At 66.4% G+C, this 55,226-nt stretch carries 62 protein-coding genes, 1 tRNA gene and 2 pseudogenes (1 of these 65 running past the window's edge); 27 read left to right on the top strand and 38 right to left on the bottom strand.

Annotation, left to right across the window (positions count from 1 at the left end; all coding sequences use genetic code 11):
- The 5 genes and pseudogenes from C8D87_RS20040 to C8D87_RS20020 all read right to left on the bottom strand — a co-directional run.
- Positions 1-597 carry the start of an acyl-CoA carboxylase subunit beta gene (locus C8D87_RS20040; protein WP_112227897.1) on the bottom strand. It extends 954 nt beyond the left edge of the window, so 597 of the gene's 1,551 nt are visible here — the first part of the coding sequence; it begins with the start codon at positions 595-597; its stop codon lies off the left edge, out of view.
- Positions 597-1,709 (bottom strand): acyl-CoA dehydrogenase family protein, encoded by a 1,113-nt coding sequence (locus C8D87_RS20035; protein ID WP_112227896.1) that lies wholly within the window; start codon positions 1,707-1,709, stop codon positions 597-599. Before C8D87_RS20035 ends, C8D87_RS20040 begins: the two co-directional genes overlap by 1 nt.
- Positions 1,706-3,177, bottom strand: a pseudogene (locus tag C8D87_RS20030) (acyclic terpene utilization AtuA family protein). The gene C8D87_RS20035 and the pseudogene C8D87_RS20030 overlap by 4 nt, the downstream one beginning before the upstream one ends.
- 47 nt (positions 3,178-3,224) lie before the next feature.
- Positions 3,225-3,959 (bottom strand): TIGR03084 family metal-binding protein, encoded by a 735-nt coding sequence (locus tag C8D87_RS20025; protein WP_112227895.1) that lies wholly within the window; start codon positions 3,957-3,959, stop codon positions 3,225-3,227.
- Entirely contained in the window at positions 3,956-4,483 is a 528-nt protein-coding gene (locus C8D87_RS20020) for a TetR/AcrR family transcriptional regulator (protein WP_109637947.1), read from the bottom strand. The genes C8D87_RS20025 and C8D87_RS20020 overlap by 4 nt, the downstream gene beginning before the upstream one ends.
- A 284-nt stretch (positions 4,484-4,767) precedes the next feature.
- Here C8D87_RS20020 and C8D87_RS20015 point away from each other — a divergent pair, with 284 nt between their 5' ends.
- From C8D87_RS20015 to C8D87_RS20005, 3 genes are read left to right on the top strand one after another with little or no spacing between them, the layout of a single operon-like run.
- On the top strand, positions 4,768-5,505 hold the full coding sequence (locus C8D87_RS20015) for a putative protein N(5)-glutamine methyltransferase (protein ID WP_112227894.1): 738 nt from the start codon (positions 4,768-4,770) through the stop codon (positions 5,503-5,505).
- Between the two features lie 57 nt (positions 5,506-5,562).
- A complete protein-coding gene (locus tag C8D87_RS20010; RefSeq protein WP_233439592.1) occupies positions 5,563-5,913 on the top strand; it encodes a nuclear transport factor 2 family protein in 351 nt (116 codons plus the stop codon).
- A gap of 13 nt (positions 5,914-5,926) precedes the next feature.
- Positions 5,927-6,454 (top strand): DUF4865 family protein, encoded by a 528-nt coding sequence (locus C8D87_RS20005; RefSeq protein WP_112227893.1) that lies wholly within the window; start codon positions 5,927-5,929, stop codon positions 6,452-6,454.
- Here the strand turns inward: C8D87_RS20005 and C8D87_RS20000 are convergent.
- The gene (locus C8D87_RS20000) at positions 6,441-8,417 is read right to left on the bottom strand and encodes an intein-containing Rv2578c family radical SAM protein (RefSeq protein ID WP_112227892.1); all 1,977 of its coding nucleotides are present in this window, start codon (positions 8,415-8,417) and stop codon (positions 6,441-6,443) included. The two genes, C8D87_RS20005 and C8D87_RS20000, sit on opposite strands and share 14 nt — an antisense overlap.
- A 45-nt stretch (positions 8,418-8,462) precedes the next feature.
- On the opposite strand from C8D87_RS20000, the gene pnuC reads away from it, so the two are divergent.
- Genes pnuC through C8D87_RS19985 form a run of 3 tightly spaced genes read left to right on the top strand, consistent with a single transcriptional unit; the run spans position 8,463 to position 11,441 of the window.
- The gene (gene pnuC, locus C8D87_RS19995; protein WP_233442210.1) at positions 8,463-9,023 is read left to right on the top strand and encodes a nicotinamide riboside transporter PnuC; all 561 of its coding nucleotides are present in this window, start codon (positions 8,463-8,465) and stop codon (positions 9,021-9,023) included.
- Positions 9,020-10,081, top strand: coding sequence for an AAA family ATPase (locus tag C8D87_RS19990; protein ID WP_112227890.1), 1,062 nt, complete (start codon positions 9,020-9,022; stop codon positions 10,079-10,081). The genes pnuC and C8D87_RS19990 overlap by 4 nt, the downstream gene beginning before the upstream one ends.
- Positions 10,059-11,441, top strand: a complete 1,383-nt coding sequence (locus tag C8D87_RS19985; protein WP_325049689.1) for a YibE/F family protein — start codon at positions 10,059-10,061, stop codon at positions 11,439-11,441. Before C8D87_RS19990 ends, C8D87_RS19985 begins: the two co-directional genes overlap by 23 nt.
- Here the strand turns inward: C8D87_RS19985 and C8D87_RS19980 are convergent.
- Positions 11,362-11,715 carry a DUF1304 domain-containing protein gene (locus C8D87_RS19980; protein ID WP_109637354.1) on the bottom strand — a complete coding sequence of 118 codons (354 nt, stop codon included), beginning with the start codon at positions 11,713-11,715 and terminating at the stop codon, positions 11,362-11,364. The two genes, C8D87_RS19985 and C8D87_RS19980, sit on opposite strands and share 80 nt — an antisense overlap.
- Positions 11,716-11,760: 45 nt before the next feature.
- Here C8D87_RS19980 and C8D87_RS19975 point away from each other — a divergent pair, with 45 nt between their 5' ends.
- Entirely contained in the window at positions 11,761-12,597 is an 837-nt protein-coding gene (locus tag C8D87_RS19975; RefSeq protein WP_109637352.1) for a spermidine synthase, read from the top strand.
- A gap of 6 nt (positions 12,598-12,603) precedes the next feature.
- Here C8D87_RS19975 and C8D87_RS19970 read toward each other — a convergent pair whose 3' ends face one another.
- From C8D87_RS19970 to C8D87_RS19960, 3 genes are read right to left on the bottom strand one after another with little or no spacing between them, the layout of a single operon-like run.
- Positions 12,604-13,248, bottom strand: coding sequence for a hypothetical protein (locus C8D87_RS19970; RefSeq protein WP_112227889.1), 645 nt, complete (start codon positions 13,246-13,248; stop codon positions 12,604-12,606).
- A complete protein-coding gene (hisS, locus tag C8D87_RS19965; protein WP_109637346.1) occupies positions 13,245-14,501 on the bottom strand; it encodes a histidine--tRNA ligase in 1,257 nt (418 codons plus the stop codon). The genes C8D87_RS19970 and hisS overlap by 4 nt, the downstream gene beginning before the upstream one ends.
- A complete protein-coding gene (locus tag C8D87_RS19960; protein WP_109637945.1) occupies positions 14,498-15,193 on the bottom strand; it encodes an MBL fold metallo-hydrolase in 696 nt (231 codons plus the stop codon). The genes hisS and C8D87_RS19960 overlap by 4 nt, the downstream gene beginning before the upstream one ends.
- Positions 15,194-15,307: 114 nt before the next feature.
- Between C8D87_RS19960 and C8D87_RS19955 the strand changes: the two genes are divergently transcribed.
- Positions 15,308-16,162, top strand: coding sequence for a peptidylprolyl isomerase (locus C8D87_RS19955; RefSeq protein WP_112227888.1), 855 nt, complete (start codon positions 15,308-15,310; stop codon positions 16,160-16,162).
- Positions 16,163-16,217: 55 nt separating this feature from the next.
- Here C8D87_RS19955 and C8D87_RS19950 read toward each other — a convergent pair whose 3' ends face one another.
- Together C8D87_RS19950 and C8D87_RS19945 are read right to left on the bottom strand one after the other, a co-directional pair.
- Positions 16,218-18,503 (bottom strand): RelA/SpoT family protein, encoded by a 2,286-nt coding sequence (locus C8D87_RS19950; RefSeq protein ID WP_407656943.1) that lies wholly within the window; start codon positions 18,501-18,503, stop codon positions 16,218-16,220.
- Positions 18,504-18,787: 284 nt separating this feature from the next.
- On the bottom strand, positions 18,788-20,008 hold the full coding sequence (locus C8D87_RS19945; RefSeq protein WP_112227887.1) for an HNH endonuclease signature motif containing protein: 1,221 nt from the start codon (positions 20,006-20,008) through the stop codon (positions 18,788-18,790).
- 214 nt (positions 20,009-20,222) lie between these two features.
- Between C8D87_RS19945 and C8D87_RS19940 the strand changes: the two genes are divergently transcribed.
- Positions 20,223-20,498 (top strand): hypothetical protein, encoded by a 276-nt coding sequence (locus tag C8D87_RS19940; RefSeq protein ID WP_146771794.1) that lies wholly within the window; start codon positions 20,223-20,225, stop codon positions 20,496-20,498.
- A gap of 44 nt (positions 20,499-20,542) precedes the next feature.
- Positions 20,543-20,893 carry a hypothetical protein gene (locus C8D87_RS19935; protein ID WP_112227885.1) on the top strand — a complete coding sequence of 117 codons (351 nt, stop codon included), beginning with the start codon at positions 20,543-20,545 and terminating at the stop codon, positions 20,891-20,893.
- 18 nt (positions 20,894-20,911) lie between these two features.
- Here the strand turns inward: C8D87_RS19935 and C8D87_RS19930 are convergent, their stop codons facing one another.
- The 7 genes from C8D87_RS19930 to ruvC form a co-directional block, all read right to left on the bottom strand.
- Positions 20,912-21,403, bottom strand: coding sequence for an adenine phosphoribosyltransferase (locus C8D87_RS19930; protein WP_112228249.1), 492 nt, complete (start codon positions 21,401-21,403; stop codon positions 20,912-20,914).
- Positions 21,404-21,426: 23 nt separating this feature from the next.
- Positions 21,427-22,581, bottom strand: a complete 1,155-nt coding sequence (gene secF / locus C8D87_RS19925; protein WP_109637330.1) for a protein translocase subunit SecF — start codon at positions 22,579-22,581, stop codon at positions 21,427-21,429.
- A 1-nt stretch (position 22,582) separates the two neighbouring features.
- Positions 22,583-24,370 carry a protein translocase subunit SecD gene (gene secD, locus C8D87_RS19920; RefSeq protein WP_112227884.1) on the bottom strand — a complete coding sequence of 596 codons (1,788 nt, stop codon included), beginning with the start codon at positions 24,368-24,370 and terminating at the stop codon, positions 22,583-22,585.
- A gap of 129 nt (positions 24,371-24,499) precedes the next feature.
- Complete coding sequence (gene yajC / locus C8D87_RS19915) at positions 24,500-24,844, bottom strand: preprotein translocase subunit YajC (protein WP_170155001.1); 345 nt, start codon at positions 24,842-24,844, stop codon at positions 24,500-24,502.
- 90 nt (positions 24,845-24,934) lie between these two features.
- A complete protein-coding gene (gene ruvB, locus C8D87_RS19910) occupies positions 24,935-25,948 on the bottom strand; it encodes a Holliday junction branch migration DNA helicase RuvB (RefSeq protein ID WP_109637325.1) in 1,014 nt (337 codons plus the stop codon).
- Positions 25,945-26,526 (bottom strand): Holliday junction branch migration protein RuvA, encoded by a 582-nt coding sequence (ruvA, locus tag C8D87_RS19905; RefSeq protein ID WP_109637322.1) that lies wholly within the window; start codon positions 26,524-26,526, stop codon positions 25,945-25,947. The genes ruvB and ruvA overlap by 4 nt, the downstream gene beginning before the upstream one ends.
- A gap of 30 nt (positions 26,527-26,556) precedes the next feature.
- Positions 26,557-27,123, bottom strand: coding sequence for a crossover junction endodeoxyribonuclease RuvC (gene ruvC, locus C8D87_RS19900; protein ID WP_109637320.1), 567 nt, complete (start codon positions 27,121-27,123; stop codon positions 26,557-26,559).
- A 140-nt stretch (positions 27,124-27,263) separates the two neighbouring features.
- On the opposite strand from ruvC, the gene C8D87_RS19895 reads away from it, so the two are divergent.
- Genes C8D87_RS19895 through C8D87_RS19885 form a run of 3 tightly spaced genes read left to right on the top strand, consistent with a single transcriptional unit; the run spans position 27,264 to position 29,998 of the window.
- A complete protein-coding gene (locus C8D87_RS19895; RefSeq protein ID WP_233442209.1) occupies positions 27,264-28,748 on the top strand; it encodes a GGDEF domain-containing protein in 1,485 nt (494 codons plus the stop codon).
- Entirely contained in the window at positions 28,745-29,176 is a 432-nt protein-coding gene (locus C8D87_RS19890) for a cupin domain-containing protein (RefSeq protein ID WP_112227883.1), read from the top strand. The genes C8D87_RS19895 and C8D87_RS19890 overlap by 4 nt, the downstream gene beginning before the upstream one ends.
- An 18-nt stretch (positions 29,177-29,194) precedes the next feature.
- Positions 29,195-29,998, top strand: coding sequence for an alpha/beta fold hydrolase (locus tag C8D87_RS19885; RefSeq protein ID WP_112227882.1), 804 nt, complete (start codon positions 29,195-29,197; stop codon positions 29,996-29,998).
- Here the strand turns inward: C8D87_RS19885 and C8D87_RS19880 are convergent.
- Positions 29,982-30,857, bottom strand: a complete 876-nt coding sequence (locus C8D87_RS19880) for a hypothetical protein (RefSeq protein ID WP_109637313.1) — start codon at positions 30,855-30,857, stop codon at positions 29,982-29,984. The two genes, C8D87_RS19885 and C8D87_RS19880, sit on opposite strands and share 17 nt — an antisense overlap.
- An 82-nt stretch (positions 30,858-30,939) precedes the next feature.
- Between C8D87_RS19880 and C8D87_RS19875 the strand changes: the two genes are divergently transcribed.
- Positions 30,940-31,365: a MarR family winged helix-turn-helix transcriptional regulator gene (locus C8D87_RS19875; RefSeq protein ID WP_109637310.1), complete on the top strand. Its 426-nt coding sequence runs from the start codon at positions 30,940-30,942 to the stop codon at positions 31,363-31,365.
- Here C8D87_RS19875 and C8D87_RS19870 read toward each other — a convergent pair.
- On the bottom strand, positions 31,352-31,969 hold the full coding sequence (locus C8D87_RS19870; RefSeq protein ID WP_146231584.1) for an alpha/beta hydrolase family protein: 618 nt from the start codon (positions 31,967-31,969) through the stop codon (positions 31,352-31,354). The two genes, C8D87_RS19875 and C8D87_RS19870, sit on opposite strands and share 14 nt — an antisense overlap.
- 13 nt (positions 31,970-31,982) lie before the next feature.
- On the bottom strand, positions 31,983-32,666 hold the full coding sequence (locus C8D87_RS19865; protein WP_109637941.1) for an SDR family oxidoreductase: 684 nt from the start codon (positions 32,664-32,666) through the stop codon (positions 31,983-31,985).
- 49 nt (positions 32,667-32,715) lie between these two features.
- Here C8D87_RS19865 and C8D87_RS19860 point away from each other — a divergent pair, with 49 nt between their 5' ends.
- Positions 32,716-33,750 (top strand): serine hydrolase, encoded by a 1,035-nt coding sequence (locus tag C8D87_RS19860; RefSeq protein WP_109637306.1) that lies wholly within the window; start codon positions 32,716-32,718, stop codon positions 33,748-33,750.
- A gap of 112 nt (positions 33,751-33,862) precedes the next feature.
- On the opposite strand, the gene C8D87_RS19855 is transcribed toward C8D87_RS19860, so the two are convergent.
- Genes C8D87_RS19855 through C8D87_RS19845 form a run of 3 tightly spaced genes read right to left on the bottom strand, consistent with a single transcriptional unit; the run spans position 33,863 to position 36,820 of the window.
- Positions 33,863-34,678: a sugar phosphate isomerase/epimerase family protein gene (locus C8D87_RS19855; RefSeq protein ID WP_112227880.1), complete on the bottom strand. Its 816-nt coding sequence runs from the start codon at positions 34,676-34,678 to the stop codon at positions 33,863-33,865.
- A complete protein-coding gene (locus C8D87_RS19850) occupies positions 34,651-35,655 on the bottom strand; it encodes a dihydrodipicolinate synthase family protein (RefSeq protein ID WP_233442208.1) in 1,005 nt (334 codons plus the stop codon). Before C8D87_RS19850 ends, C8D87_RS19855 begins: the two co-directional genes overlap by 28 nt.
- 22 nt (positions 35,656-35,677) lie before the next feature.
- Positions 35,678-36,820, bottom strand: a complete 1,143-nt coding sequence (locus tag C8D87_RS19845; protein WP_109637300.1) for a Gfo/Idh/MocA family protein — start codon at positions 36,818-36,820, stop codon at positions 35,678-35,680.
- A 122-nt stretch (positions 36,821-36,942) separates the two neighbouring features.
- On the opposite strand from C8D87_RS19845, the gene C8D87_RS19840 reads away from it, so the two are divergent.
- From C8D87_RS19840 to C8D87_RS19815, 6 genes are all read left to right on the top strand, one after another.
- Positions 36,943-37,959: a LacI family DNA-binding transcriptional regulator gene (locus tag C8D87_RS19840; protein WP_112228247.1), complete on the top strand. Its 1,017-nt coding sequence runs from the start codon at positions 36,943-36,945 to the stop codon at positions 37,957-37,959.
- A gap of 108 nt (positions 37,960-38,067) precedes the next feature.
- Positions 38,068-39,375: a hemolysin family protein gene (locus C8D87_RS19835; RefSeq protein WP_112227878.1), complete on the top strand. Its 1,308-nt coding sequence runs from the start codon at positions 38,068-38,070 to the stop codon at positions 39,373-39,375.
- Positions 39,372-40,397, top strand: coding sequence for a hemolysin family protein (locus C8D87_RS19830; RefSeq protein WP_233439588.1), 1,026 nt, complete (start codon positions 39,372-39,374; stop codon positions 40,395-40,397). The genes C8D87_RS19835 and C8D87_RS19830 overlap by 4 nt, the downstream gene beginning before the upstream one ends.
- Before the next feature lie 93 nt (positions 40,398-40,490).
- A complete protein-coding gene (locus tag C8D87_RS19825; RefSeq protein WP_170166503.1) occupies positions 40,491-41,441 on the top strand; it encodes an ornithine cyclodeaminase family protein in 951 nt (316 codons plus the stop codon).
- A 20-nt stretch (positions 41,442-41,461) separates the two neighbouring features.
- Complete coding sequence (locus tag C8D87_RS19820) at positions 41,462-41,647, top strand: hypothetical protein (protein WP_146771792.1); 186 nt, start codon at positions 41,462-41,464, stop codon at positions 41,645-41,647.
- A gap of 24 nt (positions 41,648-41,671) precedes the next feature.
- Positions 41,672-42,082 (top strand): GNAT family N-acetyltransferase, encoded by a 411-nt coding sequence (locus tag C8D87_RS19815; protein WP_170166502.1) that lies wholly within the window; start codon positions 41,672-41,674, stop codon positions 42,080-42,082.
- Here C8D87_RS19815 and C8D87_RS19810 read toward each other — a convergent pair.
- Positions 42,007-42,381 (bottom strand): hypothetical protein, encoded by a 375-nt coding sequence (locus tag C8D87_RS19810; protein ID WP_146771791.1) that lies wholly within the window; start codon positions 42,379-42,381, stop codon positions 42,007-42,009. The genes C8D87_RS19815 and C8D87_RS19810 overlap by 76 nt on opposite strands.
- Before the next feature lie 105 nt (positions 42,382-42,486).
- Positions 42,487-43,143 (bottom strand): SDR family oxidoreductase, encoded by a 657-nt coding sequence (locus C8D87_RS19805; RefSeq protein ID WP_112227873.1) that lies wholly within the window; start codon positions 43,141-43,143, stop codon positions 42,487-42,489.
- Positions 43,144-43,223: 80 nt separating this feature from the next.
- Between C8D87_RS19805 and C8D87_RS19800 the strand changes: the two genes are divergently transcribed.
- From C8D87_RS19800 to C8D87_RS19790, 3 genes are read left to right on the top strand one after another with little or no spacing between them, the layout of a single operon-like run.
- A complete protein-coding gene (locus C8D87_RS19800) occupies positions 43,224-43,655 on the top strand; it encodes a winged helix-turn-helix transcriptional regulator (RefSeq protein ID WP_112227872.1) in 432 nt (143 codons plus the stop codon).
- The gene (locus tag C8D87_RS19795) at positions 43,652-44,017 is read left to right on the top strand and encodes an Imm63 family immunity protein (RefSeq protein WP_112227871.1); all 366 of its coding nucleotides are present in this window, start codon (positions 43,652-43,654) and stop codon (positions 44,015-44,017) included. The genes C8D87_RS19800 and C8D87_RS19795 overlap by 4 nt, the downstream gene beginning before the upstream one ends.
- Positions 44,018-44,027: 10 nt before the next feature.
- Positions 44,028-44,273, top strand: coding sequence for a hypothetical protein (locus C8D87_RS19790; RefSeq protein ID WP_146771790.1), 246 nt, complete (start codon positions 44,028-44,030; stop codon positions 44,271-44,273).
- Here C8D87_RS19790 and C8D87_RS19785 read toward each other — a convergent pair.
- Positions 44,248-44,700 (bottom strand): iron chaperone, encoded by a 453-nt coding sequence (locus C8D87_RS19785; protein WP_112227869.1) that lies wholly within the window; start codon positions 44,698-44,700, stop codon positions 44,248-44,250. The genes C8D87_RS19790 and C8D87_RS19785 overlap by 26 nt on opposite strands.
- Before the next feature lie 76 nt (positions 44,701-44,776).
- On the opposite strand from C8D87_RS19785, the pseudogene C8D87_RS19780 reads away from it, so the two are divergent.
- Positions 44,777-45,337, top strand: a pseudogene (locus C8D87_RS19780) (3-methyladenine DNA glycosylase); the annotation flags it as partial.
- A gap of 56 nt (positions 45,338-45,393) precedes the next feature.
- On the opposite strand, the gene C8D87_RS19775 reads toward C8D87_RS19780, so the two are convergent.
- Positions 45,394-45,467: transfer RNA gene (locus tag C8D87_RS19775), tRNA-Leu, on the bottom strand.
- 54 nt (positions 45,468-45,521) lie between these two features.
- Positions 45,522-46,436, bottom strand: a complete 915-nt coding sequence (locus C8D87_RS19770) for a helix-turn-helix domain-containing protein (protein ID WP_267899873.1) — start codon at positions 46,434-46,436, stop codon at positions 45,522-45,524.
- 160 nt (positions 46,437-46,596) lie between these two features.
- On the opposite strand from C8D87_RS19770, the gene C8D87_RS19765 reads away from it, so the two are divergent.
- Positions 46,597-46,809, top strand: coding sequence for a hypothetical protein (locus tag C8D87_RS19765; RefSeq protein WP_146771788.1), 213 nt, complete (start codon positions 46,597-46,599; stop codon positions 46,807-46,809).
- 474 nt (positions 46,810-47,283) lie between these two features.
- Here the strand turns inward: C8D87_RS19765 and C8D87_RS19760 are convergent, their stop codons facing one another.
- The 3 genes from C8D87_RS19760 to C8D87_RS45210 all read right to left on the bottom strand — a co-directional run bounded on the left by C8D87_RS19760 (position 47,284) and on the right by C8D87_RS45210 (position 49,151).
- Positions 47,284-47,883 carry an HNH endonuclease gene (locus C8D87_RS19760; protein WP_112227865.1) on the bottom strand — a complete coding sequence of 200 codons (600 nt, stop codon included), beginning with the start codon at positions 47,881-47,883 and terminating at the stop codon, positions 47,284-47,286.
- A complete protein-coding gene (locus C8D87_RS45215) occupies positions 47,883-48,299 on the bottom strand; it encodes a hypothetical protein (RefSeq protein WP_146771787.1) in 417 nt (138 codons plus the stop codon). Before C8D87_RS45215 ends, C8D87_RS19760 begins: the two co-directional genes overlap by 1 nt.
- A 501-nt stretch (positions 48,300-48,800) precedes the next feature.
- Positions 48,801-49,151 carry a PspA/IM30 family protein gene (locus C8D87_RS45210; RefSeq protein ID WP_146771786.1) on the bottom strand — a complete coding sequence of 117 codons (351 nt, stop codon included), beginning with the start codon at positions 49,149-49,151 and terminating at the stop codon, positions 48,801-48,803.
- Positions 49,152-49,292: 141 nt separating this feature from the next.
- Here C8D87_RS45210 and C8D87_RS45205 point away from each other — a divergent pair, with 141 nt between their 5' ends.
- Positions 49,293-49,553, top strand: coding sequence for a hypothetical protein (locus tag C8D87_RS45205; protein ID WP_146771785.1), 261 nt, complete (start codon positions 49,293-49,295; stop codon positions 49,551-49,553).
- A 388-nt stretch (positions 49,554-49,941) separates the two neighbouring features.
- On the opposite strand, the gene C8D87_RS19755 is transcribed toward C8D87_RS45205, so the two are convergent.
- From C8D87_RS19755 to C8D87_RS49210, 5 genes are all read right to left on the bottom strand, one after another.
- On the bottom strand, positions 49,942-50,148 hold the full coding sequence (locus C8D87_RS19755; protein ID WP_112227864.1) for a hypothetical protein: 207 nt from the start codon (positions 50,146-50,148) through the stop codon (positions 49,942-49,944).
- Between the two features lie 349 nt (positions 50,149-50,497).
- Positions 50,498-51,277 (bottom strand): hypothetical protein, encoded by a 780-nt coding sequence (locus C8D87_RS45200; protein WP_146771784.1) that lies wholly within the window; start codon positions 51,275-51,277, stop codon positions 50,498-50,500.
- Positions 51,278-51,712: 435 nt separating this feature from the next.
- On the bottom strand, positions 51,713-52,138 hold the full coding sequence (locus tag C8D87_RS49405) for an FDXHR family putative zinc-binding protein (protein WP_459178192.1): 426 nt from the start codon (positions 52,136-52,138) through the stop codon (positions 51,713-51,715).
- Between the two features lie 131 nt (positions 52,139-52,269).
- Positions 52,270-53,106 (bottom strand): hypothetical protein, encoded by an 837-nt coding sequence (locus C8D87_RS45195; RefSeq protein WP_146771783.1) that lies wholly within the window; start codon positions 53,104-53,106, stop codon positions 52,270-52,272.
- 95 nt (positions 53,107-53,201) lie between these two features.
- Positions 53,202-53,813, bottom strand: a complete 612-nt coding sequence (locus C8D87_RS49210; RefSeq protein ID WP_112227863.1) for an NUMOD4 domain-containing protein — start codon at positions 53,811-53,813, stop codon at positions 53,202-53,204.
- Between the last annotated feature and the right edge of the window lie 1,413 nt (positions 53,814-55,226).

Here is a 55,226-nt window from a genome sequence, read left to right as displayed (position 1 = left end):
GACGAGCGGCGGGCCGCCGAGGAACACCTTCGACCGGTCCTTGACCATGATCACGTAGTCCGACATGCCCGGTACGTACGCGCCGCCGGCCGTGGCGTTGCCGAACACCGCCGTGATCGTCGGGATGCCGGCCGCGCTCAGCCTGGTGAGGTCACGGAACGCCCGTCCGCCGGGGATGAAGATCTCGCTCTGCGTCGGCAGATCCGCTCCGCCCGACTCGACGAGGCTGACCAGCGGCAACCGGTTCTGCAGCGCGATGTCGTTGGCCCTGAGGCTTTTGCGGAGCGTGTACGGGTTGCTGGCGCCACCGCGGACCGTCGGGTCGTTCGCGACGATCACGCACTCGACACCTTCGATCCGCCCGATACCGGTGACCACGCTGGCGCCCACAGGGAAGTCCGTGCCCCAGGCGGCGAGCGGCGACAGCTCCAGGAACGGGCTGTCCTCGTCGACGAGCAGCTCGACCCGTTCACGGGCGAGGAGCTTGCCTCGCCCGTGGTGCCGCTCGACGTACTTGGGCCCACCGCCCGCGAGTGCTTTGGCGTGCTCGGCGTCCAGCTCCGCGATCTTCGCGAGCAACGCCTCCCTGTTGCTCATCAGGCGAACCCCAATCGTCGTGCCGCGAGCTCGGTCATCACTTCACTCGCACCGCCCCCGATACCGAGGATGCGGGCATCCCGGTAATGACGCTCCACTTCGGACTCCCGCATGTATCCCGTGCCGCCGTGCAGCTGCACCGCCGTGTCCACCACTTCACCGCAGGCCTCGACGGCCGCGTTCTTGGCGAAGCAGACCTCGGTGACGCAGTCCTCGCCGCGGTTGACGCGTGCCGCGACCTCCCTGACGTAGGTCCGGGTCAGGTCGATCTTCTGCGCCATCCCGGCGAGCTTGTGGCTCACCACCTGGTTCTTGATGAGCGGCTTGCCGAACGTCTCGCGGTTGCGGACCCACTCCACCGTGAGGTCCAGCGCCCGTTGCGCCGTCGCGTACGCCTCGACGGCCATGGTCACGCGCTCGACCTGGAACTGCCGCATGATCTGCGCGAATCCCTGGTTCTCCTCGCCCACCAGGTTCTTCACGGGCACTCTGACGTCGTCGAAGTGCAGTTCCGCGGTGTCGCTGCAGTGCCAGCCCATCTTGTCGAGCTTGCGGCGCGTGAAGCCGTCCTCGATCACGAGCAGCGAGATGCCCTTGTACCCCGGCTCCCCGGTCCGCACGGCGGTGGTGACGAAGTCGGCCCGGCACCCCGAGGTGATGAACGTCTTCTCGCCGTTGACGACGTAGACGTCGCCTTCTCGCACGGCTTTCGTCCGGATGCTCGCGACGTCGGATCCCGCACCGGGCTCGGTGACCGCGAGGCTGCCGATCTTCTCGCCCCTGATGGCGGGCTTCGCGAACCTTTCCCTGAGGTCCTCGTTGCCGCTCTGCCAGATGTGCGGGATCGCGATGCCGAGCGTGAACAGCGCCGCCATCACCCCGGACGAGCCTCCGTTCTGGATGATCTCCTCGGTGAGCACCACGCTGTCGATCAGGTCGCCGTGCTCGAACCCGATGCCCAGCAGGTCGAGCTCGGCCGCCTTCTTGTGCAGCTCGCGCGGGATCTCGCCGTCCCGTTCCCACTGGCCGAGGTGCGGCGCGATCTCCCTGCGCGTGAAGTCGCGGACGAGCTGCCGCAGTTCCTTCCGCTCGTACAGATCCTTCGTGATCACAGGAGCTCCTCCGGGATCTCGGCTTCCCTGCTGCGCAACCACTCGCCCAGCGCCTTCGCCTGCGGGTCGAACCGCGTGCTGCTGGCCACGCCCTCGCCGAGCAGCCCGTGCAGCACGAAGTTGAGCGCCTTCAGGTTGGGCAGCTCGTACCGGCTGACCTCGTTCGCCTCCGGCAGCAGCTCCTTGAGCTTCTCGGTGGTGAGAAACCCTTTGAGCCACTCGTAGGCCTCCGGCGTGCGCGTCCAGATCCCGAGGTTCGCGTCCCCGCCCTTGTCGCCGCTGCGCGCCCCGGCGATCACTCCCAGCGGCCTCTTCACAGCAACACCGCCTTGGCGCTGACCTCGTCACGCTTCACGTACGCCGCCTTGTACACCCCGAACGGCACCCCGTCACCCGGTGGCGCCGTGACGTGGAACCCGGGATAGCTGGCGAGCGCCAGCTCGATCGCCGCCCGGCTGAACCCCTTGGCCCGCTTGGGATCGGCGGTCTTGATCGTGGCGTGCAGCAACGCGCTGGCCCGCTCCTCGGTGTCCGCGTCCGCGTGGTCGGTCCGCGCCAGCGTCCACGTCAGCCCGTCGTCACCGACGGCGTCGCGCAGCTGCCGCTTGACGAGCTCGGCCTTGGCCTCGACGTCGAGTCCGGTGAGGACGAACGTCGTGGAGTTCCTGAACCCGCCCAACGTGTTGAGGCACACCTTGAGCGTGTCCGGCGGCGGACTGCCTCTGGTTCCGCTGATCCTGACACCGCGCTCTTCCTGGGCGAGCTCGATGGTGTCGAAGTGCGTGGTGACGTCCGGCCCCAGATACTCCGGCGCCCCGATCTCGTACAACAGCTGAGCCGTGACGGTGTCGGTGGTCACCGCCCCGCCCGTCCCGTCGTGCTTGGTGATGAGACACGACCCGTCCTCGTCGATCTCCGCGATCGGAAACCCGGGCCGGGTCGCGTCGATCTCGGTGAAGAACGAGAAGTTCCCGCCGGTGGCCTGCGTCCCGCACTCCAGCACGTGCCCCGCGACCGTGGCCCCGGCCAGCCGATCCCAGTCGTCCCGCGCCCACCCGAAGTGCGCCGCGGCGGGCCCGACCACCAGGCTCGCGTCCGTGACCCGCCCGGTGACCACGACCTGCGCCCCCTGGTTCAGGCACTCCGCGATCTCCCACGCCCCCAGATAGGCGTTGGCGGTCAGGGCGTCCGGGAACCGCACCCTGAGATCGTCGCCGGTGACGTACCCGACCTTGGCGTCCAGCTTTCGCGCCAGCCCCTCGGGGTTGAGCCCGCCCGCGTTCGTCACGATCTTGACACCCTTGTCGAGCGCCAGCCCGAGACAGTCCTCCATCTGCCGCAGGAACGTCTTCGCGTAGCCCAGCGACGAGTCCTTCATCCGGTCCCGGCCGAGGATCAGCATGGTCAGCTCGGCGAGGTAGTCCCCGGTCAGCACGTCGAGCTCGCCGCCTTCGAGCTGCTCGCGCATGGCGGACAGCCGATCCCCGTAGAACCCGGACGCGTTGCCGATCCTGATCACCGCCCACCTCCCGGCGGCCCCGCAAAGGCTTGCGCGATCGGCACCCACTGCTCGGCAACCTCGCCCACGGCTTCGATCGCCAGCTCCTTGCGACTCCGCCGCTGCGTGACCAGCCACGCGAAATCCAGCGCCGGCCCGGAAACCCGGTTCGCGGCCCCCTCCGGCCCCCAGACCCAGCTCTCCCCACCGGGCCCGGTCAGCTCGACCCGAACCTCCACGTCAGGCACAGCCAGCCCGTTGAGCAGAAACGCGAACCCGATGGTCCGCACCCCGATGTGACACACGTGCCGAATCCGCGCGGTGGGCTCCCGCACCACCCCGAGCGCGTCCGCGACGTCCTGCCCGTGCGCCCACGTCTCCATGATCCGCGCGGTGGCCATCGACGCCGGACTCATCGGCGGCCCGAACCACACGATCTTCCCCTCGGCCCGCGCGAGGTGCTCCCGCAACGCCGCCCGGCTGTCCCGCCACAACGCCAGCAGGTTCGGCAGCGCCGCCGCCTCTGCCGCGGTCCGGTCCACGATGTCCCCGGTCAGCGGCTGCGCCTGAAACGCCTCGGGATCGGTGATGGCGAGGATCGCCGCCTTGTCCGTCCACATGAGATGGCCGATCTGATGCCCGATCGTCCACCCCTCGGCGGGCGTCGGCAGCGACCAGTCCTCCGCGCCGGTGACGAGATCGTCGAGCTCGCGCGACTCTGCGTCCAGGTCGGCCAGCAGTTCCGTGATCACAGCTGTTCCTCCAGCATCCTCGCCCAGTAGCGCACGACGTGCGCGCGGCGCTTGCCGTCATCGGCCAGCTGGTTGGCCAGCGCCAGCCCGCGCACGAGGTCCAGCGTCGCCTGCACTGCGTCCTTCACGCCCGGCTTGGTCTCGTCGGCGTCGAGCAGCTCCAGCGCCAGGCCGTACACCTCCCGCCCCAGCCGCGCCTGCAGTTCCAGCACCTGCTCGCGCAGCTCCGGGTCCGTGCGCGCCGCCACCCACAACTCCAGCGCCGCCGTGAACAGGTCGCTGGCGTGGAAGTCCGCGATCAGCTCCACCACGGCGTGCGTGCTCTTGTCCGTGATCGCCGCTCGCCGCTTGAGCACCTCGACGCTCTCCGCGCCCACGTGTTCCACGGCCGCCGCCACCAGTTCGCCGCGCGTCCTGAAGTGGTGCAGCTGCGCACCCCGTGACACCCCGGCCCGCTCGGCCACCTCGGTCGTCGTCGTGCCCGACCAGCCGCGCTCCACCAGGCACTCGACCGTCGCCTCCATCAGCTTCCGCTTGGTCTCGCGGGTGCGGTCGGCCTGACGCTGCCTCGTCTCCACGCCCCCGAGTGTTCCGGGCCACAAACAAACAGTCAAGCCTGCTTGTAAATGCCACTCCTCACCTCCCTTCGCCGAACCCAGCCCCAGCCCAGCCCAGCCCAGCCGCCGCCCGCCCCCCTTCCTTCTGCGGGGAGGAAGATGACCATGGTTTCGGGACACCCAACAGACGCACTCAGGCGCAGATCAGGACAAACTTCACCCGTCGGAGTGACTGCTAGCGTCCAGCAACGATGAGCACCGTCGATCGACTCAGGGCCGCGGGCTGCGTGTTCGCCGAAGAAGAAGCCGCCCTGCTCGAAGAAGCCGCCGCCTCCGCAGAACACCTCGAACAACTCGTCACCCAGCGAGTCGAGGGATTACCGCTCGAACACGTCGTGGGCTGGGCCGAGTTCTGCGGCCGGCGAATCACGATCACCAAGGGCGTGTTCGTACCGCGCCACCGCACCGAACTGCTGGTCGACCTGGCGACCGACCTGAACCCCGAGCTGGTCGTCGACCTGTGTTGCGGATCGGGAGCGATCGGCGCGGTCCTGCAACACAGGCTCCCGAAGGCGACCGTCTACGCGGCCGACATCGACCCCGCGGCCGTGGCCTGCGCACGCAAGAACCTCACGAACGTCTTCGAGGGCGACCTGTTCGACGCGCTGCCCCAAGACATAAGAGGACACATCGACGTCGTGGTGGCGAACGTCCCGTACGTGCCCACCGACGACATCCGCTTCATGCCGCCCGAAGCCCGCGACTTCGAGGCCCGAGTCGCGCTCAACGGCGGACCGGACGGCCTGGACGTCCTGCGCAGGGTGGCGGCCCAGGCGGCGCACTGGCTCAAGCCCGGCGGCCACCTGATGAGCGAAACGAGCAGCCGCCAAGCCCATGGCGCCCTGGCCGCGTTCACCGACGCCGGCCTCAACGCAAGGGTCGTGACCAGCGAAGACGCCACCGCGATCGTCGGCAGCCCGCCCAAGTAGCCACCAACAAGAAAAACCGCCTCGACGAACCGTGCGCTGATCCGTACAATGTACGGTATGTCGTACGACGAGGTCATGCAGTGGTTCGCGAAATGGGACGAGCTCGCGGTCAAGGGCGAGGTCGAGCAGATGGCCGACATGGCGCTGTTCCCGATCAACACGGTCACCGACGGCTCGGCGACGTCGTGGGACCGGGAGCGCTTCCTCAAGGAGATGGGCGCGCAGCTGGGCGGTGGCGGCGAAGTGAAGATGGAGTCGGTCAGGACGCCGCACTTCATCAACGACAACCTGGTCTTCGTGATCACCGACGGGACGATCAACGGCTACACCGTGCGCTACGGCGACCTGCTCGTGAAGGTCGGCGACGAGTGGAAGTTCCAGACGATGGTCCAGGGCGGCTGGGCCTAGGTACAACAGAAGCATGATCGCTATGCAGTACGAGATCGCCCTGCCGTCGAACTACGACATGGGGATCATCCGCGAGCGTGTCCGCACGCGGGGTCATGCGCTGGACGACTTCGCAGGGCTCGGCTTCAAGGCGTACCTGATCCGCGGTACCCAGTACGCGCCGTTCTACGTGTGGAACACCTCGGCCGGCATGGCGAACTTCCTCTACCGCGGCGGCGGCTTCCAGGGGATTCTCGCGGACTTCGGCAGGCCCGTGGTCCAGCACTGGCCGGGGGTCGCGTTCCTCAAGGGGGACGCCGCGAAAGCGAACTACGCGACACGCACCATCACGAGGCTCGCACCGGAGGCGAACCCGATCGACGTCGTGAAGGAGATCAGGCTGGACAAGATGCCCGGCCTGCACTCCGCGGCCGTCGGCGTGGATCCGCGCACGTGGGAAGTCGTGCGCTTCGAACTGTGGGAGGAACACCCCGGGGAAGAGGGTGTCTACGAAGTCCTCCACTTCTCCCAGCCTGAGCTGGAAGAAATCACAGCAGGGTGAGCTGTTCCTGGTCCACCCGCTGAGCCGGCACACCGGACGGCAGGCTGCCGTCGGGCCACACGCCGTCGTCGTCACCGGGCACACCGGTGACGGCGTCGGTGGAACGGCCGCGCGGCGCCAGGCCGTGCTTCTCGATCAGCGGAACGACGCGCGCCGTCAGCCGGGCGCGGTACCGCTTGTCCACATAGGACCCAGATCCGTACAGATACCGGTACGTCTCGACGAGATCCGGGTGCTCGCGGCGAAGCCACGCCGCGAACCACTCCCGAGCACCCGGCCGCAGGTGCAACGGCAGCACCGTCACCCCGGTGGCTCCGGCGTCCGCGATCTGCTCCAGCAGAAAGTCGAGCTGCTCAACGGAATCCGTCAGCTCGGGCAGCACGGGCGCCACGAAGACACCGCACGGCAAGCCGGCTTCCCGCACCTTCCGCACCAGGTCCAGCCGAGCCGCGGGCGTCGGAGTTCCCGGCTCCAGCGACTTGTGCAGGTCGCGGTCCATCAACGCGAGCGACACCGCGATCCCGACCGGCACGACCTGCGCCGCCGCGGACAGCAGCGGCAGGTCGCGGGCCAGCAGCGTGCCCTTCGTCAGGATCGAGAACGGGGTACGAGAGGCGGTCAGGGCCTCGATGATCCCTGGCATCAAGGCGTACCGCCCCTCCGCCCGCTGGTACGGGTCGGTGTTGGTGCCGAGCGCCACGTGTTCCTGCTTCCAGCGCTTGGAACGCAGCTGACGCGACAGCACCTCCCCCGCGTTGACCTTGACGATGAGCTGGCTGTCGAAGTCGCGGCCGGTGTCGAGATCCAGGTACGAATGCGTCTTGCGCGCGAAACAGTTGTGCGACACCACGCCGTTCGCGATGAAGTCACCGGTGCCCGTCGTGATGTCGAACAGCGTCATTTCCTCAAGCGGCTCCACGGAGACGACGCCGAGCGGCTGCTGCGACTTGATCGCCACGCCGTCGATGTCGCGCTTGCGCGTGATCGCCGGGTCGACGGTGTGGAAGAAGCGCAGGTTCTCCCGCAGCCCGCCGCGCAGACGCACGACCCGCACGCCACGACGGCGGCGCAGTTCCTCGATCGCGAAGTCGAAGTGGAAGTGCTTGAGTGCCAAGGAGATCGCTTCGACGACGGTGGCGTTGCGCGTCGACATGCGCAGGATGCTGCGCGAGCAGGTCCCGAGGTAGTCGAAGGCACCGGCCAGGAATCCCTTGAGCCAGTCCGGGTTCGGGGCTATCTGCCAGTGCGCGAGCTCGCGCACTTGGTGCAGAAATCCCCTCCCTTCTCGCACACCGAAGTAGTCGAGATACTCCCGCGTGCGGTCCATGGCCTCTATGTCGGCCAGCGGAATCCGGAACTCGTTCTCGTCATCGACCATGCCGCGCAGGTAGCCGCGGCGGTAGTCGTCGGTCACGGTCGGCTGCTCGACGAAAGCCCCCGTGCCCATCAGCTTGTTGCCGGTCGTGAGGTGCGGGCGGCGGCCCGTGCCGGCGGTTTCGCCGGTCACGTGCTTCCAGCCGCGGTCGGTCAGGAAGCGGTGGTCACCGGAGGCGACCAGCGAGGTCCCGTCCTCCAGCGTCAACCGGTAGGCGGTCTTGCGCGTCTCCCAGTGCGCGAGAACCGTCGTGAGCTTGTAGCGCCGGTAGTTGCCGACGAGCTCGGTGCCGTAGATCTGGTCGCCGGTCCGCAACGACGACAACGGCTTGGTTCGCCCGTCGGCCATGAGGATCGGGGTGTCACCGGCCAGGCAGTAGGTGCAGGCGTGTGAGCAGCCCCGATACGGGTTCACCGTCCACGAGAAGGGCAGCGACGACCCCGGTACTCCGTTGAGCACGGATTTGGCGCGGACCTCGTGGAACACCACGTCCGCGAACTCAGGAGTTCGTACGCTGCGCACCAGTCCCGGTAGCCCCGGTAGTGCCTGCTGCGGCTCTGCCTCGAGTTTCTGTCCGTCCCATCGCACACCCTCGATTCGAACACATGTTCGAACAGCGGTCAAGGAGCGTACGTGTCACCCGTTGAGGTAGCAGGCTTCATCACCGGCGCACTGTGCGTGTGGCTGGTCGCCCGCCAGAACCCGTGGAACTGGCCCATCGGGATCGCCAACAACATCGCGTTCCTCGTGCTGTTCTGGGGCGCCGGGCTGTACGCGGACTCCGGGCTGCAGCTCGTCTACATCGCGCTCGCGCTCTACGGCTGGTGGGCGTGGCTGCGCGGCGGCGAGCAGCACAGCACGCTGCACGTCAGCCGCACGACGACGCAGCAGTGGATCTGGCTCGCGGTCGCCGGCGTGCTCGGAACCGCTTTGCTGCACTGGATCCTCATCACCTTCACCGAGTCGACCGTGCCCTTCTGGGACGCGATCACGACGGTGTTGTCACTGCTCGCGACGTGGGGGCAGGCCCGCAAGAAGGTCGAGTGCTGGTGGCTGTGGATCGCCGCGGACGTGATCTACGTGCCGCTCTACGCGTACAAGGAGCTGTATCTGACAGCAGTGTTGTACGTGGGGTTCATGGTGCTGTGCGTGATCGGGCTGCGCAGCTGGACCAAGGACGTGGTGCGCGTATGAAGGAGTTCGGCCACGCGCTGGTGCTCGGCAAGTTCTACCCACCGCACAACGGGCACCACCACCTGATCGAGACGGCGGCCGCGCGCAGCGAACGCACGACCGTCACGGTCCTCGCGGCCTCCGCGGAGAAGATCCCCCTCGAACACCGGGTGCGCTGGCTGACCGAGACCCACGCGGCCACCCCCGGCGTGCGGATCATCGGCGACCTCGACGACCACCCGATGGACTTCGACTCCGACGAGGTCTGGAGCCTGCACACCGAGCTCACCAAGGCGGTGCTGGCCCGGCGCGCGATCGCGGACGGCGAGCCGGGCAAGGCAGGCGTCGACGTCGTGTTCTCCAGCGAGAAGTACGGCGACGAGCTGGCGCGGCGGCTGGGCGCGCAGCACGTGCTCGTCGACCTCGACCGCGTCACGCACCCGGTCTCCGGAACGGCGGTGCGGACCGACCCCGTCGCGAACTGGCACCACCTCGCACCCGCCACGCAGCGCGGGCTCGGGTGGAAGGTCGTGGTCGTCGGCGCCGAGAGCACCGGCACGACGACACTGTCCACACAGCTCGCGAACCACTTCGGGGCACCCTGGATCCCCGAGTACGGCCGCGAACACACCGAGCACAAGCTCGCGGCGGCACGAGCGTTCGACCCGAACGCCACTGTGGACGGTCTGGTGTGGACCCTCGGCGACTTCGAGGACGTGGCACGCGAACAGGAACGCCGCATTCAGTCCAACACCGCGCCGCTGGTCATCGCGGACAACGACGCGTTCGCCGCGACGGTCTGGGGAGAGCGCTACCTCGGTTTCCGCCCAAACCTCTTCCTCGGCACGGCACCGGACCTCTACCTGCTGACCGACCACGCCGGCGTTCCGTTCGAACAGGACGGCTGGCGTGACGGCGAGCACCTGCGGGAGTGGATGACAGGTCTGTTCGAACGCGAGCTGACCGCACGCGGCGTGCCGTGGCTGAAGCTCACCGAGGACAGGTTCGCCAAGGCCGTCACAGCCGTCGAACACCTCATGAGGCAGGATGTCACGCGTGGGTCACGGTCACGGGCATAGCCACGCGCTGGAGCAGGAACCGGCGTCGCAGCGTGTGCGCACGTTGCTGATGTGGCTGCTGGTGCCGTTGGCACTGGCCACGATCGTCGGCGCGGTGCTGCTGTACCCGTTCGGGCACGAGCAGAAGACCGGCGCGGACGTCGGGTTGCACCAGAAGCCGGTCACTGCGGTCGTCACCGGCGTGCAGGAGAACTGCGGCGACAAGTGCGTCGCGGTGACCGTGCGGATGACCGACGGCGACGCGAACGGGCAGAGCATCACGATCCCGAGCGTGCGCGGGCCGGGAGCACCGCGCTTCCAGGTCGGCGACGAGGTGGTGCTGTCCTATTCGGGCAGTCAGCCGCAGGCCGCGGAGTCGTACCAGATCGTCGACTTCCAGCGCGGCTGGTCGCTCGTCGTGCTCGCGGTGCTCTTCGCGGCGGCCGTGCTCCTGCTCGGACGATGGCAGGGCCTCGCGGCACTGGGCGCGTTGCTGCTGAGTTTCGTGGTGCTGGTGCTGTTCATCATGCCGTCGATCCTGGCGGGCGAGAACCCGCTGATGGTGGCGGTGGTCGGCGCCGGACTGATCATGTTCGTGGTGCTGTACCTGACGCACGGCGTGTCCGCCAGAACCTCGACGGCGGTGCTGGGAACGCTGGTCAGCCTCGCGCTGATCGGCGTGCTGGGCGCGCTGTTCTCCGCGGTGGCATCGCTGACCGGGCTCGACGAGGACACGATCAACCTCGTCACGGTGCTCGGCACCGACATCGACACGCGCGGGCTGTTGCTCGCGGGCACGCTCATCGGCGCGCTGGGTGTGCTCGACGACGTCACCGTCACGCAGACCAGCGCGGTGTGGGAGCTGCGGCGCGCCAACGACAAGCTGACGTGGCGCGAGCTGTTCGCGGCCGGGTCGCGGATCGGGCGCGACCACATGTCCTCCGTGGTGAACACCCTCGTGATGGCTTATGCGGGTGCCGCGCTGCCGTTGCTGCTGGCGATCTCGCTGGCCGGACGGTCGATGGGCGAGATCCTGACCGCGCAGCAGATCGCGCAGGAGATCGTGCGCACGCTGGTCGGCAGCATCGGCCTGGTCGCGGCGATCCCGGTCACGACCGCACTGGCCGCGCTCGTCGCCGTGCGCCAGGAGGTCACCCCCGTCGCAGAACCCCCGGAGCCCGAGCCGGAGCCCGAGACCAAGACCGTGAAGCGTGCGAAGCCCGAACCGCCGCGGCGCTCGAGGATCGAGGGCGACCTCTACATCGGCTACGACCCCGACAAGGGACCGTGGGAACGACCCGCTACCCGGCCAGCAGCACGAAGAGCAGCGCCAGAGCGCCAGGCACCACCTGCACGAAGAAGATCTTCCGGCTCGCCGTGAACGTGCCGTAGACGCCGGCGACGATCACGAACACCGAGAAGAGCACCGAAGCGCCGAAGTCCTGACGGACCAGGGCGTAGATCAGACCGGCGGCGAGGAAGCCGTTGTAGAGGCCCTGGTTCGCGGCGAGAGTCTTGGTCTGCTCGGCGAACTCCGGCGTGAGGTTGAACGCCTTCTGCCCGCGCGGAGTCGTCCAGAGGAACATCTCCAGCACCACGATGTAGAGGTGAATCAACGCCACGAGGGCGAGCAAGATGTTGGCGATAACCTGCACTTAGGTCCTCCTCTGGACTGACACGCCCGATGAGACAATAGAGCAGTGGGAAGACAGCGGCCCGACACAGAGGCGATCACCGAGTCGATCGACTCAGGTGTTGCAGAGCTGGTCCCCGATCTGGGTGGACGCAACTCGTGGACGTTGCGGGTCAACGGAACCCCACAGTCGCATGTGGACCTGGACGACCCGACCTATCTCGAGTTCGAGTACGTCCGCAGGCTGGGTCACATCGTCGATCTCACCGCACCCTCGCGTGTTCTCCACCTCGGCGGTGGCGCTCTCACGCTAGCGCGCTACGTGGCGAACCTGCTGCCCCGTGCGTCTCAGCAGGTGGCCGAGATCGACGCGGGGCTGATCGCGTTCGTCCGCCGCGAGCTCCCGCCGCCCCCGCGGGTGAAGATCACCACCGGTGACGCGCGGGCCGTGCTCGTGAAGGCGCGCCCCGGCTCGTTCGACCTGATCGTGAGCGACTGCTTCGCCGGCGCCCGCACGCCCGCGCACCTGACCTCGGTCGAGTACGTGCGGCAGGCGTCCGCGGCGCTCGTCGAGGACGGGATCTACGCGGCGAACATCGGCGACGGCAACGGCCTGCAGTTCGCCCGCGCCCAGTGCGCGACCGTGCGCGCGGTGTTCGAACACGTCTGCGTGCTCGCCGAGCCGGGTGTGTTCCGGGGACGCAGGTTCGGCAACTTCGTGATCCTCGCGTCGCACACCGGTCTGCCGATGCAGCAGCTGACGCGGGCCACGGCCGGAGATCCGTTCCCAGGCCGGGTCGAGCACGGCACGGGGCTGACGAAGTTCATCGGTGGCGCGCCGGTCACCACCGACGAGACCGCGATCCTCTCCCCCGCGCCGCCCTCCGGCCTCTGGGGCACCTAGACCAGCTCAGTCCAGCGAGGTCACGAACTTCGAGACCGCGTCCGGATGGAGCTTCTGCGCCATCCGGCCGGTAGGCGCCAGCGAGCCCAGCCGGTACAGCGGACGCTCAGGGGCGGCCAGCCCGCGCGCCTCGGCCCGCAGCTGGGCCACGAGCAGCTCCGAGAACACGAGCCCCGGCGTGTCACCACGGGCAGCCAGCGCGTCCGCGAGCCGACGCAGCTGGTAGATGCCCAGCTCACGGCCACCGACACCCGAGTACATCGACAGCGCGATGTTGATCGCCTTCTTGTTGCCACGAACGAACAGGCCGACGGTCCTGGCACCGCGCAGGTCGGTGACCAGCAGGTCCAGCGAGTCCGCGGTGGCCAGGTCCACGGTCCGCGTGCCGAAGGCACGCACGTCGACGCGCGTGCCCTCCAGCCACACCGTGCGGCGAGCCTCTGACATCGCCAGCAGCACGACCGGCAGCACCACGATCAGCGCGGCGATGATGCCGGCCCAGCGACCGCCGATGAACCCCACGATCGCGCCGAAGGCGAGAGCGACCATCAGGCCACCGATCGCCACCATGCGCGCCCGCTTGCGGACCGTCACCTTGTCCAGCAGGTCGAGTGAGAGCTTGTCGCCCGTGCTCTTGTCTTCTGGGCTCACAGCGCCTTCCGCACCGCCTCGACCACGTCGGTCAACGACACGGTCACCTGCTCGCCCGTCGCGAGCGTCTTCACGCCGATGCTGCCGGCCTCCAGGTCGCGCTCGCCGAGCACGAGGGCGAGCTTCGCGCCGGACCTGTCGGCGACCTTGAAGCCCGCCTTCATCGACTTGCCGCCGTACACGAGGTCCGTCCGCACACCGGCCGCGCGCAGCTCGCCCGCGATCGCCACCAGCCGGGCCCGCGCGGCCTCGCCCAGCGGCACGCCGATCACGTCGACGCGGCTGAACTCCGGCAGCACGCCCTCGGCCTGCGCGGCCAGCAGCGCCCGGTCGACGCCCAGGCCGAACCCGACGCCGGACAGCTCCTGGCCGCCGAGCTGCGCCATCAGGCCGTCGTAGCGGCCACCGCCGCCGATGCCCGACTGCGCGCCCAGGCCGTCGTGGACGAACTCGAACGTCGTCTTCGTGTAGTAGTCGAGCCCGCGGACCATGCGCGGGTTCTCGACGAACTTCACGCCCAGCTCCGTCAGGTACCCCTTGACGAGCTCGTAGTGCGCCCGGCACTCGTCGCACAGGTGATCCACCATCAGCGGTGCGTCGGCGACGAGAGCGCGCACCTCGGGCCGCTTGTCGTCGAGCACGCGCAGCGGGTTCAGCTGGGCGCGCTGACGGGTCGCGTCGTCCAGCGGCAGCTTCGCGAGGAACGCCTGCAGCAGCTCGCGGTACGCGGGGCGGCAGTTCGCGTCGCCCAGCGACGTGAGCTCCAGCCGGTAGCCGGTGAGGCCCAGCGCGCGGAACCCGGCGTCACCGACGGCGATGACCTCGGCGTCGAGCGCGGGGTCGTCGACACCGATCGCCTCGATGCCGACCTGGTGGAACTGCCGGTACCGGCCGGCCTGCGGAGCCTCGGCACGGAAGAACTGGCCCGCGTAGTAGAGCTTCACCGGCAGCTGGCCGCGGTCGAGGCTGTGCTCGATCACGGCCCGCATCACGCCCGCGGTGCCCTCGGGGCGCAGCGTGATGGACCGGTCGCCGCGGTCGAGGAAGCTGTACATCTCCTTCGTCACGACGTCGGTCGACTCGCCGACACCGCGCGAGAACAGCGCCGTGTCCTCGAACACCGGCAGCTCGATGTAGCCGTAGCCCGCGAGCTCGGCGGCACGGGTCAGCGTTGACCGAACGTGCACGAACGCCGCGGACGTCGGCGGGATGTAGTCGGGAACGCCTTTGGGAGCGGAAAACACGTTTCTCAGAGTCCTCGGTGCGGTGCGGCCGGAGCGTCCTGCAGCTGCAGGAGATAAGGGTTCGTCGCACGCTCGCGGCCTATGGTCGTCGTCGGGCCGTGGCCAGGCAGCACCACCGTGTCGTCGGGCAAGGTCAGCACCTTGTTCTGCAGAGACGACAGCATGCGCGAGTGGTCACCACCTGGCAGGTCGGTGCGTCCGATGGAACCGGCGAAGAGCGTGTCACCCGAGATCACCAGGCGACCCCCTTCCTGCACGCCGGAGCGGAACATCACCGACCCGCCGGTATGGCCCGGCGTGTGGTCGACGGTGATCTTGAGGCCCGCGAGGTCGAGGTCGGTGCCGTCCTTCAGCTCGCGCACCTCGCCCGGCTCGCGCATCTCGAGGTTGCCCCCGAAGAAGGCGGCCGACTCGCGGCTGATGCCCTTGAGCGGGTCGGCGAGCATCTCGACGTCGTCCGGGTGGATGTACGCGGGGATGTCGTTGCCGTCGCAGACCGGGGTGACGGAGAACGTGTGGTCGAAGTGCCCGTGCGTGAGCAGCACGGCGACGGGCGCGAGCCGGTGCTTGCGCAGGGCCTGCTCGATCGGCTCGACCGCGTCCTGACCGGGATCGATGATCACGCAGGGCTCGCCCTCACCGGCCGCCAGGACGAAGCAGTTCGCCTGGAGAGCACCAGTGGGGAACCCGATCACGAGCACAGAAATGACCTCCTCGTAGACCATCAGCCTAACCACTACACAAAGGTCATATGCGCAGGCCCTAGACTCCCCAGCCGTCCGCCCTATTCGCATGAGTCCCTGGGGAGGGAGCACGTGCCCACCAACGAGCAGCGACGCGCGGCAGCCAAGCGCAAGCTTGAGCGTCAGATGGTCTACCGCCAGGAGCGGGCCAAGAAGCGTCGCATCATCGCCGTCGTCTCGACGGTCGTCGTCGTTGCGCTCGTCGGAGGTGGTGTGTGGTTCCTCGCGACTCACGACTTCGGCAACGGTGACGCCTCCGCGTCGGAGACTCCTCAGCAGGAGTCGGTGGACAAGGCGGAGAAGATCCCCACCGCGATGCACCAGATTCCGAAGCGCCCGCAGGCGCTGCCGGAAAAAGTGAACTGTGAATACACGAAGGGCCAGGAGCCGGCGGCCAAGGAGAACACGCCGCCCGCGAACGGCGAGCAGCCCACCACCGGCACCGTCGCGGTCACGCTGGGCACCTCGATCGGGGACCTGAAGTTCAACCTCGACCGCTCGCTCGCGCCGTGCACGGTCAACAACTTCGTGAACCTGGCGAAGCAGAAGTACTTCGACAACACGACCTGCCACCGCCTCGTGGTGACCGGCATCCAGGTCCTGCAGTGCGGCGACCCCGGCGGCAACGGCATGGGCGGCCCCGGCTACTCGTTCAAGGACGAGGTCTACCCGGAGCTCACCTACGGCCGCGGCGTGCTGGCCATGGCCAACTCGGGCCCCGACACCAACGGCTCGCAGTTCTTCATCGTCTACGGCGACGGCGCGAACCTGCAGCCGAAGTACAACGTCTTCGGCACGGTCGACGAGGAGTCGCTGAAGAAGATCGACGAGGTCGCGAAGACCGGCACGATCTCGCAGTCGCCCGGCCAGGGTGACGGCAAGCCGAAGACCCCGGTCGACATCAAGTCCGCGGCCGTCGCCAACTAACTGCACCACGCGCGGAGCCCCCGGCCTTCCGCAGGCCGGGGGCTCCGTTTGTGCGCTACGAGGCCGACGTCACGCGGTAGACGTCGTAGACGCCCTCAACGCTCCGCACGGCCTTCAGCACGTGCCCGAGGTGCTTCGGGTCGCCCATCTCGAACGAGAACCGGCTGACGGCCACCCTGTCGCGTGACGTCGTCACCGACGCCGACAGGATGTTCACGCGCTCGTCGGCGAGCACCTTCGTGACGTCCGACAGCAGCCGGTGCCGGTCGAGCGCCTCCACCTGGATCGCGACCAGGAAGACGCTGGACGCCGACGGCGCCCACTCGACGTCGAGCAGCCGCTCCGGCGACTTCAGCAGCTCATCGGCGTTCGTGCAGTCGGTGCGGTGCACGGACACACCGCCGCCCCTGGTGACGAAGCCGAGGATGTCGTCGCCCGGCACCGGGGTGCAGCAGCGGGCGAGCTTCACCCACACGTCGCCAGCGTCCTTGACGATCACACCCGCGTCGCCGGTGGGGCGGCGCCGGGTGACCGTGGACGGGGTGGCGCGGTCGGCCAGTTCCTCCTCGGCGTGTTCGACACCGCCGAGCTGCGCGACGAGCCGCTGCACGACGTGACGGGCCGAGGTGTGACCCTCGCCGACCGCCGCGTACAGCGCGCTCATGTCCGGGTAGTGCAGTTCCTTCGCCAGGGCCTGCATCGAGTCGACGCTGACCAGACGCTGGATCGGCAGCCCGACGCGCCGGACCTCCTTGGTGATCGCGTCCTTGCCCTGCTCGATCGCCTCTTCCTTGCGCTCCTTGGCGAACCACTGCTTGATCTTCGCCTTGGCGCGCGGTGACGCGACGAAGCTCAGCCAGTCGCGGGACGGGCCCGCACCCTCCGCCTTGGAGGTGAAGATCTCGACGACCTCACCGTTCTCGAGCTTGCGTTCGAGAGCGACCAGGCGACCGTTCACGCGGGCGCCGATGCAGCGGTGCCCCACCTCGGTGTGGACGGCGTAGGCGAAGTCGACCGGCGTGGAGCCCGTCGGCAACGTCTGCACGTCCCCCTTCGGCGTGAACACGAAGATCTCGCGCGCGGCGAGGTCCCAGCGCAGCCCTTCGAGGAACTCACCGGGGTCCGCGGCTTCCCGTTGCCAGTCGAGGAGCTGACGCATCCACGCCATCTCGTCGATCTCGACGGACTTGCCGTTGTGCGTGCCCTTGGTCTCCTTGTAGCGCCAGTGCGCCGCGATGCCGTACTCGGCCCGCTGGTGCATCTCGTGCGTGCGGATCTGCACCTCGAGAGGCTTGCCGTCCGGCCCGATCACGGTCGTGTGCAGCGACTGGTACACGCCGAACCGCGGCTGCGCGATGTAGTCCTTGAACCGTCCGGGCATGGGCTGCCAGGCCGCATGAACCACACCCATGGCGGCGTAGCAGTCACGCACCTCGTCGACCAGGATCCGCACACCCACGAGGTCGTGGATGTCGTCGAAGTCCCGGCCCCTGACGATCATCTTCTGGTTGATCGAGTAGTAGTGCTTCGGCCGGCCCTCGACCTTCGCGACGATCCGCGCACCCTCCAGCTGGGCGTTCAGCTCGTCGACGACGGTCCGCAGGTACGTGTCGCGACTGGGCGCGCGCTTGGCGACCAGCCGCACGATCTCGTCGTACTTCTTCGGCTGCAGGATCGCGAACGCGAGATCCTCCAGCTCCCACTTGACGGTCGCCATGCCCAGCCGGTGGGCGAGCGGCGCGAGCACTTCGAGCGTTTCACGGGCCTTGCGGGCCTGCTTCTCCGGCGGCAGGAACCGCATGGTGCGCATGTTGTGCAGCCGGTCGGCGAGCTTGATGACCAGAACCCGAGGGTCCTTCGCCATCGCGATGACCATCTTGCGAATGGTCTCAGCCTCGGCCGCTGCCCCCAGCTTGACCTTGTCCAGCTTCGTGACGCCGTCGACGAGGCGTGCGACCTCTTCGCCGAAGTCCTCTTTCAGCTGGTTGAGCGAGTAATCGGTGTCTTCCACGGTGTCGTGCAGCAGCGCGGCCACCAGCGTCGTGGTGTCCATGCCCAGCTCGGCGAGGATCGTCGCCACGGCGAGCGGGTGGGTGATGTACGGGTCGCCGGACTTGCGGCGCTGCGGGCGGTGCTTCTCCTCGGCAACGTCATATGCGTGCTGCAGAAGCGCCAGATCGGCCTTGGGATGGAGGTCACGGTGCACGGCGGCGAGAGGTTCGAGGACCTGCTTCACCGGGGCCGCACGTTGGGCGGTGATGCGCCGCGCAAGGCGGGCGCGCACGCGCCGGGTAGCCGACGGTTGAACAACCGTCGCAGCGGGTTCGGTGTCTTGACTCAACCCCACGCTCCTCGGGTCTCGCGAGTACCGAGGATAACGCGTTTACGGTGACGAAACTTCCGGACGCGCGACGAGCGGCGCAGCTCACACGGTGAACGCCAGGAGAAATTTTGCTGGGCCGATCAGGCGACGCTCGCCACGAACGCCCGCCACGCCTGAATCGAGAAGACCAGGGCGTCACTGCGAGTGGCGATCTCGCTCGCACGCGCCTTGCCGTTCTCGATGTTGGAGACCTTGCTCGGGTCCCAGCCGAGTTGCTCGGGTGAAACGGGTGCTCGCGAGGGCTAGGCGGCGACCCGCCCGCTGTCGCGGTGTGTGGTGTTGGTTCTCGGTCTGCGGTCCGGGTCGAGCCACGCGGGTGGGATGAACACCGGTATGCCATTGAGGAGCTTCACCTCCCAGTCGCTTTGGTGGATCAACGTGTGGTGGTGGCGGCACAGCAGGACCGCGTTGTCGACCGAGGTCTCGCCGCCCTCGGACCAGAATCTGATGTGGTGGGCGTCGCAGTGCTTCGGCGGGCGGTGGCAGCCGGGGAAGGCGCAGCCTCTGTCTCTCGCCACCAGGAGGCGGCGGATTCCGGCGGTGAAGGTGCGGGCTTTGCGGCCCACGTTCATCGGCTCGGACCGGCCGCCCAGCACCACCGGGATGACTCCCGCGTTGCAGGCCAGGCGGCGGACCAGGGCGGCGGGGATGCGCTCGCGGGTGTCCAGCATCGCCAGGCCGGTCTTCTCGACCAGGTCGTCGTAGCTCATCGTCAGCGTCAGCGTGACCGGCTCGCCGCCGTGCTCCGGCAACTTGTCGGCGCGCAGCATCAGGTCGATCAGGTCGGCGAAGGCGTCGCCCTCGCGCTCGGCACGCGAGCGCGGGTCCGGGCCTTCCTCCGGCGTGGTGGGGCGGGGCTTGGCCAGCGGGTCGATCATCGCCTCGAACTTGGCGCCGCTGATCTTGTCCAGCTTGGCCCACACCTCCAGCTGCTCGCCCTTCCACTGCGTCCGCAGCCGGTTGACCGGCGGTTCCGGCTCGGCTTCACGCGGCTCCGGGTCGTCCTGATACAGCTTGTAGGCCAGCTCCTTGCCGAACGAGCGCACCGCGCTGAGCTCGTGCTCCCGCGCGAACTCCACGACCGGTGCCTCGGCTTCGGGCGGCAGGTCCTTCATCACTTCGGCGACCGCCGAGATGTGCTCACCCGAAAGCTCACCGTCCGCCGTCGCGGCAGCGGTGACCGGCAGCTCCGGCTCCAGCACCGCGCCGGTCGGCGTGATCTCACGAGCGAGCAGCGCGGCCCGCGCGACCCACTGCCGCGCCGTCTTCAGGTCCCACCGCACCGCGTGACGCAGCACCTGCGCCACATTCTTGTAGCCGAGTTCAGCCGCGGCACCACGCCGCTCCAACTCGGCGATCTTCTGCATCATCACATTCTCGAGAACGCGAATTTCCACCACGTCTCCGACGACTGCGCTCAGCAGTTCGTCGGTGGACAGAAGGCGGAAGTTCGGTTCGATCACGTGTTCGACCTTACCGCAAGATCACGACATAAATGCACGTCAGCCATCACACGGATGGGTGAACAAGCCGGTGCCATATGGCACCGTTAATGCACATCTCTCTAGACGCAATGCAACGGCAAAACAAAACAGACAACCCGAAATTCGGTACGGCACACGCCCGGCGAAGGAGGGCATGCGCCAGGCCGGCGAAGCCGCTTGAGACACTCCCCGCGTGAGGACACTCCTGTGGTGCGCGGCCATGAGCGCGGTCTGGCTGGGCACGATGGCGTACCTGGCCCTGGACGACCCGAGCTACATCGACCCGAGGTCGATCATCGGCTCGGCGGTGGGCTGGCTCCTCGCCACGACCATGAGCTGGCTGATCCTGCGCCGCGCGGAAGCCCCGAAGCTGTGGGAGATAGCCGTGGTGACCGCACCGGCATCGCTGGTGACGTTGGTGTTCGTCTCAATCGGGGCCGCTTTCGTAGCGCCGCCGCCACCCGCCTGACATGCTTGGTCGCTCCACGTGAGCATCAGGTCTGGGGGGACCACGTGCAGCCGAACCCGTTCGCACCACCACCGAGCCGGCAGCCCGTCAGGAAGGGCACGCCGTTCCTGCACTGCGCAGCCGGGGCCTTCATCTGGTACATCGCGCTGATCGTGGCGTTCCTCGCCGCCGCGCTGAAGACCCGGGCCGGGCTCGTCAACCTGCTGCCCGCGCTGGTGATCGGCGCGGTGTTCTGGGTGCTGGCCTCGACCATCACCTGGCTGATCCTGATGAGGACCCGCGTCCAGCCGTGGGTCCTGATCCCATTGACGGTGCCGATCTACGTCCTGGTGTGGATCGTGGTCGGCGGGCTCATGGGCGCGTTCGCGAACGTGTACGCGGTGCTGATCAGCTGACCACGGCCACCGAACCGCCTAGACGGCGAGCAGAGCGCTGACCTCGCGGCCGGCCAGGCGGGAACGCCCGCCCAGGGCGGCGATCTCCAGCACCACGGACACACCGGTCACGATGCCGCCGGCGCGCTCGACGAGCGTGCACGCGGCTTCGGCGGTGCCGCCGGTGGCGAGCACGTCGTCCACCACGACGACGCGCTGGCCGGGCTGGATGGCGTCCGCGGGCAGCTCCAGAGAAGCCTTGCCGTACTCCAGGTCGTACGACACGGAGTCCGCCACCACCGGCAGCTTGCCCGGTTTGCGCAGCGGCACGACACCGTAGCGCCAGCCGTAGCCCAGAGCAGCGCCCAGGAGGAAGCCGCGCGACTCGATGGCGGCGATCACCTGGGTGCTGTCGTCGATCTTGTCCTGCAGGGCGTCGACCACGGCGCGCAGGGCGTCCGGGTCGGCGAGGACCGGCGTGAGGTCCCGGAAGACGACACCCGGCTGGGGGAAGTCCGGGACCTCACGCATCAAGTCCAGAGCACGATCCAGCTTCAACGCTGACGCTTTCCGGTCGGGCGACGGCGCGCGTCGGTCGCCTTGGCGGTGCGGTGAGGCACTGCCGCGGCGGCGGCGAGCGCCTCTTCCTTGCGCAGGTCCTGGGCGAGCGCCTCGTCGTCCTGCGACTCGATGCCCTCGGCGACCTGGGGGCCTGCGGCCTTGGCGCGGCGGGTGGCCACGCGCTTGGCCTGCGCGATGTACTTCGGGTCGCGCATCTTCAGGTCGACCAGCACCGGGGTCGCGATGAAGATCGACGACAGGGCACCGACGAACATACCGACGAGCTGGACGAGCGCCAGGTCCTGGAGCGTGCCGACGCCCAGGATGCCGACACCGACGATCAGCAGGCCGATGACCGGCAGCAGCGCGATCAGCGAGGTGTTGATCGAGCGCATCAGGGTCTGGTTGAGCGCCAGGTTCGCGGCCTCGGCGTACGTGCGGCGGGTCAGGCCCAGCAGGCCTCGGGTGTTCTCCTTGACCTTGTCGAACACGACGACCGTGTCGTACAGGGAGAAACCGAGGATGGTGAGCAGACCGATGACCGTCGCCGGCGTCACCTCGAACCCGACGAGCGAGTACACGCCCGCGGTGATGATGACGTCGTGGAAGACGGCGACGAGCGCGCCGACCGCCATCTGCCACTCGAAGTAGAACACCAGGAACAGCGTCACCAGGACGAAGAACCAGAACAGGGCCCACAGGGCCTTGACGCTGATCTCGCCACCCCAGGACGCGGAGACGGCGCTGTCGGAGATCGCTCCCTGGCCGCCGCGCGGGCTGACGTCCTGCGCCAGACCGGTCTTGAGCTGGGCGACCTCGTTGATGCTCAGCGTGGCCGACTTGATCTGGATGGTCGCGCTGTCACCGGAGCCGACGGCCTGCACGGAGGTCGGCCGCTTGCCCGGCAGTGCCTTCGCGAACGCGTCCTCGACGGTGCCCGTCGAGATCGTCTGCCCGGAGGCCGACACCGACGGCATCGAGATCTTCGTGCCGCCCCTGAAGTCGATGCCCAGGTTGAAGCCGTTGAACACCATCGAGCCGATGCAGACGAGCAGGATGATGCCGGACGTGATGTACCAGCGAGTGCGCTTGCCGACGATGTCGAAAGCGCCGTTGCCCACATAGAGGCGCGTGAACACGTTGCCCATGTCAGGCCTCCTTCACGGCGGACTTGCCGGACACGCCCGCGCGGTGCGACGCACCTTCGCGCAGGGCGCCGCCCAGGCCGGACAGGTTCGGGTTGGACAGGAACTTGGACTTCGACGCCATCGCGACCAGCGGGTGCGTCACGAGGAACACGACGACGAGGTCGAGGACCGTCGACATGCCCAGGGTGAACGCGAAGCCCTTCACCTGACCGACCGCGATCACGTACAGCACGGCGGCGGCGATGAAGCTGACCGCGTCGGCGGAGAGGATCGTGCGACGGGAGCGGACCCACGCGCGCGGCACGGCCGACCGGAACGTCCGGCCTTCACGCACTTCGTCTTTCAGTCGTTCGAAGAAGACGATGAACGAGTCGGCGGTGATACCGATCGCGATGATGAACCCGGCGATGCCGGCGAGGTCGAGGGTGAACCCGATCCAGCGGCCGAGCAGCACGAGGACGCCGTAGACGATCACGCCGGACAGACCCAGCGACAGGATCGTCAGGATGCCCAGGAGGCGGTAGTAGAACATGCAGTAGACGAACACCAGCGCGAGGCCGAGGCCACCGGCGATCAGACCGGCCTTGAGCGAGGCGAGGCCCAGCGTCGGCGAGACGGTCTGCGCTTCGGAGGCGTCGAAGGACAGCGGCAGCGCGCCGTACTTCAGGGTGTTCGCGAGGCTCTGGGCCTCCTTCAGCGTGAACTTGCCGCTGATCTCGGTGGAGCCGCCCTCGATGGCCGACTGGATGGTCGGCGCGGACATGACCTCACCGTCGAGCACGACCGCGACGGCCTGCTGGACGTTGGCGGAGGTGAACTTCGCCCACTTGGTGCCGCCCTCGGACTTGAAGTCGAGGTTGACGACGTAGCCGGTGCCGTTGGGGTTGCTGTTGGCGGCGGCGTTGTTGATGTCCTCGCCCGTCAGGCGGGAGTAGTTGGTGTAGTCGTCCGGCTTGGTCTGCGTGTCTTCCTTCGGCGGGTTGACCGGCGCGAGGATGTACTTGAACTCGCCCTTCTCGTCACAGGTGACGAGCGGCTTGTCCAGGTCGTCGTTGCCGCGCAGCGGGTCGGGCTGCGTGCAGTCGAGCATGATCGCGGCCTGCTGCAGGACCTGCTGGTCCGAGCTCTGGCGCAGCGCCTTGGCCTCCTGGATCTCCTTCGCGACCTTCGGGTCGACGTTGGAGGGGGCGGACGGCGTGGTCGGGGCCGCGCTGGACGACGGGGCGGTGCTGGAGGACGGCGGCGTGCTCGACGGCTGCGCGGCCAGGTTCGGAGCGGGGCGGCCCTGCGGGGCGTTGCTCGACGACGGCTGCGACGCGGTCTGGTTCGGCGACGACGGCGGCGTGCTCGCGTTGCCCGACGGCGGGGTGCTCGACGACGGCGCCTGGATGTTCGGCGCGGCGCCTGCCGGGACCGGCTGGCCGAGGACCTTGCGGAACGCGAGGCGAGCGGTCTGGCCGAGGCCCTTCGCGCCTTCGCTGTCCGCGCCGGGCACGGTGATCGTCAGGTTGTTGCCGTCGCGCACGACCTCGGCACCGGACACGCCGAGACCGTTGACGCGGACCTCGATGAGGTCACGGGCGCGGTTCAGCGCGTCCTCGCTGGGCTGGGCCCCGTCTTCCTGACGCGCGGTCAGCGTGACGATGGTGCCGCCCTGGAGGTCGATACCGAGCTTGGGTTTGGCCGAACCGTTCCCGGTGAAGAACACCAGGGCGTAAAGAGCGACCACGATGAGGACAAAACTCGCCAAGTACTTCGCAGGGCGAATTTGCCCGGCCGGAGGTGCCACGATCCGTCCGTCTCCTAGTAGCGATGGTTTCCGAGCGCGCAGCGTAACGCGCGCCGCGTGAGCTGCGCGTCACTACCTGGAGTTGGCGGTCTTCACAGTTGCCAACTCCAGGAGTGCCAGCGTATGCGGTTACTTCTTGGCGTTGTGGTCCAGAGGCTCGGCGACCTGTGCGGTGGCCACCGGCTCCTCGTCTTCGTCCGCCTTGTCCTCGACGACCGCCTCGTTCGTGTCGGCGACCTTCTCGCGAATGGCGGCGCGCAGCCAGCGCGTGACGACACCCTCGGAGATCTCGATGTCGATGGTGGTGTCGTGGCTCGCGTCGGCGACGGTGCCGTACAGGCCAGACGTCGTCATCACCTTGTCGCCCGGCTGGAGCGAGCTCTGCAGCTGCTGCTGCTCGGCCATCGCCCGCTTCTGCTTGCGCGCGCTGAGGAACAGCGGCACGGCCAGCAGCACCAGCAGCAACGGGAACATCAAAGACGTAAGGTCCATCATTCTCCGATCAAGTGGACATGCCTCGACGCACGTCCGATATGTCCAGGTGCTTTCACCGATTGTGCCAGGTCACCACAGTTGATCTCCGGCGGGCGGTTCCAGCCCCAGGTGGTGCCACGCTGCGGGCGTCGCCACTCGGCCGCGTGGTGTCCGGGCCAGCATGCCAGCCCGCACCAAATACGGTTCGCACACCTCTTCCACCGTGGTCGGTTCCTCACCGACCGCGACCGCGAGGGTCGACACCCCGACGGGGCCGCCGTTGAAGCTCTTGACCAGGGCCGTCAGGACCGCGCGGTCGAGCCGGTCGAGGCCGAGCTGGTCGACGTCGTAGACCTCCAGGGCCTGCCGCGCGATGTCCTCCGTGACCCTGCCGTCGGCCCTGACCTCGGCGAAGTCGCGGACTCGGCGCAGCAGCCTGTTCGCGATGCGGGGTGTGCCGCGGCTACGGCCCGCGATCTCGATGGCGCCGTCGTCGTGGAGGTCGACGCCGAGGATCTTGGCGCTGCGTTTCACGATGAGGTCGAGCTCGTCGGCGCTGTAGAACTCCATGTGGCCGGTGAAGCCGAACCGGTCGCGCAGCGGGCCGGTGAGCGCTCCGGACCTGGTCGTGGCTCCCACCAGCGTGAACGGGGCGATGTCGAGCGGGATGCTGGTCGCTCCTGGGCCCTTGCCGACGACGACGTCGACGCGGAAGTCCTCCATCGCGAGGTACAGCATCTCCTCCGCGGGCCTGGCCATGCGGTGGATCTCGTCGATGAACAGGACGTCGCCCTCGACCAGGTTGGACAGCATCGCCGCGAGGTCGCCCGCGCGTTCGAGCGCCGGGCCGCTGGTGATGCGGATGGCGCTGCCCAGCTCCTTGGCGATGATCATGGCCAGGCTGGTTTTGCCGAGGCCGGGAGGGCCGCTGAGCAGCACGTGGTCCGGGGCGGTGCCGCGGCGCATGGCGCCGTGCAGGACGAGTTCGAGCTGTTCGCGCACCCGCTGCTGGCCGACGAACTCGTCCAGGTCGCGGGGGCGGAGGGTGGTTTCGACGTCGCGCTCGGCCGGCGCGGCGAAGGGGCTGAGCTCGTCCTCGGTCACTTGCGCCCCAGGGTCGCGAGGGCGCGGCGCAGGACGGCGGGGGTGGACTGGTCCGGGTTCTCGGCGAGGACGTTGTCGACCGTGGCTTCCGCGGCCTTGGCGGGGAAGCCGAGGCCGAGCAGCGCCTCGACGACGTGGTCGCGGGTCTGGCTGTGCGCGGGCCGGGTGGGCGCCGGGAGGGCGCCGACCTTGTCGCGGAGCTCGATGATGAGGCGTTCCGCGCCCTTCTTGCCGATGCCGGGGACCTGGGTCAGCACGGTGATGTTGCCTTCGGCCAGCGCGTGGCGGAGCTTGTCCGGTTCCAGCACGGCGAGGGTCGCCAGCGCGATGCGCGGGCCGATGCCGCTGACGGTCTGGAGCAGGCCGAACAGCTCGCGGGCCTCGGCGTCGGCGAACCCGAACAGGGTGAGGCTGTCCTCGCGGACGACGAGGGTGGTGGCGAGGCTCGCCTCCTCGCCGCGGCGCAGGGTGGCGAGCGTGGTCGGGGTCATCTGGACGGCGAACCCGACGCCGCCCACCTCGACGACGGCGTGGTCGAGGCCGACGTGCTGCACCTGGCCGCGCAGTGACGAGATCACCTGGTTCCTCCGGACTTCACGAGCTGGACCTTAGACAGTTCGCTTGGCGGCTTCGGCCAGCTTGGCCTTGTGCACACGGGCGAGTTCGGCAGCGCGTGCCTGCGCCTCCTCCATGCGGTTGCGCATCGGCGCGCGCCAGTGGTGGCAGATGGCCAGGGCGAGGGCGTCCGCCGCGTCCGCCGGCTTGGGCGCCACCTTCAGCCCCAGCAGCTTCGTCACCATCGCCGTCACCTGCGCCTTGTCCGCGCGCCCCGATCCCGTGACGGCGGCCTTCACCTCGGACGGCGTGTGGAACTCGACCGGCAGGTTCCGTTGCGCCGCAGCCAGAGCCACCACGCCCGAAGCCTGCGCGACCCCCATCGCGGTGCGGACGTTGTGCTGCGCGAAGACCCGTTCGATGGCCACGATTTGCGGCTCGTAGCGGTCCAGCCACTCGCAGACACCCACGTACAGCTCGTGCAACCGCACGGACAACGGGGCGTCCACGCGTGTGCGCAGGACGTCGACCGCGACCATGCGCACGGTCCGGCCGGGTCCGCCGTCGACCACGCCGAAGCCGCACCTGGTCAGACCGGGGTCGACCCCGAACACGCGCACGACAGCCCAACTCCCCGCAACCGGAACGAACAACCGTTCGAACCATATCCGGTGCGCCGAAGAGGGACTTGCACCGACACGGTTCGACAAGTCCACACCGGCGTCACTACGGTGGTCGGGTTTCGATCACGGGAGTAGCGGTGAAGAGGTTCTGGCTCGTTGTGGGGTGCGTCGGCACCTTCATGGCGGTCACCATCCTCACCGCGCTGGCCGCCCCGCGTGAGGTCGGCCTCGCGATCGACAAGGTCGTGCAGCTGTTGTTCGCCGTGGCGGCACTGCTCGCCTACGCGCGTCGGCGCGACGGCTGGATGACCGCGGCGATGACGAGCCTGACCGTCGCGCTGTCCGCGTGGATCTGGGGTCAGCAGATCCTGGGCGTACAACTGCCGACGACGACGATCGCGCCGCTCGGGTTCACGCTGGTGCCGGTGCTGTGCCTGGCAGCCGTGGTCGTCAGGGCGCAGCAGCGCCGCGCCGACGACCTGCTGCCGAACTACCGCAGCCGCACGGTCGTGGTGCTCGACGGGCTGATCGTGATCGGGTCGCTGTTCGTGCTGACGTGGGTGTCGGCGCTCGAGTCGCTGACCCGAGCGTGGGCGACCGAGGGGCCCGGTTTTGCCACGGTGGTCGCGCATCCCGCCGCGTACCTCGTGCTACTCGTGGCGATCGTCGTGATGTCGTGGACGCATCAGTCCGTGCGTCAGTGGCCGATGCTGTTCGTGGCGCTGGCCGGTGTCGCGCAGTCGTCGTCGGGCTGGGTGTTCGCGTTCTACATCTCCAAGGGGATCACGGCGATCCCGGCGAGCGCGGACATCGGTTTCATGCTGTGCCCGGCGTTCTTCTTCCTCAGCGCGCTCGCCCCGGCGCGCAACCTCGAACCGTCGTCCGGCCGCATGCGCATGGCCGACCTGCTGCACCTGCTCGTGCCGTACGTGCCGCTCGCGATCACGGGCCTGTTCGTCGGCTGGAACACCGCGACCGGCGGCCGGCTCAACCCGGTGGAGATCTACGTCGGGATTCTGGTGGTGTGCCTGGTGATCGTGCGGCAGCTGCTGACGATGATGGACAACATCCGGCTGATGGACCAGCTCCGCGTCTCCCGCGAACAGCTGCGGCACGAGGCGACGCACGACCCGTTGACGGGTGTGGCGAACCGTTCTCTGTTCCGGGACCGGTTGGAGCGCGCGCTTGCGGTGAGGGATCGCTCGCGGCCGTTGATCCTGCTGTTCATCGACGTGGACGGGTTCAAGGCGGTCAACGACAATTACGGGCACGCCGAGGGTGACATCGTGCTGCGCAACGTCGCGGCACGGCTGGAGAACAGCGTCCGGCCGGAGGACACCGTGGCGCGGCTGGGCGGTGACGAGTTCGGTGTGCTGGTCGACGGCGGGGACGCGGACGACATCGGCGCGCGCCTGCTGGACGCTCTCGCGCATCCGCACCAGGTGCACGGCCGAGTTCATCACGTGCACGCCAGCATCGGTGTGGCGCAACGGTTTTCGTACGACCCGACCGTGACGGCCGACGAGGTGCTCGGTGCCGCGGACGCCGCGATGTACACCGCGAAGCGGCTCGGCAAGGGCATGGTCGTCGTGCACGGTTCCCCGCTTCCGGAGATGACGTGACCCCAGAGCAGCTGATCGCCTCCCTCGGCATGCAGGAGCTTCCCGTCGAGGGCGGCTACTTCGCGCAGACGCACCGGTCCGACGAGGTGTCCGCGATCGCGTACCTGCTGCGGTTCCCGGACTTCTCGGGCATGCACGTGCTGAAGCACCTGGAGATCTACCACTTCCACGCCGGGTCGCCGTTGCGGATGCTGCTGCTGCACCCGGACGGTTCGGTCACGCGGCCGGAGTTGTCCGCCACCCACCCGCAGGTGGTCGTGCCCGCGGGGGTGTGGCAGGGCAGCACGCCCGCCGGTGACTGGTCGCTGGTCGGCACGGTGGTGGTGCCGCCGTACACCGACGACGTCGTGTCGTTCGGCCATGCGGACGAGCTGTGCGCGCGGTATCCCGCTCATGCCGCGGAGATCCGGCCCCTGTGCCGCTTCTAGGCTTCTAGGATCTTGGGAATGGCGCTTGTTTCGCTCAACGGCATCGACCTGAACGTTCAGACCGAGGGTTCCGGTGAGCTGGTGGTGCTGGTCATGGGCACCGGCAGTCCGGGTCGCGTCTGGCGCACCCATCAGGTGCCCGCACTGGTCAAGGCCGGCTATCGCGTCGCCTACTTCGACAACCGGGGCATCAAGCCGTCGTCGGAGTGCGCGGACGGCTTCACGATGGACGACATGGTCGCCGACACCGCCGCGCTGGTCGAGCACCTGGGCGGACCGGCGCACGTGATCGGCACGTCGCTGGGCGCGCGCGTCACCCAGGAGCTGGCGCTGGCCCGCCCGGACCTGCTGCGCAGCGCGGTGATGATGGCGACCTGCGCCCGGTCCGACCCGGTGCAGCTGGCGTGGTCGCGCGGCCTGATGGACTCCTACGACAAGGGCCTCGAAGTGCCGGCGTCCTTCTACGCTGCGGCCGCGGTGGTCCGCAACCTCTCCCCCTCGACGCTGAGCGACCCGCTCGTCGCCCGCGACTGGCTGCAGATGTACGAGTTCGCCGGCTCGTCGCTCGGCCCCGGTCACCGCGCGCAGCTGGCGCTGACCGACTTCGAGCCGCGCCTCGACGCGTACCGGCGGATCTCGGTGCGGTCGCTGGTGATCGGTTTCGCCGACGATCTCGTCCTGCCACCCCGCCTGTCGCGCGAGGTGGCGGACGCGATCCCCGGTGCCCGCTACGCCGAGGTCGCCGACTGCGGGCACATCGGTTACCTGGAGCGGCCGGACGAGGTCAACCGGCTGCTGGTCGAGTTCATCGATCGAGCCTGAACTCGTCCGTCGTCGACCCGCCGGCCAGCACGTCGATGTACCCGCTCAGCACGTAGGTGCCGCGCGGCGTGCGGGCCGCCGTGGTCGGCGCGGTCTTCCAGTCGCGCTGGGACTTCACCTGCCACGTGCGGGTGTCGAGCACCGTGACGGCGTTCTCGCCCGGCGCGGCCAGCTTGTTCGTGACGACCACGAGGCCCTGCGGGGTGAGCGTGAGGCCGTCCGCGCCGGGCAGCTTGGGCGCTGGCAGTTCCTCGACGTGGCCGCGGGTGACCTTGAACAGCGTGCCGTTGGTGTAGTGGCCGGTGATGAGGAATCCCCTGGGGTCCCAGACGATCCCGTTGTTGCCGAACGACGCTCCGCCCAGGCGCGGGTCCTTCGCGAACGCCGAGACGGTGCCCGCGCGGTCGACCTTCCAGATCGTGTCACCCCGTGTGCCGGTGACGTAGGCGTTGCCGAACGGGTCGACGGCCACGTCGTTGGCGCCGTTGGGGATGTCGATCAGGCTGATCGTGCGGCCGGTGCGCAGGTCGAAGATCCCGAGCCCGGACTGGCCGGGGTCCTGCCGTTCGCCGTAGCCGATGTCGCCGAACGCGACGAGCAACCGCCCGCGGTCCACCTGGACGCCGAACGTCGACACCATCTTGGTGCCGCTGACCAGCGTGCGGACCCTGCCGGTGGTGCTGACCAGCGACACCGTGCCGTGGCGCAGTGAGCTGACCAGGAACTGGCCGCGGGTCGGATCCCACTGCACGCCCTCGGGGTGCAGCGACTCGGCGACGGCTTCGATGTGCCTCGGTGTGGCTGCCGCTGAGCCCGTGACCAGCAACAACGCCGCCATGACGGCAAGCGCGACGCGCATTGCTTCCCTCCAGTAAGAGCACTGATAGATATCAGAGTTCTGATAGCCATCAATACTCTTACCACACTCCTACGATGAACGGATGCGCAGCGGTGATCGGATCGGCGGTGACATCAAGCGCGCCGAGCTCGAGCTGATGGCCGCGAAGTCGGCGGCGGTGAAGCCGGCGGGCCTGACCGTGCCGCAGTACTCGGCGCTGCTGGCGTTGAGCGACCACCCTGGGGCGCCCGCGGCGGAGCTGGCGCGGTTGTGCCTGGTCACGCCGCAGACGATGACGACGATCCTGCAGAATCTGGTCGCCATGGGGCTCGTGGAGCGCACGCCGCACCAGTGGCAGCGCAACGTGCTGGAGAACCGGCTGACCGAGGCCGGTTACGCGAAGTTCCGCGAGGCCGACAAGGGCGCGGTCGCGGTGGAGCAGAAGCTGGCGGACGCGTTCACCGAGGAGGAGCGCACGCAGCTGCGCGCGCTCCTGCAGCGGTGTTCGGCGGTGCTCAGCGAGAGCTGATGAACTCGAAGGTCTCGTGGACCATGCCGTCGAGGAACCGATCGCGGTCGAACGCCGGATCCTCGTCCATGCCGGGCGGCGGCACGTGCACGAAGCTGAAGTGCCCCGCTTTCGGCACGACGCGCAGGTCCACCTCGGCCGGTGCGGACTTCAGGACCTCGGCCTGCGAGGGCGGCACGACCGGGTCGAGCTCGCCGACGTAGACGAGCATCGGCGTCCTCACCTCGTCGAGGGCGCCCGGAGCCGCGAACCAGCCGGCGGCCGGCGTGTACAGCACGAGGCGGCTGACGCGGGAGTCCCTCGGTACGTCGAGCGGCTTGCCCTCCCTGCCCCACGGTGTGGCGCCGGCGAGGCACAGTGCAGCCCAGGCGCCGATCGAATGGCCGATCACGGCCACCTCGGCATCGGGGCCGACGCCCCGCAGCGCTTCCACCAGGCCAACAGGACGCGCGAGATAGTCGTCCCAGGTGGCGTGCTGCGGGTGCAGCCGGTCGAACGCCGGCGCGATGACCCGGTGCCCGTGGGCCTCGAAGTGATCCAGCAGCGGGCGATGCCGTTCGGGGTCACCGCCTCCGCCGACGGCGAAGAGCACAACGCGTTCCAAGATCAAATCCCCCTCAGCGATGGGCAGCCTGACCGGTGGGCCTGATCAGGATCTCGTTCACGTCCACAGTGGACGGCTGGGACACCGCGTAGAGCACCGCCCTGCCAACGTCTTCCGGTGCCAGCTTCGGATCGTCGGCCCTGGACGGCGGGATGGCGTCGGTGTCGACGAGTCCCGGCTGGACGACGGTGACGCGCACCCCGGTGCCCACCGCCTCGGCGCGGATCGCCTGAGCCAGCCCCGTGACCGCCCACTTGGTGGCCGAGTACAGGTTTCCCGGCCGCACGCCGCGCCCGGCGGCGGACCCCGTCAGCACCAGATGCCCGCCGGAACGCATCAGCGCGGGCATCGCCGCACGCGCCGTGAACGCGGGCCCGCAGACGTTCGTGACCACCATGTTCGTCCACTCGGAGGGCTTCGCTCCGGCGGTGGAGACGAACGAGGTGTCCACCGAAACCCCGGCGTTGGCGAAGACCACGTCGATCCGGCCCCACCTCGATTCGACGCGTGCCATGAGGTCCTGCACGGAATCCCAGGAGGAAACGTCGCATCTCGCGTCCCACCCGCGATCCCCGACAGATTCTTCGGCCGAGCGCGAGGCCCTGACCACGCGATACCCCGCGTCGGCTGCCAGCGCGGCGGTCGCCGCCCCGATGCCGCGGGAAGCGCCGGTCACCACGAAGACGTTCTCCATGATCCAGACCCTAGTCAGGGAACTGTCAGTGCCGCCTGTTTTGATGTCGCGCATGAATTTGAACCGCAGGTCCGTGTTCGGGCTGGGAACCGTCGCGGCCGCGACGGCCGTGCTCGGCTCCAACGGTGCAGCACAGGCACAGGATGACGCGGAGGCCGAGATCGAACGTTCCCCGGCCACCGCAGACAGGTCACGCAGGCGCGTGGCGCAGGTCTACCGGCGGCAGACCCGCAAGGCGCGGGGTGAGTGGTCGTCGCTGATCACGATCGCCGACCTCGACGGCACCACGAAGTCCGCGGTCGACGAGAACGCGGACAAGGTCGTCGAGGCCTACAGCGTCAACAAGGTGGCGGTCGCCGTCGCCGTCCTCGACAAGGTGGACCGCGGGCTGATCAAGCTCGACCAGAAGGTCACGGTGTCCGCCGGCATCGTCATCCAGGACACCGACGGCATCTTCGCGCTCGACGGCGCGTACCCGAGCGAGGTCACCATCGGCCACGCTCTCGCGAACCTGCTCACCGTCTCCGACAACACCGCGGTCCGGCTGTGCGGCCTGGTCGTGCCGGCGCTGGAGCTGAACCAGATCCTGCGGGACAAGGGCTTCGTGCACACGCAGGTCGTGCCGGTCGCCAACCCGAACCGGTTCTTCCTCGGCACCACGACGGCGCGCGAGACGCACACGTTGCTGCAGAAGCTGGTCGACGGCCAGCTGCTGTCCGCGACCTCGACGGCGTACCTGCTGAACATCCTGCGGGCGACGGCGAGCTTCACCGACGGCGTACGGCTGAACCTGACGACCAACGAACGCCTGCGGGTCGCCACGAAGGCCGGCTGGTTCGAGGACGGGCGCAACGAGGCCGGGATCATGTTCAGCGAGGACAATCGGGCAATCCTGATCTACTCGATGTTCGCGTCCGGCACGTTCGCCGGTGACAAGGCCCAGAACGACGCCGACTTCAGCACCACGCACCCGGCTGTCGCAGCTCGCGCCGAGCTCGGCCGGTCGATGTTCGACGCCGTCATCAAGATCACGACCACGAAGCCGAAACACCGTGCAAAGGTTTACAAGTCCGTCAACGGCGGCTGATCGCTGAGATTTATCTGAAATCTGGACCAAAGACCTCTGGTTTTCGGATATATACATACCAACGCCGGGGTCGGTCGTCGCCGCCGTCGACGACCGGCTTCCCCGCGTTTCTCTACAGCGCCGGTTCCACAATGGAGTGGTACCTGCGTGAAACCTCCTTGATCACCTCGTCGAAGTCCGCCGCCCAGATGTCGGCGTTGAAGATCTCCACCTCGACGTCCCTCGAATATCCCGTCGCGGCGACGTGCCTGGTCAGACGGTCCAGGTCGATGTCGCCATCGCCCGGATAACCGCGGCCCAGCAGCACGTCCGCCGGCACCGGCGTGAGCCAGTCGCACACCTGGTACGACGCGATGCGCTCCCCCGCGCGCACGATCTGCGCGTCGAGGTCCGGGTCCCACCACACGTGCAGCGCGTCCACGACGACGCCGACCGACTCGTGCTTCTCGGCGATGTCCAGCGCCTGCGCCAGCGTCGACAGCACGCCACGATCCGCGCAGAACACCGGGTGCATCGGCTCCAGCGCCAGCGTCACGCCCGCCGACTTCGCCTCAACGGACAGCTCCGCGATCGCGTGCGCGACGCGTTGACGTGCGCCGATCAGGTCCTTGTCGCCCGCGACACCGCCGACGACCATGACCAGCGTGTCGGTGCGCAGCGTCGCCGCTTCTTCGATCGCTCGCCGGTTGTCGTCCATCGCGGCGCGGTTGTCGACCGCGGTCAGAAACCCGCCGCGGCACAACGACGACACCCGCAGGCCCGCGTCCGCGACGAGTTTCGCGGTGCGTTCCAGGCCGTGGTCCGCGACCGGTTCCCGCCACAGCCCGATCGCCTCGATGCCGTGCCGCACGCAGCCTTCGACGGCTTCGGCGACCGTCGCGCGCTTGATCGTCGCCTGGTTCAACGAGAGGCGAGCCACTGCTGCCACCGCCCTTCAGCGAAATCGGGGTCGATGACACCGGCGATCTCGGCGAGCCGCTTCGCCTCGGCGAGGTGCTCGACGCTGCGCGCGGATTCCAGGCCGTCGAGCAACAGGAATCGTTCCTGGTGCCCGGCCAGCCACGCCAGGAACACCACGCCGGTTTTGTAGTAGTAGGTCGGCGTGCTGAACAGATGGCGCGACAACGGAACCGTCGGCGCCATGATTCGGTGGAACTCCGCGGTGTCACCCTCGGCGAGTTTCGCGAGAGCTTTCGCCGCCACCGGGGCGATCGGGTCGAAGATGCCGAGCAGCGCGTCGCTGTGGCCGTGCTCGTCGCCCGCGATCAGGTCCGGGTAGTTGAAGTCGTCACCGGTGTAGCAGCGGACCCCGGCCGGGAGCCGGCGGCGCAGGCCGATCTCGTGGCCCGCGTCGAGCAGCGACACCTTCACGCCGTCGACCTTGTCCGGGCGTGCCGCGATGATCGACAGGAAGTTGTCGGTGGCCCTGTCGACCTCGGCCGAGCCCCAGTAGCCTTCCAGCGCCGGGTCGAACGCCGTGCCGAGCCAGTGCAGGATGACCGGCTCACTGACGTTGTCGAGCAGCGTGCCGTAGACCTTCTCGTAGTCCTCCGGGCCCTTCGCGCACGCCGCGAGCTGCCGGGAACACATCAGCACGGGCTGCGCGCCCGCCTCCTGCACGACGTCGAGCTGCTCCAGGTAGGCCTTCAGCACGTCGTCCAGGCCGGGCTCACCGGTGAGGTGGTCGGTCGCGACGCCCGCGCAGATCCGCCCGGCCTTCTCCGCGGCGCTGCGGCGGATCAGCTCGGCGGCGGTCGGCCAGTCGAGGCCCATGCCGCGCTGCGCGGTGTCCATCGCCTCCGCGACTCCCAGGCCGTGCGACCAGAGGTGGTGCCGGAACTTCAGCGTCGCGTCCCAGTCGACCGTGCGCTCGTCCTTCGCCACGACGTGTGCCGCGGCGAACACAGTCCGGACATGTTGATCTTGGCTAGACATTGCGGATCTCCACGCGGCGACCCTCCGAAGAGGACTGCAGACCGGCGGCGGCCAGCGCGACACCCCGTGCGCCCGCGCGGAAGTCGTGCGGGAACGGCGTGCCCTGGTAGACGTGCCGCAGGAACTCCGCCCACTGCACCTTGAAGCCGTTGTCGAAGTCCTCGTTGTCCGGCACCTGCTGCCACTGGTCGCGGAACGGGTGCGTGACCGGCAGATCCGGGTTCCACACCGGCTTCGGCGTGACGGCGCGGGACTGCACGAAGCACTCGCGCAGCCCCGCGACCGCACTCCCCTCGGTGCCGTCCACTTGGAACTCGACGAGCTCGTCGCGGCGCACGCGCACGCACCAGGACGAGTTGATCTGGGCGATGACGCCGTTCTCGATCTCGAAGATGCCGTACGCGGCGTCGTCGGCGGTCGCGTCGTAGGCGTTGTTCTGCTCGTCCCAGCGCCTCGGGATGTGGGTGACGGCCTTCGCCGTGACCGCCTCGACGCGGCCGAAGAGGTCGTGGAGCAGGTAGCTCCAGTGGCAGAACATGTCGGCGACGATGCCGCCGCCGTCCTCCGCCCGGTAGTTCCAGCTCGGGCGCTGCGCGGGCTGCCAGTCGCCCTCGAAGACCCAGTAGCCGAACTCGCCGCGCACGCTGAGGATCCGGCCGAAGAAGCCGCCGTCGATCAGCCGCTTGAGCTTGCGGATGCCGGGCAGGTAGAGCTTGTCCGCCACGACGCCGTGCTTCACGCCCTTGGCGTCGGCGAGCGCGGCCAGCCCGAGCGCTTCCTCGACCGTCTCGCTGACCGGCTTCTCGGTGTAGACGTGCTTGCCGGCCTCGATGGCCTTGGTGATCGACTCGACGTGCCTGGACGTGACCTGCGAGTCGAAGTAGATCTCGACGTCCGGGTCCGCGAGCGCCCCGTCGAGGTCGGTGGTCCAGCGCGCGAGGTCGTGCCGTTCCGCGATCTCCTTGAGCTTGTCGGCGTTGCGCCCGACGAGCACGGGTTCGACCTTGATCACGGTCCCGTCCGGCAACCGCACGCCTTCTTCGCGCAGCGGGAGGAGGGACCGGACCAGGTGCTGGCGATATCCCATCCGCCCGGTGACGCCGTTGACCGCCACTCCGATGGTCCGAACCGCCATCACACCTCCCTGGTAGCAGCGCTGGAAAGCGCTTTCCCGCCACGCTAATCGTGGCACTTGACGGCCGTCAACCTCCGCGCGAGTTAGTCTCAGCGCTCACATGCACGTTGACGGAGGTGGTCGTGTCCGCCCGACAGGTGACGCTTGCCGAGGTGGCCAAGCAGGCTGGGGTGTCGCTGGCGACGGCCTCGCGCGTGCTCAACGGCAGCACGCGGCAGGTGAGCGAGGAGCTGAGCGACCGCGTCCTGCGCACGGCGGAGCAGCTCGGCTACGTGCCGAACGCGTCCGCGCAGGCGCTGGCCCGCAACTCCAGCTCCCTCGTCGGCCTGGTCGTCCACGACATCACCGACCCGTACTTCTCCTGCATCGCGGCGGGCGTGACCCGCGTGGCCGAGGAGGCAGGACTCGTCGTCGTGCTGGGCACGACCGGGCGGCGGCCCGAACGCGAGGTGGAGCTGGTCTCCACACTGCGGGCGCACCGGGCGCGGGCGATCGTTCTGGCCGGTTCGCGGACGACCGACCGCACGGCGCAGGCGCGGCTGGCGGCGGAGATCGACGCGTTCACCGAGCAGGGCGGGCGTGTCGCGTGCGTGTCGCAGGCGAAGCTCGGCACCGACACGGTCGTCCCCGGCAACCGCGCGGGCGGCCGGGCGCTGGCCCGTGCGCTGACCGAGCTCGGTCACAAGAGGTTCGCCGTGCTGGCCGGCCCCTCCGAACTGTTCGTGGCACGTGATCGGCTCGCCGGGTTCAAGGCGGGGCTCGCGGACGCCGGCGCCGCGCCGCCGTTGGTGATCAACGGCGCGTTCACGCGCGACGGCGGATACGAGGCCGCGCTGGAGCTGCTGGCGTCGAAGTCGCGCGCCACCTGCGTGTTCGCCGTGACCGACGTGATGGCGATGGGTGCGATGGCCGCGTTGCGCGAGCGTGGCGTGCGGGTGCCGGAGGACATGTCGATCGCCGGGTTCGACGACATCCCGACGCTGCGCGACACGGTGCCCGCGCTGTCGACGGTGCGGCTGCCGCTGGAGGAGATGGGCGAGATCGCCGCAGGTCTCGTGCTGGATCCGGGCGGTGACGAGGCACGCACCGTCCGTGTGGCGGGCGAGGTGGTGCTCAGGGCGTCCACTGCCCACAATTAGACTCGTCTGGCTGTTCACGTACTTAGTCATGAGGAGTTGAGCCGTCCCCATGGGGTCTGGCCCCGGCTGGCATACCAACCCGGTCCCTTGTTCCGTTGGAGCGCGTAGGTGACCGGAGCCCTGTTGAGCGTGCTCGGTCTGGTCGCCGTCGTGGCGCTGACCGCGGGCACCTTCATCGCGGTGGCGGCGGAGTTCTCGCTGACCGCTCTGGAACGCAGCACCGTCGAGCGGCACGTCGCCGAGGTCGGTGACGCGAAGGCGCGGACCATCGACCGCGCGCATCGGACGTTGTCCTTCCAGCTCTCCGGCGCGCAACTCGCGATCACGCTGACCACGCTGATCACCGGGTACATCGCGGAGCCCGCGATCGCGTCCCTGATCGAGCCCGGCCTGACCGCGCTCGGCGTGCCGGTGGCGGTGGCCGGCGGTCTGTCGCTGGCTCTGGCGCTCGCGATCGCCACGGCGTTGTCGATGGTGTTCGGCGAGCTGGTCCCGAAGAACCTCGCGATCGCCCGGCCGCTGCAGACCGCGCGCCTGGTCGTGGGGATCCAGGCGGGGTTCTCCACAGTGTTCCGGTGGCTGATCAACTGGATGAACAACTCGGCGAACTGGCTGGTCCGCCGCTTCGGCGTCGAGCCGGTCGAGGAGCTCGCGTCGGCTCGTTCACCCGAGGAGCTGGGCGCTCTCGTCCGCACGTCTGCCGAGCACGGGACGCTGGACCAGGGCACCGCGGTGCTGCTGGACCGGTCGCTGCGGTTCGGTGACCGGACCGCGGATGAGCTCATGACGCCGCGCGTGCGAGTGGAGGCTTTGCGGGCCGACGCGACCGTTGCGGATCTCGTGCTGAAGGCGCGCGAGACCGGGTTCTCGCGATTTCCGGTGCACGACGGGTCGCTGGACGAAGTGCGCGGCATGGTGCACGTGAAGCAGGCATTCGCCGTGCCCGCCGCTCTGCGCGGGACGACTCCTCTCTCCGCTCTGACGCGGCCGGTCACCTCGGTGCCGGAGACGCTGGAGGGCGACGCGCTGCTGGACCGGCTGCGGGCTTCGGGCCTGCAGACGGCGCTGGTCGTGGACGAGTACGGCGGCACGGCGGGCATGGTGACGCTGGAGGACGTGGTCGAGGAGATCGTCGGCGACGTGCGCGACGAGCACGACCGCGGCGAGGCCGCGCCGGTGCGGTCGCTGGGCAAGGGCAGCTGGCTCGTGTCCGGGCTGCTGCGGGATGACGAGGTGGCCGAGGCGACCGGGTTCCGCATGCCGGTCGGTGACTACGAGACGCTGGCCGGGCTCGTGCTGGCCCGGCTCGGGCGCATTCCGGATGTCGGCGACGAGATCCGGGTCGACGGATGGCGGGTGACCGTCATGCGGATGGACCGCCATCGCGTGGCCGAGCTGCGGGTGGTGTCGTCGTGAACTTCTTCATCGTCGTGTTGTTGCTGGCGGGCAACGCCTTCTTCGTCGGCGCCGAGTTCGCGGTGATCACCGCGCGGCGGGACCGGTTGGAAGCGTTGGCGGACAAGGGTTCTTCACGCGCCCGTACCGCGATCAAGGCTTCGCAGCAACTGCCGTTGCTGATCGCGGGCGCGCAGCTGGGCATCACGTTGTGTTCTCTGGGGCTGGGTGCGATCGCCGAGCCCGCGCTGGCTTCTGTGCTTGAGGGTCCCCTCAGCGCCATTGGACTGCCGTTGGCCGTGGTGCACGGTGTGGCGTTCGCGGTGGCGCTGGTCATCGTCGTCGCGCTGCACACGATTCTCGGCGAGATGGTGCCGAAGAACCTGGCGATCGCCGGCCCGGAGCGGGCGGCGGTGTGGCTGGTTCCGGTGCACTACGGCTTCTCGCGGATGATCGCGCCAGCGCTGGCGCTGTTCACCGCTGTCGGGCGGTGGGTGCTGCGCCGCTTCGGCGTCGAGCCCGTCGACGAGCTGGAGTCGGCCTACACGCCGGACGAGCTGGCGCTGCTGATCGGGCAGTCGCGGTCGGAGGGGTTGCTGGAGGACTCCGAGCACCGGCGGCTGGCGCAGACGCTGTCCTCGGCCGAGCGCACGGTGGCCGACGTGCTGGTGCCGCTGGAGCGGCTGACGACGGTGTCGGCTTCACCGACGGTCGGTGAGATCGAGGCCGCGGTGGCGGCCACCGGGTTCTCGCGGTTCCCGGTGCTGTCGGACACCGGCTTGATCGGGTATCTGCACGTCAAGGACGTGCTGGACCTGGAGGGCGCGGCGACTCCGGTGCCGCGCGCTCGGGTGCGCGGCCTGCCCGAGGTGCCCGTGGACGCTCGTCTGGACGAGGCGCTGGCCGCGTTGCGCCGTGCGCAGTCGCACCTCGCGCGCGTGGTGGATGCCGACGGTGCGGTGCGCGGTGTCGTGGCGTTGGAGGACCTGCTGGAGGAGTACGTCGGCACCGTCCGGGACGGGACGCACGTCCGCTGGGTCTAGCTTCACCTGATCGGGGTGTCATCGAAACGCTGTTTCGTTTCTCTCGCTATACGAGGAACGCGTGGCGGGGAGCGACTCCGGGAGGGTGTGGGTATGGCGGTGGTGCTGGGGGCCGGGGACGTCGAGGTGGACCTGCCGCGGCTGGCGGTGGAGCTGACGGAGGCGCTGCGGGCGGGCGCGGCAGGCCCGGCGGGCGCGGCAGGCCCGGCGGGTGCAACGGGCCAGGCGGGCGCGGCGGGTCCAGGGCAACGGGTGCGGGTGCCGGTGACGCCGGACGTCACGGCCATGATCCTGGTGCCGGGGCTGGCGCCGGGCATCCCCGCCTACACGGTGAAGGTGCACGCCAAGAACCCGAACCGCTCCCCCGCCATCACCGGCGTGATCTGCCTGCACGACCTGGAGACCGGCGACCTGCTGGCCCTGATCGACAGCGCCGGCCCGACAGCGCTGCGCACCGGGCTCGGCGGCGCGCTGGGAGCCCACCTGCTCGCGTGCCCCGACGCCCGCACCGTGACGGTGATCGGCGCCGGAACCCAGGGCCGCGCGCAGCTGGAGGCGCTGGCCGCACTCCGGCCGATCGACTCGGTGGAGGTGCGGGACACGAACCCCGCGGCGGAGGCGGAGTTCGTGGCGTGGGCGGAGAGGCTCGGCATCACGGCAGTGGCGGGCGACGCGTCGGGAGGCGTCGGGGAGATCGTGTTGATGGCGACGTGGTCGCGGGAGCCGGTGTTGCACCGGGTTCCGCCGGGCACCCACGTCACCAGCCTCGGGGCGGATGAGCCGGGCAAGGCCGAGCTGGCGCCGGAGTTGCTGGCTGGCGCGCTGGTCGTGGTGGATGATGCCGGGCTGGCGCACGTTGCCGCGGACACGACGATCGGGGCGGTGTTGCGCGGGGAGCACGCTGGGCGGAGCAGTCCGGATCAGGTCACGGTGTACAGCCCGGCCGGGTTGCCGATGCAGGATCTGGTGATCGCGTGGCACGTTTATCGCAACGCGTGTCGAAAGTCGCCTGCCGTGTTCGACGTGGGGATGAGCCGGCGGTGAGCCACACGGGAGGCAGGGCGATGAGCAGGGTTTACACGGGGGCCAGCACGTCGATCGACGGGTACGTCTCGGGGCCGGACTTCTCCGGGTTCGAGCACCTGTTCAAGTGGTTCAGCTCCGGGGACGTCGAGGTGGCCGGGATGCGGACGTCGCAGGCCAGCGCGGACTACTACGGTGCGCTGCTCGCGAACACCGCTACAGAGTGAAGTATGGGGATGCGGCTTCGCAGGGTGAATGACGCTGACGCGGCGGAGTTGCCGCGGGTCGTGACGGAGTCGCTCGCGCATCTGCGGCCGTGGGTGTCATGGGTGTCCGATGACTACGACGCTTCGTCCGTCGCCGGCTTTCCCGCCGCGTCGAAGGTCGGCTGGGAGAACGGGACGTTGTTCAACCACGCGATCACGGTCGACGGCGCCGTCGTGGGTGTGGCCGGTGCGGACCGGGCGGGTGACGTGGTGGAGATCGGCTCCTGGCTGCATCCCGCCCACACCGGGCGCGGCCACACCACCCGCGCGGTCGCCGAGCTCGTCGAGTTCGCGTTCGGGCTCGGCGGTGTGCGCAGAGTTCAGATCTGGCACGACGAAGCCAACATCGCGAGCGGTGGCGTGGCGCGGCGGCTCGGGTTCACCGAGACGAACTGACCGCCGAAGCCCATGACCGGCGACTGCAGGCCGGGCAGGATCTCGGCGGTCGTGCGTTCGATCGAGAGCTGGTAGATCTCCTGCTTCGGTGTGGACACCAGTGGTCTGAGCACGGGCGGTACCGGCATCGCGCGTGTCCACGGCACTGGTTCCGGTTTCGTACCGGTGAAGTTCTTCGACTCCTGGAACTCGCCGTGCGCCGAGGCTTCATGACCCCCGGCCGGCGCGAGCAGTTGCGGCACACCGAACACGCCTGCCACAAGTCCTCCCGCCGCGAGCACACCTCGTCTGTTGAGCATCGCTGTTCCCCTTGGCACGTCCGACAAATGCGGCGAAACCTACGCCGGACGTTCAGGGGGAACACCTAGTTCCGAACGATGCTCACGTGTGCCGCGCCGAGTGTCTCAAGAGGCCAGTGCGGCCTTCACCGAACGAGTGAGGTCGTCGGCGAGCACCTCGTCATCACCGTTCCGAATCGCTTGCAGCACCTGGGAAACGACGTCCTCCGGCGCGATCTTGGGTGCGTCGACGCCCGACGCCATGTCCGTGTCGATGAACCCGGCGTGCACGGCGATGACGCGAGTTCCCTGTTCCCGCAACGCTTCCCGCGTCGACTGCGTCAGCGACCACCCCGCCGCCTTGGACGCCGCGTAACCGCGCGCGCCCGGCCAGCCGATGAAGGACAGGACGCTCAGGACGTTGACGAGGACGCCGCCACCATTGGCTTTCAGAATGGGCGCGAACTGGTCAGTCGTGCGGACGAGGCCGTAGAAGTTGACGTCGAACTCCGTCCTGATGCTGTCGACGTCCTCGCCACCGATGGCCACGCCCGCGTTGTTGATGACGATCGAGACGTCGCCGAGCTCCTTGGCCGCGGCCGCGACGGACGCGTCGTCGGTCACGTCGAGCTGGACCGGGATCACGCCGTCGTCCACAACGGACGCCGGGTTGCGCGCGCCGGCGTAGACCTTCGCCCCCTGTTTCGCGAGCTCTCGGGCGAACGCACGGCCGAGCCCGCGGTTGGCACCGGTCACCAGCACCACAGCACCGTTGAAGTCCATCACTACCTCCTGAGTTTGAATTTCCAACTCACCGTAGCGGGTGTCAGTTTGATTTGCCAACCCACTGCTAGGATGGTCACATGGCACCTCGAACCTGCTCGATGGCGAACGCACTGGAGGTCGTGGGCGAACGCTGGTCGCTGCTCGCGTTGCGCGAGGTCTTCTTCGGCAACACCCGGTTCGACCAGATCGCGGCGAACACCGGCGCCTCCCGCGACGTGCTCGCCGCGCGCCTGAAGAAGCTGGTCGCCGCCGGCGTGCTGGAGAAGCGCCCGTACTCCGACCACCCGCCGCGCCACGAGTACCACCTGACCGAGGCGGGGCGCGCGCTGCACAACGTGATGCTGCTGCTCAAGGAGTGGGGCGACGCCTACGTGACCGAGGGCCCGCTCCCCCTCGTGTGGGAGCACTCGTGCGGCCACGTGCTCCAGCCGCGCGTCGTGTGCGCGTCGTGCGGCGAGGAGGCGACGCCGGAGTCGCTGACCCCCGCACCGATTCCGGCGGCGTCGTGAAGGACGAGCTCGCCGCGCGGCTCGAAGCCATGCGGCGGCAGATCGGTGCCAGGTGGGTCGTCGGGTTCGAGAACTTCGACGGGGGCCACCCGTTCATCGAGGTCGCGGAGGGGCCGGTGTACCGGCTCACGGCGTACGAGCGGGGGAAGCGGCTGTTCACCAAGGAGACGACGGAGCTCGACGAGATCCTGTACTGGGCGATGTACGAGGTCACCTGGAACATGGCGTACGGGTACGCCGTGGAGCATCCGGTGGAGGACGAGGAGCAGCGGTTCACCGCGTTCCGGCGGCAGGAGGAGCTGCTGGGCACGCTCAACCCCGCGTGGGTGGAGCGCGCGCGTGCGGCCAGGCCCACCCACTAGGTTGTGCACCATGAGTGAGGACGACGAGGACGAGTTCGCCGAGGACGACGACTTCGAGGACGAGGAAGACGCCGACGACCTCTTCGCCGTCACGCCGGAGCCGCGCACGGTGTGCCACCTGTGCGGAGGAGCCAGCTACATCGCGGCACCCACGCTCGCGCTCATCGGAGGCGCGCCGCGGACCGTCGACAACGGGCGGGAGTGCCCGCACTGCAACGGCGCGCGGACGTTCAACGGGCTGATCCCGCCGCTCTAGCCGCGTCGTGCCAGCCGAGGAAGTCGTCGACGCTCAGGCGCGCGATCTCCTCGCCGATGACGTCGAGGGCCAGGTCCGAGGCGCGTTTGAAGCGGATGCAGGACTTGCCCATGTCCAGCTTCTTGCCGGTGGCCTCGTAGCGCTCGCGGAACGACTCCTCGCCTGGGCCCATCACCGTGGTGAGGTAGACAGAGTAGTAGTTCTTCTGGGCGGCCAGGGCCACATAGGAGAGGGGCTGTTTGTTGTAGGTCGGGCCGCTGACCTCCAGCGGCACGAACCACGTGATCATTCCCCACATCACGCCCTCGACGTAGCCGTCGGGCAGGCTGGCGAGAATGACGTCGCGCACAGCGCTGACCTCGGCACGCCTCTCATCAGGCAGTTCGGCGAGGTACTCGGCGACCGTCGAGGCTTTGCTCTGGACCATGCGCGTACGGTAATCGCTCGTGGAGGTCCTGACCCGAGCCGAATGGCACGAATTGCGCGAGGCGCACGTCGCACGCATGAGGCGGTTCACGGGTCCGCATCAGGAACGGAAGCTTCGCAAGGAGAAGCACCCGGTGATGGACTTCCTCTTCACGTACTACAGCCATCGGCCCGTGCGGCTTGAACGGTGGCATCCGGGGCCGGGTGTCGTCCTCGAGGACGCGGCGGAGTACCTGGAGTTTCCGCACTACAAGGCCACGCCGGACGGTGTCGTGCTCGACGTCGAGAGCTTCCTGGGGCAGCGCGCGAAGACTGTCGATTTCGTGCGGCAGCTGCTCACGGCGACGCTCAGCCGGCCGCCGCGGCTCGGGTGTTTCGGGCTGCACGAGTGGGCCATGGTCTACCGGCAGGAACCCGAGGAGATCAGGCACAACGCGTGGCCGCTGCGGCTCGGCAGCGATGGGACCGATCGGGTGGTGGAGGCCAGCCGGATCCAGTGCGGGCACTTCGACGCGTTCCGATTCTTCACGCAGCCCGCGCGGCCTCGCAACGCCCTCCAGCCCACGCGTGAAGACCAGGTCGCGAACGAGCAGCCGGGGTGCCTGCACGCGAACATGGACCTCTTCAAGTGGGCCCATCCTACAAGGCTTGTCCAGCAGTCCACACAGGTGCTTTGACCAGGCAAAACATGTAGTGCCCCCGATGGGAGTCGAACCCACAACACAACCCTTTTAAGGGGTCTGCCTCTGCCGGTTGGGCTACGGGGGCACAGAAGACCCTAAGGGCCGTACACAATCCTGTGAGGGGCCAAACGGGGCAAGATCAGAGGGTGGCCAGAGAGTCCAAACGCTTACGGCACTGGGAAACGGCGTTCGCCCGGTCCGGACCGAACATGGAGACGGCTAGCTCAAGTCGTTGCCCCGCAAGGGGAACAGCCCTCTTCTCACCCTTGAGTGCCAGCACATGAAACGCCCTGCCTGCATCCCTGTGAGCGTGCGCCTCATGACCCGAGACGTACGGCCTGTTGACCTCAGGAAGGTTGCTCAGCTCGACCCTGGACCATGCCTCGTCGGCAAGCCCTACATACCTCACGGTTCCTTGCCAGTCCCCTAGCGTGGCTGCTGCCAGAGAAGCAACGCCGTTGGCGGTGAACTGATGAACGGGTTCCTTGGGAGACAAGGAATCCAGCAACGTAAGGGCTTCCTGAGGGTGGCCCATACCAACCTTGTGCTTGGCAAGATCGACGCTCACCGCTGCGTGTAGCCCGTGGTCGTGCTTCGACAGGTCAAGTGCCGTGGTGTAGGCCGTGGTTGCTTGGGTCTTGCGTCCGGCCTCTGACAAGGACCACCCCAGACGGTTAGCCAGACGTGCGGCCTGCCATGACAGTCCCTTTCGGACGTTGTCAGGCATCGACTGGTTGAGAAGCCCCTCAGTCCAGCCCCAGTGAGACCTAGCCATGTCTGCGATAGCCATGCCGCCATGCCTCAACCCAAGGGCTGTAACCACGTTTACCGCCTGTGAGAGCAGCTCGACGTCAGTCACCCCCACCGAGTGCCGTTCGTGGCTCAGGGAGACGTTCAGGGCTTGTTCGTAGGCCCGTATGTGTTCGGGACCGATCGACCGTTTTCCGGTTTCCAGGTGGCCTAGGTACGCCTTACTGAAGTGGGTTCGCCGAGACATCTCACTCAGGCTGACACCAGCCGCCACGCGTGCGGTTCGTAGATCTGCCCCGTTCACAGGCCACCCCTCGATTTGTAGACGGCTGTAGACGCTCTGAGCAGCATATATGAGCCTGCCATGGGTTGGAATGGGACCAGAGCGGTTCCCGTCGTTGAACCACCCTCGATCAGCGGCGGGGACTGCTCACCCAGTCGAGTTATAGCGGTAAGGGGTCGGAATGCCTGGGGTGGTGATCACGATGGATGGTGTTGAGGATGCGATGCAGAACCTTCGAGAAACCTTCGGGGATGACGAGGAGGCCATCCGTCGAATAGTGCGGTTCAGGATCAATCGGCTCATGACCAACGCCAAGGTGACCAAGCACCCGCAGGTAGCCGTTCGATTGCGAAAGAGGGCACAGCAGTACATGAACGCCATAGGGGATCTGTGATGGCTGGGGATATCCTCTTGGCTGTACTGGTCACGTCGGCTGTCTTCGTGACCGGATACGTCTGGTGGTCTCACTTCAAGGAGACCCGCATCTATTACCGGCTATGGGTATGGGCATGGAAGCGAAAGCGATAGGCGAATTTCTCCTCTCATTGGCAACACCGCTGATAGGTGGTCTGGTCGCACTAGTTCTGGTCGCTGTCATCGCCGCCACGGTTGAGGCAATCGACAACAAACGGCAAGACTCACGAAACAACCAGGAAGAGACCCCCTGAATGGCATACACAGGCGGAAACGACGTTTGCTGCTGTATCTGGATCGTGTGACAACTAAGGACAGGCCATTACGCCCTACCCAGAGAGCCTCTGAGCCGTTTTTACGCCCGCCTAGGGTGGTCATACCCGAGAAGGGGTTCAACGCCTCAAATCGCTTAATGGACAGCAGGAATCAAATACGCCCTGGAGACCCGGCTTACTTAAGCCGGGTCCTTTGTTTTGGGCTCGACTTCCACGAGTCGCAGATTCTCACGCTGACAGTTCAACCTGTCCCCGTCTACGTGCTCCACACGGAAACCGTCAGGCGGGCTCATGAGGAAGTCATGCAGAGACTCACGAGCCGTTCTGCCGTCATCATTCTTGTACTTCCTCAACGCGTAGACCTGATTAGTGAACGAGGCTTCCCAAGTGTGCTCACATACTCGTTCGTAGTCCTCATCATCAACCAGGGCCACGAAACCACGATTGAGTTCAACTTCCCTCACCACAAGCACAACAACAGGCGGCGGATTCCAGTGGATCGAGTTCTCATTGATCTCTACTGGCGACTCTAGAACAGCTCGGAACAAAAGTGAGATCCTGACAGGGTCTTCTACGGGTGATTCAAGGATGTCATTCACCACGTCGTCTACCGCATCGTCTAGATGATCTGACATGCCGGAGTAATCGGGCTGGGAGTCAAGCCTGAGCCTGAGGTGATCCACGACCGGAACAAGTGCAGCGATCTTCGCGTGCTTCTTTCCTACGTCTGTGTCGTTTCTGACCGTCGCATGGCCAGGACGTCCCTTTTCGCGTGGCATCAGGAACCACTCGCCCTCTTGTTCTTGGCACGGGCAATCAGATCAACCACGTTGGGGTCTACCGCAGGCTCGTTCTTGGCGTTAGGAAGCTCTCCGATCACATCATGGAGCTTCAAAGTCCTGTATAGCGTGTTGATCGTGGTCAGTTGCTGTCGCATCTCAGGCAACAGGGGATTGATGACCGTACTTCCATGCGAACCTGGAATCAGGAAGTCACCATCACGCTTCAAGGCGTCTTCTAGCTCATCAACCCGAGTGAGGGCACGACATAGCTTTGCAAGAATCGTCCTCTCATAATCACTGATAGGCGTGGCCCCGTGAACATGCTCCCAGAAAGCCACTGCATCGTCATTGAGACCGTCTGGCGCGGGTGGTACGTAGATATCCACGTCTGAGCCGGTACCTGAATCACTCATTTCACATCTCCCAACTACTTTTAGTTAACTTCAACTACCCTTTAACTGCCTCGCGATCGGCCGAACGCTATACGCACCGGTCAAGAGAGGGGGTACCGGGTATAGCCCCCCATACCTTTTGCCAGAAAGGCGTCTTAATGCCCTCCCGTAAGCCACACACAGCCACGCTCTCCCCTCTCCCTATACCCACGTCTACCCACTATCTCTACGTAGGTCCACAGGGGCTCTCAGGGGTGTTGTGTGCATGTGTGTTCGCGCTCTTATTACGACGCTTTCCTAGTCGCGCCTCTACCTGTACAACCGCACGCCATGCATTTACCGCGTCTACAATCCCTAGTAGTGCGCTCAGCTCTGCTACAGACGCGTTGTCGCCCTTATTCAGGGCCATATCCACCTGTACGTCTGTGTACCTACAGAGAGCGCTGCAATGGGTGTAGTTAGCACCAGCCCGGATAGTCCCAGGACATGAGGTCCTCTTGCATGGGATTCGGTTAGTGGCCATTACCTTCCCGCCTTCCTGAAGAGTTCGAGTAGATGTTCTGCATGGGCCTCGTACTCGTCTGGGTTAGAGCCCTGTAGAAGCTCTGCGAATGTGGCAGCGTTCTTGAGAGGGATTCCCAGGGACACGGCTACGCCTAGCTTTTCGATACGTGCATGTGCCTGGTCTCGCTCCTGAGTGATTGTGGTGATGTCAGCCTGTAGGCCTTCAATCTGAGGTAGATATTCCTTGCCCAGTTCGTCCCTAGCCAGAGTGGGTGCGTTATCAATGCGAGCCTTATAGCGACTGACCTCCTTCTGTGCGTCTGCCTGAGCACGCTCCACTAGTGCCTGAGTTGCGATGAGATCCAACATCGGTCTAATCCTTTCCGAAGTGCAGTTGCATGCGAATCTTGTGCTTGTCCTTGTCCATTACCTTGACGTCCGCTACGTGCTTGCGGGCCTGTAGAACTGTCCTGGGTTCGTTGCGTGATCGACTGGGGTTGCTGTTACGCCGTGGTCGACGTCGTGGCATTTGGGATGGGTTCAATGGGTCTCCTTGCTGTTGGTCGTATGATCTGTCAGATCGGAAAGTTTGCAATTAAAGGAGTCGCGGTGGATGAATACGTGGTGAAACACGTAAGTGGGCCGATTTCTGAACCTGCCGTAGCTGCGGCCGAGGCCACAAAGGCAATCAATGAGATGGTGAGGCAGGGATGGCACTTTGTGTCGCTTGCTCCTGCGGCGTACGGGACCTATGTGACGTTCCGCAGGTAGAGGAACTTCCGTCAGGCCGCGGTGACATTTATTGCAGGTCAGACGGGGTGTGAGTATGACTTTCAGAAGGGAGGCTCATCCGAGGGAGGAGTGATACGAATCCAGCGATTCCAATCCTCTGGTTTCTCGTCTGTGAGAGGACGTCGGTAGAGGCTCATGGGCTCATCCCTGACGACTAGCGTTACACCCTCTGAGAACGCTTCACAGTGCAGGCGGTGAGCTTCTGGTGTCCTTATCTGTCCAGTGAGCTTCACGGCCTCTAAGCGGCTCCTGAGACTGAATGGAAACTTGTGCAGGCGACAGCACCACGGACACGAGCCGATCAGGACTGGATAGGTCCTAGTGTCGTTCTCTTGGTAGTGCGTGAACACCTCCATATCTACTGGCTTCATGGGACGTCCTCAGGGATGGTCGGAATGAACGTTGCCCAGATAGTCCAGTCGTCAGGGTGATGGTCAATGATCGCGAATAGGCCGACTTCAACCAAACGAGTCATTGACTGAATAGCTTCCTCAACGGTGCCACCGTTCAGTTCGGCAAGTTCCGCCATTGAGATGGTCATGTGCGGACCAGCGATAAGCGGGTTCTTGTGCACAGGCGCTCCTTACGGGTCGAGTGAGAAACCCTGCCAAATCTGACAGGGTTTGGGTGTTCAGACTAGAAAGCCTCTCAGAAGTGAGAGGGTTTGTTACTACACTAGACATACCCGGTGACGTTAAATGTCCACACGGAGTGTGGGAGCAACCTGCGGTTGCTCTTGCGATGACCTGGGATAATGCGAGAAAGACCAGCCCTAAGCTGGTCGTCTCTTAGGTCTACGAGTCTCTAGACTTACCATTAGACTATCGTTCCCCACATCTGAGAACCTTTAGTGAGAAGGTTTACGGGGTTTCCGCAGGTCAGCGGGCGTATTGGCCACTAAACCCTCTCAGAAGTGAGAAGGTTTATAGTTCACTGCCCTTCTTGTACCACGCAGGCAGTGAGGGCTTTAGGATCATGGGGTTCCGGTTGCCTCGACCACCCATAGCGTTGTCCAAGCGAACGAACAACCCGGCATCCAAAAGCTTCACCAGATTCCGGCTAAACGTGGAACGGCCCATCTTGCAGAGGTCAGCGGCAGTATCAATGGGTGCCTTGAAGACTCCCCGACCACCATACTTATCAGTGCCGTAAGCAAGAGTTGCCAGTCGTAGCGCCATAAACCCTTCAACCGAACCGATGTCCATCATGAAAACTGCCATCTGATGCTCATTCTGAGTGAAGTCGTCTCGGGTAGGACGGTTCTTGGTTGCCGAACCTGGGTGCTTCTCACCCTTGCGGGTCTGCTTGTCTGACCGGAACGGCTTTTCTGGGGGCTGAGCGGCTGAGACAGTCTGAGGTGCCCTGGGACTAGGCACAGCTGCCTTTGGAGGCTGTACAGGCTTCTGAGGGGCGAACGGGGTACGTACTAGTTGCCAACGGCCAAGGGTGTTCAGCTCCACCTTTCCCGCATCCCTGTGTCCGTCCATCAATGACCGCAGGCTGTCTAGCTTCGGATCAGGCGCGTTATCGCCGAACGGGTCAAACTCGGGGAGTTCTTGAGGAGACAGATACTGGACGTCACCGGACAGCTTTCGATAAATGTCCTCAAGACGGAGGCCCATAGTACTATTCGAAAGAATCTCCAATACCCTGTCAGCGTCGTTGTAGGAGTTAGTCTGGTCGGTCTGTACTGCGTTCGTCATTGGTTACCTCTTCTGCGCGGAGTTGCTGGTTGATTCGTGTGTTGCTGGTCAAGGGAACAACCTTTCGGCCTTTGCATCCTCGAACTACTTCAGTTTGCCAACGTCCCCATTTCTCGGGGGTCGGCTTAGGTGCTGACATGGTGAACACCTCCTCAGGTTGGTTTCGGTCACGCATTCCTGCGGTATACGACATAGGATCTCTCTCCTTCAGATTGGTTTTCTTCTACACAAGTTGGTTGTTGGCGAACGGTCCACTCACCGTGCGATAGGTGTAGCTCTCCAGGTCGAGGAAGGTTGCCGCTTCACAGTCGCCCTTGCGAACCCGGAACCATGTCTTTAGGTCGTGATTCAAGACCTCTACAAACGGCCCTTTGAGAGCCTTACCTAGCTCGTACCACTGACCACACCATTTGACTTGTGCAGGGATTGGGTCATTCACGCCTTACCTCCATACTTTGCAACCTTCTGTTCCTCAGTCATTGCAGGGCCACGCCAGACACCCTCACGGAAGGACATCAGAGGCTCACCCGTCTTGCCGTTCCTCATGGTCGCAGGGTCCTTACAAGAACCGTGGTCACCTTCTGCGGATCGGTGCAAGTCGAAAAGGGTGACCGTAGAAAACGTCTGATGGCAGCCACGGGCGGAGCAGTGACAGACCTTGGCTCCCTTCCACCTGGCATCACATCCACCGCATGTATTTAGACGGGGCCTCTTTGCCGTCAATGCGTCATTCTGAGCGACTTTTTCGTCTGGGTAGGGTGGTTGTACCGGCCAAGGGCTCTCAAGCCCTGAAAACGCGTTTGGGTGAGGCTCTAGCGTGGTGGTCGCGAACTGTGCTGTGGTCTGGGTCAGTTTCTCCATGTGGTCTTTCTCCTTTGCTTGGGCATGACAAAGCCTGCGGTTCGCGGGATCTCAGCAAAGCTGAATCCCTAAGCACCCGAACTACTCGGGTGCGACAAGCCGCAGGCCGCTACCCACTTCTATTCGGTTGCTTACTTGTTGAGCAGTACTGCCTTGCGCTTCTTTGCAGGGGGTGCAGATGCGCTGGCTGGGTTGCGGGCGAACTCACGTCGATACTCAGCCTCTTCCGGTGAGCAGATGTCGATATTGAAACCAGACAGTGAGATCACGCCCCAGATTCCCAGAGACCGAATCCTTTCCATACTGGTCACACCCTGACTCAGGCGACGGAAGTCGGTTGCGAGCGCATCGGCATCCCTGGACGATTCGACGTCGGAAACGAGCCATGCCACGGCGACCGAGGGACCCTCATCCGTCTTGTTGGCAATGGAGTACTGGTGTCCCACCGCGACCGCAACCATCTTGTACGGGTTCCATAGTGAGTCCAGAATCGGAACTGCACTTCGAAACGCCTCAATAGAATTCTGATCCTCAGGAGTCATCCATAGCGGGTTGATCTCATTTAGGTTCGGTGGAAGTCGGAGCGTGTTCAGCTCATACTCATCCACAACGGCATTCATCTTGTCGGTTAGCTCTTCCAGGAACCAGCCTGCATTGCGGTAGAACGCTCCCGAAACCCTGCCCTGCTGGATCGCCTCTGCCCGTGAGATGAATTCAGCATCAACGCTCGACTCGGCCCACTTAAGCCGTGCTTCCCTCAAAGCCTTTTCGAGATCCTGGGTAGGGGCCTGGCCAAGATCACGCATTGCGTTGTCACGGTCATGTCGGGTCTGTTCCGTCATTACTCGCAGGGTATCTACGCCCTTGATCTCGGAGGCCAGATCTTCCGGGATGGTTACTCCTACCGTCTTGAGCTGCTGTACTACGCCGCGTAGCTGAATCAGGGCTGCGTTGTCGTTGTTCGTCACGTGATGGTTCCTTTCGTCCTACGTCGGGTATGAAAAAACCAGGCGTGGCAGCCTGGTCATCGTGTGGTTCGTATGTGGTTGTGGTGGTGACTGACTTACTCGTCTTCAGTGACGTCCTGACCGCCGTTGCGAATTGCAGCGTATTTGATGTCGGAAAGCCTTTGAAAGTTTGGCTCAGCTTTGCCTGCCTTGCGAATATCCTTTAACGCTGATTGAGCACGAGAGCACGCTAGACATAGTCGACGGCCTCGTTTAAGCATGTATTTCGCCAAGTTGCGCTCATTAAACGGATGCCCATACTTGCAATGCGTCTTACGGGCCTCGTTGTGAGTACCATCCCTCAGCATGTCCCGCATGTTTTGGGCGTGAGTGCCGTAGCTCAGATTAGACACACTGTTGTCAGTGACGCCATTGGGTCCGTGCAGTACCTCCATACCGACTGGACGCGGCCCGATGAATACTTCTGCGACTAGCGTATGTATTGTCCGCTTTCGCATTTCGCCGCTTCGCCAGAGGCTGACCATAAGATGCCCGGTCAACTTGCTCCGTGTCGGCTTCATGACACGGCCTTTCCATCGCTTTGTCATTGGGTCTCCCCACCGGCTCATACATTCAATCTCACGGTCAAGGGAACGCACGCGGCCATGATCACTTACCTGATACAGTCCCTCGTATTCGGGGATATCCCCCCACAACTCTTTAGCCACCGTTGCACCTTCCCTCCTTCTCTCGCAGAGCCTGTGACGCCTTACGGCGGTAATTCCTTTGGTAATCGTTGTAGCACTGTCGGCATCTTGGGTTGTTCCCAGAGTTGTACGTGTTCAGAGCAGTACGTTCGTGCCCACACCTGAACGTGTCGGTGGCCATTAGTACCCCTTCCCTTGTTGCAGTAAGTAGCCGATTGGTAGCTGATTAGTGATCAGTAGGAGCGCAAACTAAAAATCCTCCAAGCTCTATGAGCATGGAGGTACGTATATGGGTTGAGTGAGATGGTCTCTCACCCTGTACTAGACCGGGGAACCGCCCAACTGCCCTGTATGTGTGATGCACCTCACATCAGTATCTGCGTTTCCCCCAGGTCACTTTTACAGGGCGTTTGGGGGTGCCAGTGGCGAGCCCGGAAAGACGTCTCACCCTGTACTAGGTGTCATCCAGCTGGGACCATGACACTGGTGTGACTAGTCCCTCAACCTGTATATGACCGGGCACAAGCACATCTGCCCTGTGTATGTGACGCACCTCGCCACCATAGACATGCATTGGTATTATCGCAGTCCCGTTGCCGGCTTGGGCATCGTGCCTGGTCAAGGGGTTTTGGCTCAGTCGGTGACCTCACGTCTGCGGTACATTGGTCCAGTTCCTGAACGGTAGCTCGGGTCTGCCCAATTTCCGGTGGCTCGAACGAACCGCAGGCACGTACTCCAATGGCTGAGCAACCCAACCACCGATGCCATTCATTCAACCCATAGAGGCCCTTTCTGGGGCCTCTGCACCCATCCATTGACCTCGGGGGTTCCTGCGGTGAGGTCTGAGGGTGGAGGTCACTCCAGCGGTTGAGTAGGTAGTCCATCCCCTACGGGGATGAGCCGCGCGTGTGGACGCACACGAGCCTCTACTACGCGCACGCGGGAAAGGTGACTTCTCAACGTCATCGGGTACTCAGTTGGTGAGACCTCAACGTCACTGAGGGCTGCCAGCACCACCCGAAAGTGACTGAAGTCGTTGTGCGCCAAGGGTTTCAGCCTGTTGGTGACTGTGCAGGCTGAGCCTGGTCCGGGGGTTCAGGGCTTATACCCGTGGTCAAGGTCGAGTGCAAGACCCTCGTTTAAGCCCCTCAGTTCAACGCTGCGCCACTGGAGCCCGGTTCCGGGTACGGTTTGGTGGTCGCGGACCTTCAAGCGCTTAGAGAGGCTCTCAGGGCTTGTTCCTGCTTGCGTCCGGCCTGTGTCGGCACACGCGGTCGCCGAGCTGCTGTCTGACAGGGCTCGACACAGGGTGCGGTGTCACCATGCCCAGACCAGCAACGTGAAGCGGGTGAGTCTCATGAGCGTGACCAGGTGTGGCCATGCCCTCTTGGTGGTCGGGTTGGTGCTGGTGTCAGCCTGCGGAGCGGCACCCGA

It is taken from the genome of Lentzea atacamensis (genome assembly GCF_003269295.1).
Classification (GTDB): domain Bacteria; phylum Actinomycetota; class Actinomycetes; order Mycobacteriales; family Pseudonocardiaceae; genus Lentzea; species Lentzea atacamensis.
This window is presented reverse-complemented; position numbering and strand designations above follow the sequence as displayed.

What these genes read in the sequence shown, in the direction of transcription:
- C8D87_RS19810 (WP_146771791.1), bottom strand. Translation starts at nt 42,381, where the DNA reads ATGCTCAACAGACGAGGTGTGCTCGCGGCGGGAGGACTTGTGGCAGGC.
- C8D87_RS19860 (WP_109637306.1), top strand. Translation starts at nt 32,716, where the DNA reads ATGAATTTGAACCGCAGGTCCGTGTTCGGGCTGGGAACCGTCGCGGCC.
- C8D87_RS19880 (WP_109637313.1), bottom strand. Translation starts at nt 30,857, where the DNA reads ATGCGCGTCGCGCTTGCCGTCATGGCGGCGTTGTTGCTGGTCACGGGC.
- secF (WP_109637330.1), bottom strand. Translation starts at nt 22,581, where the DNA reads ATGGGCAACGTGTTCACGCGCCTCTATGTGGGCAACGGCGCTTTCGAC.
- C8D87_RS19885 (WP_112227882.1), top strand. Translation starts at nt 29,195, where the DNA reads ATGGCGCTTGTTTCGCTCAACGGCATCGACCTGAACGTTCAGACCGAG.
- C8D87_RS19800 (WP_112227872.1), top strand. Translation starts at nt 43,224, where the DNA reads ATGGCACCTCGAACCTGCTCGATGGCGAACGCACTGGAGGTCGTGGGC.
- C8D87_RS19805 (WP_112227873.1), bottom strand. Translation starts at nt 43,143, where the DNA reads ATGGACTTCAACGGTGCTGTGGTGCTGGTGACCGGTGCCAACCGCGGG.
- C8D87_RS19760 (WP_112227865.1), bottom strand. Translation starts at nt 47,883, where the DNA reads ATGCCACGCGAAAAGGGACGTCCTGGCCATGCGACGGTCAGAAACGAC.
- C8D87_RS19790 (WP_146771790.1), top strand. Translation starts at nt 44,028, where the DNA reads ATGAGTGAGGACGACGAGGACGAGTTCGCCGAGGACGACGACTTCGAG.
- C8D87_RS45210 (WP_146771786.1), bottom strand. Translation starts at nt 49,151, where the DNA reads ATGTTGGATCTCATCGCAACTCAGGCACTAGTGGAGCGTGCTCAGGCA.
- C8D87_RS49405 (WP_459178192.1), bottom strand. Translation starts at nt 52,138, where the DNA reads ATGGAGAAACTGACCCAGACCACAGCACAGTTCGCGACCACCACGCTA.
- C8D87_RS19930 (WP_112228249.1), bottom strand. Translation starts at nt 21,403, where the DNA reads ATGCGTGAGGTCCCGGACTTCCCCCAGCCGGGTGTCGTCTTCCGGGAC.
- C8D87_RS19825 (WP_170166503.1), top strand. Translation starts at nt 40,491, where the DNA reads ATGGCGGTGGTGCTGGGGGCCGGGGACGTCGAGGTGGACCTGCCGCGG.
- yajC (WP_170155001.1), bottom strand. Translation starts at nt 24,844, where the DNA reads ATGTTCCCGTTGCTGCTGGTGCTGCTGGCCGTGCCGCTGTTCCTCAGC.
- C8D87_RS19765 (WP_146771788.1), top strand. Translation starts at nt 46,597, where the DNA reads ATGCCTGGGGTGGTGATCACGATGGATGGTGTTGAGGATGCGATGCAG.
- C8D87_RS20015 (WP_112227894.1), top strand. Translation starts at nt 4,768, where the DNA reads ATGAGCACCGTCGATCGACTCAGGGCCGCGGGCTGCGTGTTCGCCGAA.
- C8D87_RS19990 (WP_112227890.1), top strand. Translation starts at nt 9,020, where the DNA reads ATGAAGGAGTTCGGCCACGCGCTGGTGCTCGGCAAGTTCTACCCACCG.
- C8D87_RS20020 (WP_109637947.1), bottom strand. Translation starts at nt 4,483, where the DNA reads ATGGAGGCGACGGTCGAGTGCCTGGTGGAGCGCGGCTGGTCGGGCACG.
- C8D87_RS20005 (WP_112227893.1), top strand. Translation starts at nt 5,927, where the DNA reads ATGATCGCTATGCAGTACGAGATCGCCCTGCCGTCGAACTACGACATG.
- C8D87_RS20010 (WP_233439592.1), top strand. Translation starts at nt 5,563, where the DNA reads ATGTCGTACGACGAGGTCATGCAGTGGTTCGCGAAATGGGACGAGCTC.
- C8D87_RS19785 (WP_112227869.1), bottom strand. Translation starts at nt 44,700, where the DNA reads ATGGTCCAGAGCAAAGCCTCGACGGTCGCCGAGTACCTCGCCGAACTG.
- C8D87_RS19845 (WP_109637300.1), bottom strand. Translation starts at nt 36,820, where the DNA reads ATGGCGGTTCGGACCATCGGAGTGGCGGTCAACGGCGTCACCGGGCGG.
- C8D87_RS45200 (WP_146771784.1), bottom strand. Translation starts at nt 51,277, where the DNA reads ATGACGAACGCAGTACAGACCGACCAGACTAACTCCTACAACGACGCT.
- C8D87_RS19875 (WP_109637310.1), top strand. Translation starts at nt 30,940, where the DNA reads ATGCGCAGCGGTGATCGGATCGGCGGTGACATCAAGCGCGCCGAGCTC.
- C8D87_RS45215 (WP_146771787.1), bottom strand. Translation starts at nt 48,299, where the DNA reads ATGAGTGATTCAGGTACCGGCTCAGACGTGGATATCTACGTACCACCC.
- C8D87_RS19820 (WP_146771792.1), top strand. Translation starts at nt 41,462, where the DNA reads ATGAGCAGGGTTTACACGGGGGCCAGCACGTCGATCGACGGGTACGTC.